Below are 54,367 nucleotides of genomic sequence, written 5' to 3'. Positions count from 1 at the left end.
CGCTGGGCGAGGCGGTCGCCGACCTGGTGGACCGGGGCGTGCGGCGCTTCGCCGCCGTACCGCTGATGCTGGTGTCCGCCGGGCACGCCAAGGGCGACATCCCGGCGGCGCTCAACCGGGAGAAGGAGCGGCACCCGGGCATCTCGTACACCTACGGGCGGCCGCTCGGCCCGCACCCGGCGCTGCTCGACGTCCTGCAGCGGCGGCTGGAGGAGGCACTGGCCGGCACGTCCGCCGAGCGGTCCGACGTGACCGTGCTGCTGGTGGGGCGCGGATCGACCGACCCGGACGCCAACGCCGAGGTGCACAAGGCGGCCCGGCTGCTGTGGGAGGGACGCGGCTACGCCGGGGTGGAGACGGCGTTCGTGTCGCTGGCGGCGCCGGACGTGCCCAGCGGGCTGGACCGGTGCGTACGGCTGGGGGCGCGGCGGATCGTCGTGCTGCCGTACTTCCTGTTCACCGGCATCCTGCCGGACCGGGTGCGCAGGCAGACCGAGGAGTGGGCGGCGGCCCGTCCGGAGCTCGAGGTGCGCTCCGCGGACGTCATCGGGCCCGAGCCGGAGCTGCTGGACCTGGTGATGGAGCGGTACGCGGAGGCAGTCAAGGGTGATCTGCGGATGAACTGCGACTCCTGTGTGTACCGGATCGCGCTGCCCGGCTTCGAGGACAAGGTCGGGCTGCCGCAGCAGCCCCACTTCCACCCTGACGACGACGGCCACCACCACGGGCACCACCACGGGGGGCACTCGCACAGCCATGCGCACTGAGGAGACCGGGGCCGTCCCGGGCGGCGGGCCCGACCTGCGCCACCACGGGGACGCGGAGATGCGTGACGACGGCGCGGGGCTGGTCGATCTCGCCGTCAACGTCCGCGCGGACACCCCGCCGCAGTGGCTGCGGGAGGAGATCGCCGCCTCGCTGCCGTCCCTCGCGGCCTACCCGGACGGGCGGGCCGCGCGGGCGGCGGTCGCCGCGCGGCACGGCCTGCCGGTGGAGCGGGTGCTGCTGACGGCGGGAGCGGCGGAGGCGTTCGTGCTGCTGGCGCGGGCGCTGAAGGTGCGCCGGCCGGTGGTGGTGCATCCGCAGTTCACCGAGCCGGAGGCGGCGCTGCGGGACGCGGGGCACACCGTGGACCGGGTGCTGCTGCGGGCGGCGGACGGGTTCCGGCTGGATCCGGCGGCGGTGCCCGAGGACGCGGACCTGGTGGTGATCGGGAACCCGACGAACCCGACGTCGGTGCTGCACCCGGCCGGCTCCGTCGCCGGGCTCGCCCGGCCCGGCCGGGTGCTGGTGGTCGACGAGGCGTTCATGGACGCGGTGCCCGGTGAGCGGGAGGCGCTGGCCGGGCGGACCGACGTGCCCGGTCTCGTCGTGCTGCGCAGCCTGACCAAGACCTGGGGGCTGGCCGGGCTGCGCATCGGGTACGTGCTGGCCGCGCCGGAGACGATCGACGGGCTGGAGCGGGCCCAGCCGCTGTGGCCGGTGTCGACGCCGGCCCTCGCCGCGGCCGAGGCGTGTGTGGCGCCGCGGGCGCTGGCGGAGGCGGCGCACGCGGCGCACCGGATCGCGGCGGACCGCGGCCACCTGGTGGCCGGGCTCGCCGCGCTGGCGTCCCGCGGGGTGCGGGTGGTGTCGCCGGCGGAAGGGCCGTTCGTGCTGGTACGGCTGCCGGAGGCGGGCGCCGTACGGGGCCGGCTGCGTGAGATCGGGTACGCGGTGCGGCGCGGGGACACCTTCCCGGGCCTGGACGGGGACGAGTGGGTGCGGGTGGCGGTGCGGGACCGGGGGACGGTGAGCGGTTTCCTGGCGGCGCTGTCGGCCGCACTGCCGTAGCCGGGGCGCCGCCCGGGCGCCGTCCCGGCCCGGCGCCCCCCTTGTGGCCGGGGCCCGTCAGTTCCTGCGGCGGCGGGCCACGGTCACCGCGCCTCCGCCGGCCAGCAGCAGTGCCAGCGCGCCGCCCGCGATGTACGGGGTGGCCGAGTCGCCGCCCGTCTCCGCGAGGTCGGCCTGGGCGCCCGGGGCGCCCTGGGGCTTGACCTCGGGGGCGGTGCCGGAGTCGTCCTTGGCCGCGTGCCGGGCCGGTGCGGGGGTCTCGCAGGTGGCTTTGGCGAGCGTGACCGTGCCGTTCACCTCGGCCACGTTCAGCTTCAACGGGTTGACGGAGACCCTGAGTTCGAGTGCCGTGGCGGCCGCCGTGCGGGAGGTGGTCCGGCGCTGGGAGAGGTCGAGGCTCACCTCGCCGACGCCCGGCACCTTCACCACGGCGGGGCCGCCGGCGGTCAGTGTGACCCGCTTGCCGAGGACCGTGACGGCCCCGAGGACGTTCGCGGAGGCGACCGGCGCCTTCCCCGCGGCGCAGGTCGCCTTGGCGGTGACCGTGCCGACCTCCACCACGGAGAGCAGGGGCAGGCCCGGGACGTGCAGCTTGGCGTGGACGAGGCGGACCGAGCCCTCGGCCAGCCGTCCGTTCGCCGTGGCACTGGCGGAGGCGGCCTCCGCGCCGAGGACGGTGAACGGGCGGCCGCCGTTCACGCCGTCGAGACGGGCCGTCAGGGCGGTACGGTCGGCGCTGCGCGGCGCCTCGACCTCGTTGAGGGAGACCGCGAGCGGGACGTTCACGGTCCTGTTGAGCAGGGACACGTCGAGCCCGGTGCGGAGCACGACGGCGGAGGCGCGGCCGTGGCCGGTGGTGGCGTGCGCGGCGCTCGCGCCCAGCAGCGCGGGCGCCGCGGCGAGCGCGGTGACCGTCGCGGCCGTGGCGATCCTGCGTACGGGCATGCGGAAGTTGTTGCTGTTCAAGGCGGTGGGACCCCCAGAAGAAACTGCTTGGGACACGTCAACCTTGTACGCACTGTGGGTGAACGGTCGGCGATCCAGCGTTACTTCACTCCATCGTGGAGTTTCCGTACACGGCTTCGAATCACCGGGCACATCCGTTCACCCGCCCCGCCCGTGCCGCCCGGCCCTCCCAAGCGCCCTACTCCACGACCCGTCCGTTCAGCACCACCCGGCGCGGGGCCGCCAGCACCCGGACGTCCGCCCGCGGGTCGGCCTCGTACACCACGAGGTCGGCCGGTGCGCCCTCCTCCAGGCCGGGCCGGCCCAGCCAGGCGCGGGCGCTCCAGCTCGCCGCCGCCACCGCCCGCACGGGCGGGATGCCCGCGGTCACCAGCTCCGCGACCTCGGCCGCGACCAGCCCGTGGGCCAGTGAGCCGCCGGCGTCGGTGCCCACGTAGACCGGGATGCCGGCGTCGTGGGCGCCGCGCACGGTGTCGTAGCGGCGCTCGTGCAGCCGGCGCATATGGGCCGACCAGCGCGGATACCTGCGTTCGCCGCCCGCCGCGAGCTGCGGGAAGGTGGCGATGTTGACGAGGGTCGGGACGATCGCCACGCCCCGCTCGGCGAACAGCGGGATCAGGTCGTCGGTCAGGCCGGTGGCGTGCTCGACGCAGTCGATGCCCGCCTCGACCAGGTCGCGCAGGGAGCTCTCGGCGAAGCAGTGCGCGGTGACGCGGGCGCCCAGCCGGTGGGCCTCGGCGATGGCGGCCTCGGCCGCCTCCCGCGGCCAGCAGGCGGAGAGGTCGCCGAGATCGCGGTCGATCCAGTCGCCCACCAGCTTGACCCAGCCGTCGCCGCGCCGTGCTTCCCGGGCGACGTGGGAGACCAGGTCCTCCGGCTCGACCTCCCAGGCGTAGTTGCGGATGTAGCGGCGGGTACGGGCGATGTGCCGGCCGGCCCGGATGATCTTCGGGAGGTCCTCGCGGTCGTCGATCCAGCGGGTGTCGGAGGGCGAGCCGGCGTCCCGGATCAGCAGGGTGCCCCGCTCCCGGTCGGTCAGCGCCTGCTTCTCGGCGGTGTCCGCGTCCACCGGGCCCTCGGCGCCGAGGCCGACGTGGCAGTGCGCGTCGACCAGGCCGGGCAGCGCCCAGCCCTCGACGGCGGTCACGTCGCGCGCCCCGGCGGGGCGCTCGTAGGACACGCGGCCCCCGACCACCCACAGCTCGTCGCGGACGTCCTCGGGCCCGGCCAGGACCCGCCCCCTCACGTGCAGCACCGCGTCATCGCTCATACCCGGCACCTTAGTGAGCTACCGCTCGGCCCCGCCCACCTGGTCCGAGCTCTCCTCCTCGACCTCGGCCATCGCCGGGTCCAGCAGGCGGGAGAGGAAGTGGCGGGTGCGCTCGTGCCGGGGGGCGCCGATGACCTGGCCGGGGCGGCCGTCCTCGACGATCACGCCGCCGTCCATGAAGACGACCCGGTCGGCGACCTCGCGCGCGAAGGACATCTCGTGGGTGACGACCATCATGGTCATGCCCTCCTCGGCGAGCCGGCGCATCACCGCGAGGACGTCCCCGACCAGCTCGGGGTCGAGGGCGGAGGTCGGCTCGTCGAACAGCATCACCTCGGGGCCCATGGCGAGCGCCCGGGCGATGGCCACCCGCTGCTGCTGGCCGCCGGAGAGCGAGGACGGGTAGGCCTGCGCCTTCTCGGCCAGGCCGACGCGCTCCAGGTTCTCGGCGGCGATCCGCGCGGCCGTCGCCTTGTCCCGGCCGAGGACGCGGCGCTGCGGCAGCGTGAGGTTCTCGGTGACGCTCAGGTGCGGGAAGAGGTTGAACTGCTGGAAGACCATGCCGATGCGGCGGCGCGCGGCGTCGATGTCCACGTCCGGGTCGGTCAGTTCGGTGCCGCCGACGAAGACCCGGCCGCCGGTGGGCTCCTCCAGCAGGTTCACGCAGCGCAGCAGCGTGGACTTGCCGGATCCGGAGGGCCCGATGACGCAGACGACCTCGCCCTGGCCGATCTCCAGGTCGATGCCGCGCAGCACGTGGTTGTCGCCGAAGGACTTGTGCAGGTCCTGGACCTGGATCTCCGCGCGGCTCACCGGATCGCCTCCTGGGACCTGGACTCCATGCGGCGCACGACGTAGCCGAGCGGGATGGTCACCAGCAGGTAGCACAGGCCGGCGACCAGGATCGGCGTGGAGTTGGCGGTGGTACTGGCCAGATCGCGGCCGTACTTGGACAGTTCGCGCTCCTCGAGGGTGACGCCGAGGAACAGCACCAGCGAGGAGTCCTTGAAGAGCAGGACGAGTTCGTTGGTGAGCGGCGGCAGGATGATTCGGAAGGCCTGCGGGACGATGATCGAGACCATGGCCCGGGCCGGCGAGAAGCCGAGCGACCTGGCCGCCTCCATCTGGCCCTTGGGCACGGCCTGGATGCCGGCTCGGATCGTCTCGGCCATGTACGCGGCCGAGACCAGCCCGAGCGCGATGGCGACCTTGCCGTACGTGCCGCCCGGGATCTCCGTGCCCGGGAAGGCGAGCGGCACGGCGACGCCGACGAAGATGAAGATCAGCAGGGCCGGCAGGCCGCGGAAGATCTCGATGTAGATGCCCGCCAACCAGCGGTACGGGCCCACGGAGGACAGCCGCATCAGGGCGACGACCATGCCGAGCACGAGTCCGACGACGAAGCCGGACAGCGTGTAGAGCACGGTGTTCTTCAGCGCCAGGGTGATGACCTCGGGGAACATCTGCTTGGCGATGCCGCCCTGGGCGAACTGGTTCTTCAGCCGGCCCCAGTCCGCCGCCAGCGCGAACGCGATCACGGCGGCGGCGAACACGACGTACTGCACCGTCCTGGACAGGCTGCGCCGCTGCCGCCGGGTCAGGCCCTTCTTCTTCGGCCGCAGTGCTGCGCCGGTGTCGGTCATGAGGCCGAGGGGGAGGCGGCGGACGCGTCGTACGGGCCGATCCACTTCTCGTACAGCTTCTTGTACGTGCCGTCGGCCTTCGCGTCGGCGATCGCCTTGTTGACGGCCTCGCGCAGCTTGGTGTTGCCCTTCTTGACGGTGAACCCGTACTGCTCACCGGTCTTGAGGTTGCCGACGACCTTGAACTTGCCGGCGTTGGCCTTGTCCTTCAGCCAGCCCTGGACGACCGGGTAGTCGATGACGACGGCCTGGACCTGGCCGGTGCGCAGGCCGTTGAGGACCGCGTCGGAGGACTCGAAGGAGATCGGGTCGTAGCCCTTGCCCTTGACGTAGTCCTCGCCGGTGGTCTGCGCCTGGGCGCCGAGCTTCTTGCCCTTGGCCTTGACGTCGTCCAGGGAGTTGATCCCGCTGTTCTTGTCGACCAGGACGGCCTGGGTGGCCTCGAAGTACGGGTCGGAGAAGTCGACGTTCTTCTTGCGCTCGGCGGTGATGGTCATGCCGGCCGCGGCCAGGTCGCACTGGCCCGAGTTGAGGAACGCGCCGGTCTTGAAGTTCTCGAACGGCGTGTCGAGGATCTGCTGCTTGACGCCGAGGTCCTTGGCGACGATGTCGATCAGGGAGACGTCGAAGCCCTGCACCTTGCCGTTCACCTCCGACTGGAACGGCGGGTAGGGCAGGTGGGTGCAGGTGGTCAGCTGCCCGGCCTTGACGAGGTGGACCCCCTTGACCGTGGCACCGCCTCCCCCGTTGCCCGAGGAGCAGCCGGCCACGAGCACGAGCCCGGCCGTGGCGGTGGTGGTGGCCAGAAGGCGGGTCCGGCGCCCGAGGAGCGTTTTCATGGGGAGGTCTCCAGTGGGGGGAATCTTGGGTTCCGATTATAAGGAGATGTTTGGGTCTCTCAAATCAAACCGATGGCCGAGAGGCCTTCCGGCCTGAGAAGTCGCCGGTCGCGAGGGGGTGGAGGGCGGGCGTTACCCTCGTTGCCGTCGGCCTTCGGCCGGCCTCGTGGACCCTCGTGAGCGAAGAGAGCAGCGCCGTGACCCACCCCCTCCTCGATCTGCCCCCGCTGAGCGCCGAACGGTTCGCCGCCATCGAGGACAGGGTGGCCCGGCTGCTGGACACCCGCCAGGACGTAGTGATCACCCAGGGCGAGGCGCTGCTGCCGCTGGAGGGCGCGATCCGCGCGGCGGCCGGCCCCGGCACGACGGCGCTCAACGTGATCACGGGTCCGTACGGGCAGACCTTCGGGAACTGGCTGCGGGACTGCGGGGCCACGGTGCACGACCTCGCGGTGCCCTTCCACACGGCGGTGACGGCCGCCGCGGTCCGGGAGGCGTTCGCCGGGCACCCGGAGATCGACTTCGTGTCGCTGGTCCACGCGGAGGCGGCGACGGGCAACACCAACCCGGTCGCGGAGATCGGCGAGGCGGTGCGGGAGCAGGGCGCGCTGTTCTACCTGGACGCGGTCGCCTCGGTCGGCGCGGAGCCGGTGCTGCCGGACGCCTGGGGCGTCGACCTGTGCGTGATCGGGGCCCAGAAGGCGATGGGCGGGCCGGCGGGGGTGTCGGCGATCTCGGTGAGCGAGCGGGCGTGGGCGCGCATGGCTGCCAACCCGAACGCCCCGCGCCACTCCTACCTCTCCCTGCTGGACTGGAAGGAGCGCTGGATCGACGGCGGCCGCAAGGCGCTGCTGCACGCTCCCGCCCAGCTGGAGATGCTCGCGCTGGAGGCGTGCCTGGAGCGGATCGAGTCCGCGGGCCTCGACGCGGTGATGGCGCGGCACGCCCGCGCCGCGCGGGCCACCCGGGCGGGTGCGGCGGCACTGGGCGGCGGCCTGGAGCCGTACGTGTACGAGGCGCGGGACGCGGCTCCGGTCGCCACCACCCTGCGGGCGCCCTCCGGCACGCCGGCGTCGGAGCTGGTGGCGCACGCACTGGGGAGCGAGCCGGGGCTGCCGCTGGCCGCCGGCGGCGGTGCCCTGGCCAAGGAGATGATCCGGGTGAACCACTACGGGCCGGACGCCACGCTGGACGCCGTGCACGCCTGCCTGGCGGCCCTGGGCGGGGCGCTCGCCGGGCAGGGGCTGACGGTGGACCTGTCGGCGGCACGCCGGGCGGCGGACGACGCCTGGCGGTGACCGCAGAAGTCCCCGAAACGACGGCCCGCACGCTCCGTGCGGGCCGTTTTCATTGCCGGAGTGGAAATTCAAATTAGTTTCACAAATTCCGCGAATTCATCCGTCGATAGCTTCCCGTCTTCTTCTGCCCGCTTTTTGCACAGCTAAACGGACGGTTTTCTCGGCATGTTTCATGTATGTGACACACTCCACAAGCAGGTCCCTTTGTCCCGTTTTGATGGAGGTCAAATCCGACATTTCATCGGCACCGTCGTGAGTGGCGCCGATGCCGCCCGTGCATTCTTCAATTTGTCTCGCTAAATTCCATCCGCATGACTGCCGCACCAGCAGACCTGCTCATAGACCGACCGGCGGTGACCGACGGAGCCTCGCTCTGGCGGCTCGCCAAGGAATCGAAAACCCTCGACCTGAACTCCTCGTACAGCTATCTGCTGTGGTGCCGGGACTTCGCGGCCACCTCGGCGGTGGCCCGCGGCGCGGACGGCGAGCCCGTCGGTTTCGTCACCGGGTACGTGCGGCCCGACGACCCCCGCACCCTGCTCGTGTGGCAGGTGGCCGTGGACTCCGCCCACCGCGGCCACGGCATCGCCGCCGCACTGCTGGACGGGCTGACCGCCCGGCTCACCGCCGAGCGCGGGATCACCGGCATCGAGACCACCATCACCCCCGGGAACGCGGCCTCCGAGCGGCTCTTCTCCTCCTTCGCCGACCGGCACGGCGCGGACCTGACCCGCGAGGTGCTGTTCCCGGCCGGCCTGTTCCCGGACGGCCCGCACGACCCCGAAGTCCTGTACCGCATCGGCCCTCTCACCCCCACCACCGCGCACTGAGGAGCGATCCACCGTGACGATCACCCAGCCCGACCTGAGCGTCTTCGAAACCCTCGAATCCGAGGTGCGCAGCTACTGCCGCGGCTGGCCCACCGTGTTCGACCGTGCGCAGGGCAGCCGTATGTACGACGAGGACGGCCACGCGTACCTCGACTTCTTCGCCGGGGCCGGCTCACTCAACTACGGGCACAACAACCCGGTGCTCAAACGGGCGCTCATCGACTACCTGTCCCGGGACGGCGTCACCCACGGCCTGGACATGTCGACCACGGCCAAGCGTGGCTTCCTGCAGACCTTCGAGAACCTGGTGCTGCGCCCGCGCGACCTGCCCTACAAGGTCATGTTCCCGGGCCCGACGGGCACCAACGCCGTCGAGTCGGCGCTGAAGCTCGCCCGCAAGGTGAAGGGGCGGGAGGCGATCGTGTCGTTCACGAACGCCTTCCACGGCATGTCGCTGGGCTCCCTCGCGGTCACCGGCAACGCCTTCAAGCGGGCCGGCGCCGGCATCCCGCTGGTGCACGGCACCCCCATGCCGTTCGACAACTACTTCGACGGCCAGGTCCCCGACTTCCTGTGGTTCGAGCGGCTGCTCGAGGATCAGGGGTCCGGCCTCAACAAGCCCGCCGCCGTGATCGTGGAGACCGTGCAGGGCGAGGGCGGCATCAACGTCGCGCGCGCGGCCTGGCTGCGGGCGCTGGCCGAGCTGTGCGAGCGCCAGGACATGCTGCTCATCGTCGACGACATCCAGATGGGCTGCGGCCGTACGGGCGCCTTCTTCTCCTTCGAGGAGGCGGGGATCACGCCCGACATCGTCACCGTGTCGAAGTCGATCAGCGGTTACGGCCTGCCTATGTCGCTGTGCCTGTTCAAGCCCGAGCTGGACGTCTGGGAGCCGGGCGAGCACAACGGCACCTTCCGCGGCAACAACCCCGCGTTCGTCACCGCCACCGCGGCGCTGGAGACCTACTGGACCGACGGCGCCGCCATGGAGAAGCAGACCCGCACCCGCGGCGAGCAGGTCGAGCAGGCCCTGATCTCCATCACCGAGGAGAACCTCGCCGACGTGAAGGAGTACCGCGGCCGCGGCCTGGTGTGGGGCCTGGAGTTCCACGACAAGGACCGGGCCTCGCGGGTCGCCCGGCGCGCCTTCGAGCTGGGGCTGCTCATCGAGACCTCGGGCCCGGAGGGCGAGGTCGTCAAGCTGCTGCCGGCGCTCACCATCACCCCCGACGAGCTGGACGAGGGCCTCAGCGTCCTCTCCCGCGCCGTCCGCGAGACCGTCTGACCCGCTCCGCGCGGCCCGCCGGCCGCACCGCGGAGCAACCGTTCGACCAGGAGGAAGTACAGCACCGTGATCGTCCGATCGTTCAAGGACCTCGAAGGCACCGACCGGCACATCAAGTCCGCGTCCGGCACGTGGGAGAGCAAGCGGATCGTCCTCGCCAAGGAGCGGGTCGGCTTCTCCGTGCACGAGACCATCCTGTACGCGGGTACCGAGACGAACATGTGGTACGCCAACCACATCGAGGCCGTCGTCTGCACCCGGGGCGAGGCCGAGCTCACCGACCGCGAGACCGGGAAGGTGTACACCATCACCCCCGGCACCATGTACCTCCTGAACGGGCACGAGCGGCACACGCTGCGCGTCAAGGAGGACTTCCACTGCATCTGCGTGTTCAACCCGCCCGTGACCGGACGGGAGGACCACGACGAGAACGGCGTCTACCCGCTGCTCACCGAGCCCGAGGAGGTGTGACACCGATGCCCGCTGTCACCGACCTGTACCCCAGCCGCGGCACCAGTGAGGTGACCGTCCCCCGCCAGGACCCGGTGGTCTGGGGCTCCCCCGACACGCCCGGTCCGATCGCGACGGCCGACCTGCAGGCGTTCGAGCGCGACGGCTTCCTCGCCGTCGACCAGCTCATCACCCCGGACGAGGTCGAGGTCTACCGGGGCGAGCTGGACCGGCTGGTCGCCGACCCGGCGATCCGGGCCGACGAGCGCTCGATCGTCGAGCCGAAGACCAAGGAGATCCGCTCCGTCTTCGAAGTGCACCGAATCAGCGAGGTGTTCGCGGAGCTCGTGCGCGACGAGCGGGTGGTCGGCCGGGCCCGGCAGATCCTCGGTTCCGACGTGTACGTCCACCAGTCGCGGATCAACGTCAAGCCGGGCTTCGGCGCGAGCGGCTTCTACTGGCACTCGGACTTCGAGACCTGGCACGCCGAGGACGGCCTGCCCAACATGCGCACGGTGTCCGTCTCGATCGCGCTGACCGAGAACTACGACACCAACGGCGGGCTCATGATCATGCCCGGCTCGCACCGCACGTTCCTGGGCTGCGCGGGGGCCACGCCCGAGGACAACTACAAGAAGTCGCTGCAGATGCAGGACGCGGGCACCCCGTCCGACGAGGCGCTGACGAAGATGGCCGGCGAGTACGGCATCCGGCTGTTCACCGGCAAGGCCGGCTCGGCGACCTGGTTCGACTGCAACTGCATGCACGGTTCCGGCGACAACATCACGCCGTTCCCGCGCAGCAACGTCTTCATCGTCTTCAACAGCGTGGAGAACAAGGCGGTGGAGCCGTTCGCGGCGCCGGTGCGCAGGCCGGAGTTCGTCGGGGCCCGGGACTTCACTCCGGTTCGGTGAACGCTCCCGGCCGGGGGTCCGGGGGTCGCCCCCCGGGAAGACGCAGCATCGGGGCCCGGGACTTCACTCCGGTGAAGCCGGCGAAGTAGTCCTCTTCCGACCGCCGGGCCGGAGCCTCCTCGTGTGGGACGAAAGGCTCCGGCCCGGTCGCGTGGTCAGCGGGACAGCGCGTCCAGCAGCCGGTCCACGTCCGCCGGGGTGTTGTAGAGGTGGAAGCCCGCGCGCAGATTGCCCGACCGGTCGGACACCTCGATGCCGGCCTCGCTCAGCCCGGGCTGGAGGTGGCCGAGTCCCGGCACCGAGACGATGGCGGAGCCGGGCTCGCCGGCCTCGTGGCCGAGGCCGGCGAGCCCGGTCCGGAACCGGTCGGCGAGCCGCACGGCGTGCGCGTGCAGCGCCGGCAGCCCGATCTCCTCGACGAGTTCCAGCGAGCGGCGCAGCCCCGCGTACGTGAACAGGGCGTGGCTGAGGTCGAACCGCCGCGCGGAATGGGCGAGTTCCTCGACCGGGCCGTAGCAGCTGTCCCACGGCCGCTCCCCCGCGACCCAGCCTGCCAGCACCGGGCTCAGCCCGCCGAGGTCCTCCGGGACCACCAGGAACGCCGCACCGTGCGGGCCGAGCAGCCACTTGAAGGAGACCGCGGCGCTGAAGTCGAAGGCGGCCGCGTCCATGGGGAGCCAGCCGGCGGACTGGGAGAAGTCGACGTAGGTGCGCGCGCCGTGCTCGCGGGCGGCCTCGCGCACGGCCGCCAGGTCGGCGACGCGTCCGTCGGCGGACTGCACGGCGCTGAGCGCGACCAGTGCGGTGTCCGGACGGACGGACTCGGCGATCCGCTCCAGCGGGACCGCCCGCACCTTGAGGTCGCCGCGGACGTGGAACGGGTTCAGCACGGAGCTGAAGTCGTCCTCTGCGGTGAGCACTTCGGCGCCGGCGGGCAGCGACGCGGCGATCACACCGGTGTGCGCGGCGACCGAGGCGCCGGCCGCGACACGGCCGGCCGGAACGCCGGCGAGCCGGGCGTAGGCGGCCCGGCAGGCCTCGACGTCCTCGTACAGCGGCAGCAGCGGCCGGCCCTCGGCCCGCAGCAGCGCCGCCTCGTGCAGGGCGGTGACGGTACGGGCGGGCAGCAGGCCGTTGCTGGCGGTGTTGAGGTAGCTGCTCCTGGGGGCGAACTCGGCGCGGACGAGGGTGTCGAACGTCTCCGTGGTCTCCATGGGGTCCACTCTGCGGCCCGGGGAAGTCGCAGTCCATCGCGTATTTCCTCGCGGGTCCTCTTAGTGGCCCTTATACGTCCGCGCCGGCCTGCGGTTTCTCAGTGCTGGGGCACCGCGCACCCGTCCGGGCCACAGGCCTCGGCCGTGCCCTCGTCGACCAGCTTCAGCGGGGAGCGCTCGCCCCAGGCCTGGGCCAGCGCCCGGGTGAAGACCTCGGCGGGCTGGGCTCCGGAGACGCCGTACTTACGGTCGAGGACGAAGAAGGGAACGCCGGTCGCGCCGAGCTCGGCGGCCTCGCGCTCGTCGGCGCGGACCTCGTCGGCGTGGGCGGCGGGGTCGGCGAGGACCGCCCGGGCGGCTCCGGCGTCCAGGCCGGCCTCGACGGCCAGCTCCACCAGCCGCTCGTCGTCCTCGCCGAACACGGACCGCTCCTCGGCGAAGTTGGCCCGGTACAGGATCTGCAGCAGTTCGTCCTGCCTGCCCTGCGCCTTGGCGAAGTGCAGCAGGCGGTGCATGTCGAAGGTGCTGCCGTGGTCGCGGTCGCGGGTGCGGTAGTCCAGGCCCTCGGCGGCGGCCTGGGCGCCGAGGTTGTCCTCGCCGGCCTGGGCCTGCGCCTCGCTCATGCCGTACTTCCGGGTGAGCATGGTCAGCACCGGCTGGACGTCGCCCTTGGCACGGCCGGGATCCAGCTCGAAGGAGCGGTGCACCACCTCGACGTCGTCGCGGTGCGGGAAGGCCGCGAGCGCCTTCTCGAAGCGGGCCTTTCCGACATAACACCAGGGACAGGCGATGTCGCTCCAGATTTCGACGCGCATGCTCTCGGCTCTTCTCCAGGTCGTACGGGTGCGGAGGGTTTCCCCGCGCGCGTACGTGAACGTTCAAGCAGCGGGGTTCATTCCCCGGCCACCGCCAGGCGCAGGAAGAGATGGTGGTCGCCCTCGACGGGCGGGTTCTCCGGGTCGGGGACCCAGCCCTGGCGTGCGTAGAAGGCCTGGGCGCGCCGGTTGTCCACGTGCACGTCCAGGACCGCGGTCCGGACGCCGTCGGCCCGCCACTGCTCCACGCAGGCGGTGTGCAGCGCCGTTCCGACGCCGGCGCGCCAGCGGCCGGGGTCGACGTGGAACTGGAACAGCTTGACCGTGCCGGCGGGCGCTCCCCCGGGGGCGCGGAAGGAGGCGATGCCCGCGAGCCGTCCCCGTTCGACGGCGCACAGCACGTGCCCGTCGGGCCGTTCGATCGCCTCGCGCCACCTGGCCGGCCAGTCGAGACCGTCGTCCGGGAGGCCGTCCGGGTAGTACGTCGACCTCGCCCGGACGTGCAGCTCCGCCACGGCCCCCGCCTCCGCGGGCAGGGCGGTCCTGATCATGAGGGTCCCGGTGGTCCGGTGCGCTTCGGTCACGCCCCCAGGGACGTGCCGGGGCGCGGCTCCGGTTCCCCGGTGGCGCGCCCCGCCCGCCGCGCTCAGCCGCCGTCGCGCAGGTCGTCCGGCCAGCCGGCCCGGAACTCGAGGTGGTCGTAGGTCACCACGCAGCCCTCCCCCAGCGGCGACTGGGTCATGAAGCCGACCAGCGCCGCGCCGGACTCCTTCTCCTCGCCCAGGGTGAAGAGCCGGACGAAGGTCCAGCGCACGCCGTCCCGGGAGGCGTGGAAGGCGAAGGCGCGTCCGGTCCGGCTGACCCGCAGCCAGACCGAGCTCCCCTCCACGGTGAAGGAGTTGGCGTCGTCGGAGTGCCCCCGGGTGACCACCGTGCAGACGGTGGGCACGTCCGGGGAGTACTCCAGGCAGAGCTTGGCCCAGGCGCGGTCGCCGACGTGGACGTACAGGACGCCCGCGTCGAAGGCCGCGCCGAAGCCCACGGTGACCCTTGCTATGAGCTGGAAGTCCCCCTCGGGCGCCCCGAGCAGCCGGGGCGCGTCGGCGGCGGGGTCCAGGGCCTCGCCGGTGGGCGGCACGAACCGGTCCTGCCGGGGCCCGGCCCAGCCGGTGAGCACACCGCCCTCGTAGGACCAGTTGCCGTCGGGACCGTACGTCCGCAGGGGGAAGGGGAGTTCGGGGAGTTCGACGTCCATCGCGCGAGTGTCCCAGGTTCCTCGTGTCACGTCCCGCCGCTCCGGTCAGCGCTCCAGCCGGCCGTTGAACCGGCGCGGGAGCCCGAGCGGGTTGTCGTCGCGCAGTTCCGGGGGCAGCAGGGCCTCGGGCGCGTTCTGGTAGGCGACCGGCCGCAGCCACCGCTCGATGGCGGTGCCGCCCACGGAGGTGGAGGTGGAGGTGGTCGCGGGGTACGGCCCGCCGTGGTGCTGGGCCGGCGCCACCGCCACCCCGGTCGGCCAGGCGTCGACCAGCACGCGTCCGGCCAGCGGCGTCAGCTCGGCGAGGATCTGAGCGCCCCGTCCCTCGCCGGCGGCCTCCCCGGCCGACAGGTGCACCGTGGCCGTGAGGTTGCCCGGCAGCCGCGACAGCACGGCGGTGGCCTCGGCGTCGTCGGCGTAGCGGACCACCACGGTCACCGGCCCGAAGCACTCCTCCAGCAGCAGGTCGTACGCCCCCTCGGCGGTCAGACCGCTCGCCGGGACCGTCAGGAAGCCCGCGCTCACCGTGTGCTCGCCGCCCGCGCCCGGCGTGACCGGCGTCTCCACCCCGGGGAGCTGCGCCCGCTCGGCCACGCCCGCGATGAAGTCGTCCCGCATCCGGTGGTCGAGCAGCACCCCGGCGGCGGTGCCGCCGACGGCGTCGGCCAGGGACTTCAGCAGCCGGTCGCCGGCGTCACCGGACGGCACCAGCACGAGGCCCGGCTTGACGCAGAACTGGCCGACTCCGAGGGTCATGGACCCGGCGAGTCCGGAGCCGATCGCCTCGGGCCGCTCGGCCGCGGCCGCCTCGGTGACCAGGACCGGGTTCAGCGAGCCCAGCTCACCGTGGAACGGGATCGGCACCGGACGCGCGGCCGCCGCGTCGAACAGGGCGCGCCCGCCGCGCACCGAGCCGGTGAAGCCCGCGGCGGCGACCAGCGGGTGCTTGATCAGTTCGACGCCCGCCTCGAAGCCGTGCACCAGGCCGACGGCCCCCTCGGGGATGCCGTTGCCGGCGGCCGCCCGGCGCAGTACGGCGGCGACCTGCTCGGACAGGGCCGGGTGGTCGGGGTGGGCCTTGACGACCACCGGGCAGCCCGCGGCCAGCGCGCTGGCGGTGTCGCCGCCGGCCACGGAGAAGGCGAAGGGGAAGTTGGAGGCGGAGTACACGGCGACCACGCCCAGCGGCACCTTGTACCGGCGCAGGTCCGGGACGGGCGGGGTGGCGGTGTCGTCGGGGTGGTTGACGATCACGTCCAGGAAGGCGCCCTCGTCGACGATGTCGGCGAAGGCCCGCAACTGGTAGACCGTGCGCGCGAGTTCCCCGGTGAGGCGGACCGGGCCCAGGGCGGTCTCGGCGTCGGCGGTCTCGATCAGGCCGTCCGCGGCGGCCTCCAGGCCGGCGGCGGCCGAGCGGAGGAAGGCCGAGCGCACGGTGCGGTCGGCGAGGGAGCCGCGCGCGGCGTGCGCCGCCCGGACGGCCGCGTCCACCTCCTGGGCCGTCGCCTCCACCGCGACCTGTTCACGCTGCTTCCCGGTGCGCGGGTCGACACTCCAGACTGGTGCTGCTGCCACCGCGGGTCCCTCCAGTTAAGGCCGCATTCGCTGGGTCAACCACCAGCGCGTTCGATATACTGAACGCCGTCTCTGCTGGTGAATATGCTGCTCGGAGACTATTTCCCGTCGAACGAAGGGGTCAAGGGCGATGTCGGCAGGCGAGACGGGCGGGGCCCAGGTCAAGTCCGCGGTGCGGACCGTTGAGTTGCTCGAGTACTTCGCCGGCAGGCCCGGCATGCACTCCCTCGCGGCGGTGCAGGAGGCCGTCGGATACCCCAAGTCCAGCCTGTACATGCTGCTGCGCACGCTCGTGGAGCTGGGCTGGGTGGAGACCGACGCCACGGGGACGCGGTACGGCATCGGGGTGCGGGCGCTGCTGGTCGGCACGTCCTACATCGACGGCGACGAGGTGGTGGCGGCCGCCCGGCCGACCCTGGACCGCCTCTCCGACGACACCACCGAGACCATCCACCTGGCCCGGCTCGACGGCACGAACGTGGTCTACCTGGCCACCCGGCAGTCCCAGCACTACCTGCGCCCGTTCACCCGGGTCGGCCGGCGGCTGCCCGCCCACTCCACCTCCCTCGGCAAGGCGCTGCTCGCCACCCACACCGACGAGCAGGTGCGCAAGCTGCTGCCGGAGACGCTGCCCGCGCTCACCGAGCACACCATCACCGACCGGGAGAAGCTGATCGAGGAGCTGAACCAGGTCCGTGAACAGGGCTTCGCCGTCGACCGCGAGGAGAACACCCTGGGGCTGCGCTGCTTCGGCGTGGCGATCCCGTACCGCACGCCCGCCCGGGACGCCATCAGCTGCTCGGTGCCGGTGGCCCGGCTGACCCCCGCCCACGAACAGACGATCAAGGACGCGCTGTTCGACGCGCGGGACCGGCTGACGCTGGCGACACGGCGGCTGTAGGCCCGGCGCGCACGCGGCCGTCCCCGCCTTCCGGTGGTGTGCGGATCGTCGTCGCGCGGGACGCGCTCCGGACGCGGGGGGAGTCGGCCCGTGCCGACCTCCGTCTCTCCCGCTCCGGTGGCGCCGGGCCGGGCGCCGGCGCTCCTGTTCGGCGGACGCGGCGGCGCAGGGGCCGTCTGGTGCCGGCCGGCGCGCTCGCCGCGGTTCACGTAGTCGTTCCACGTGGCGGGCGTCCGCTCCCCCGGCCTGGGTGGCTCACGGCGCGCGGGGCCGAGGCGCTGCGGCTCCTGTCCCGCGGGCTCACCGACGCCGAGACGGCCCGTCGGCCGGGCGTCGGGCCCGCCACCGTGAAGTCGCACGTCGCGGCTGTACTGGCCGGGACCGGCGCCCGGGACCGGGCCCGGGCGGTGATCGCCGCGTACGAGGCCGGCTTCCTGAACGCGGGATGAGAAAAGCGGCGTACGGGAACGATTGCCCCGCCCGGCTCGTCTTCACCGGCGGCATGAACAAGACGATCAGGCGGGCTTCCGTCTTCACACTGCTGCTGGTGCTCGCCCTGCTGGTCAGGGCGACCTGGGTGCAGTACTACGACGGAACGGCCCTCGCGGACGACCAGGACAACCGGCGGAACGTCATCGAGACGTACTCGCAGCCGCTGGGGAACATCATCGTGGCCGGCAGCGCCGTCACCGGCTCGGCGCGGACGAAGGGCGGCGACCTCGCGTACAAGCGGACGTACCGCGACGGCGAGCTGTACGCGCCGGTGACCGGCTACGCCTCCCAGGCCTACGCCCCGACCCAGCTCGAGGGCATCTACCAGGACCTGCTCAACGGCACCGACAGCAGACTGAAGACCGTGCTGGGCACGGTGACCGGCAAGCGCGCCGACCCGGGCGACGTCGTGACGACGATCGATCCGGCCGTGCAGAAGGCCGGGTACCGGGCGCTCGGCGGCAGCAAGGGCGCCGCCCTCGCCCTTGACCCGAAGACCGGGAAGATCCTCGCGGCGGTGTCGACGCCGTCGTACGACCCCACGCGGCTCACCGACGCGAACACCGCCGGCGCCGCCTGGAAGTCGCTCAACGCGGACAAGGACAAGCCGCTCGTCAACCGCGCGCTGCGCCAGCCGCTGCCGCCGGGCTCGACGTTCAAGCTGGTCGTCGCGGCCGCCGCGCTGGAGAGCGGGCTCTACAAGAACGTGGACGACCCGACCGACAGCCCCGACCCGTACACCCTGAAGGGCAGCACCCAGGATCTGGTCAACGAGAACCGCTCGGCACCGTGCGAGAACGCCTCGATCCGGGTCGCACTGCGCTACTCCTGCAACAACGTCTTCGGCAAGATGGCCGTCGACCTCGGTCAGGACAAGGTGCGGGCCATGGCGGAGAAGTTCGGCTTCAACGACCAGAAACAGGACGTCCCGGTGCGGGCGTACCCCAGCGTCTACCCCTCCGGGATGGACGAGGCGCAGACCGCCCTGTCCGGCATCGGCCAGTTCGACGTCACGGCGACCCCGCTGCAGATGGCCATGGTGTCCGCAGTCATGGCGAACGGCGGCAAGCTGGTCTCCCCGCACATGGTGTCGCGGATCACCGACGGCGACGGCGACGTGCTGAAGGACTACGACGGCGGCACGGACGGCAAGCAGGTCGTCGGCTCCGCCACCGCCGCGCAGTTGCGGTCGGCGATGGAGACGGTGGTCAAGGACGGCACCGGTACGAACGCGCTGATCGACGGGGTGACGGTCGGCGGCAAGACGGGCACCGCCCAGCACGGCGAGAACAACAGCAAGACGCCGTACGCCTGGTTCACCTCGTACGGCAAGTCGGACAGCACCGGCAAGGAGGTCGCCGTCGCGGTGATGGTCGAGCAGTCGGACGCGGCCCGCTCCGAGGTCAGCGGCAACGGGCTCGCGGCGCCGGTGGCCCGGGCGATGATGCAGGCCGCGCTCAAGTAGGCGCGGCACGGGGGCGGCCGCGCGCGGCCGCCCCCGCCCGTCTCACCCGACGCCCAGGACCTGCTCCACCGGGTCGATCGCGAAGTACACCAGGAACAGCGCGGAGACCCCCCACAGCAGCCAGTTGACCTCCCTGGCCTTGCCCAGGACCGTCTTGATGAGCACGTAGGACAGGAAGCCCGCGCCGATGCCGTCGGTGATGGAGTAGGTGAACGGCATCGCGGCGATGGTGAGGAACGCCGGGATGGCGATCTCGTACCGGTCCCAGTCGATGTGCTTGACGTGGGTCATCATCAGGAAGCCCACCGCGATCAGCGCGGGTGCGGCGGCCTGCAGCGGGACGATGGTCAGCAGCGGGGTGAGGAAGAGCGCCAGCCCGAACAGGCCGCCGGTGACGAGGTTGGCGAAGCCGGTGCGGGCGCCCTCCCCGACGCCGGCTGCGGACTCGATGTAGGCGGTGTTGGAGGAGGCGGAGCCGACCCCGCCGGCGACGGCCGCGGCGCCGTCGATGAACAGCACCCGGCCGATGCCGGACACCTGCCCCTGGTCGTCGAGCAGTCCGGCCTCGGCGCTGATGCCGACGATGGTGCCCATGGCGTCGAAGAAGTCGGAGAGGATGAGGGTGAAGACGAGCAGCACGGCGGTGAGCACACCGGCCTTGGCGAAGCCGCCGAACAGGCTGAAGTGACCGACGAGCCCGAAGTCGGGTGCGGCGACGATCTTGTCGGGTACCTTCGGCGTGGTCAGGCCCCAGCTCTTGATGTCGGCGACCGCGTCGATGACGATCGCGACGACCGTCATGGTGACGATGCTGATGAGGATCGCGCCCTTCACCTTGCGGGCGAGCAGGGCGATCGTCAGCAGCACGCCGAGGCAGAAGACGAGCACGGGCCAGCCGGTCAGCCGTCCGACCGCGCCGAGCTGCACGGGCACGGTGCTGTGCGCGGCGTCCGGGATGCGGCTGACGAACCCGGCGTCCACGAAGCCGATGAAGGCGATGAACAGGCCGATGCCGACGCCGATGGCCTGCTTGAGCTGCTGCGGGATCGCGTTCATGATCGCTTCGCGGAGTCCGGTGAGCACCAGCAGGCAGATGACGGCGCCTTCGAGGACGACGAGGCCCATCGCGTCCGCCCAGCTCATCAGCGGGGCCAGCTGGAAGGCGACGACGGCGTTGAGGCCGAGCCCCGCGGCGATGGCGAGCGGGAGGTTGCCCCCGACGCCCATGACGACCGTCATCACGCAGGCCACCAGTGCGGTGGCGGTGACGAGTTGGCCGGTGTCGAGGGTGTGGCCGAACTTGTCCTCGGCGCTGCCCAGGATGATGGGGTTCAGGACGAGGATGTAGGCCATGGTGAAGAAGGTGGCGAAGCCGCCGCGTATCTCCCGGCCGAAAGTGGATCCCCGTTCGGAGATTCTGAAGTACCGGTCGACGCCGTTGCCCGCGGGCGGTGCGGCGCCGGGCCGTTGTTCCGCCTTCTGCGTCTGGGACATGGTCGTACTCCTCGTCGGCTGATCAAAGGTGCGCGGATGCTGGCTGGATTGTTCCCCTGCCGGACCCGGTTCAGGTTTTCCTCGTGTTACGGAATCGAGGGTTCGGCCCGCCGGATCGCGCTGTCGGCTCGTACGAGCAGGTCCGTCACCGTCGCCTCGGCGACGGGCGGCCCCGCCGGGGATCCCCGGCGGGGCCGCCCGTCGCGGACCGCCTACGCGTGCGGCGGTGCGTCAGGACACGAAGTACGTCGGGTTCGGCAGCTTGTAGGTGCGGTCGGCGTGGCCGCCGTCCAGGTCCGAGTACTGGTCGCCGAAGTTGGCGATGATGTCGTACCCGAGGTCGTCCTCGATGTGCTCGCGGGTGCCGGCCTTGTACTGCACGGTGGTGCAGTTCCAGGTGCCCGGGGTGGCGCAGTCGCTCAGGTAGGCCGGAGGGGCGGCCTTGTCCTTGAGGAACATGTGGCCGGGGTCGAGGTTGACGTCGGCGCCGATCTTCTTCAGGTTCTCCACGGCGCCGGCGCGCTGCGCCTCGCTGAGACCGGAGTTGTAGAAGACCTCCACGCCCTTGGACCGGGCGTAGCGCACCAGTTCGGGGCTGCCGAAGACGGCCGGCCGGTCGGCGCGGTTCACGTAGTCGTTCCACGTGGCGGAGTTGTACGTGTAGTTGTAGCGCTTCTCGTAGTCGAGGCTGAGCAGCAGGGTGTCGTCGATGTCGAAGACGACGGCCGGCTTCTCGCCGTGCTGGTGGGCCTTGCGGGCCGCCTTGTCGATCCAGTTCCGGGCGTCGGCGTCGATGCGCGCCAGGTCCTTGGCGTACGGGCTGTCCGGGGAGGCCTGGTAGACGCCGTCGCTGCCGGCGGTGGTGCCGTAGTAGGTGTCGATGTCCTTCACCAGGAGCCCGATGTTGTAGGGCTCGTGGGTGGAGTTCGCCGTCGACTGACCGGCGGTGGCCGCACCGGCGCCGTACAGGGCGCCGCCGGCGAGGGCACAGGCGGCGGTGACCGCCGCGATCCGCTGTGATGTACGCATGACAGGTGTTCTACGCGCGTCACCCGGGGCAGCGCGAGGTCCTTTGCCCGATCGATATCAAGCCATCGGGCGAGAGGCCCCCGCGCCGTCCCCGGCCGGACGCGCCGTCAGCGCTCCTTCCAGGGGGCCCAGTCCCCGAGGTGGCGGAGGCACGGCGCCGCCTGGGTGGCGCGGGCGGTTCCGCCACGGCTGCGGCTTGGGTCATGACTGTTCTCCGTTCGCAGTGGGGCGGTGAAACGGGAGCAGGAGGCGCTTGCTTCCCACGCATGGGGGAAGCACTTCCGTGGTGGGGCGGGGTCAGCCGGCGTAAGGGTCCGGCACGGTGCCCTGACGGGCCAGGAACTCGAAGTCGCAGCCGGTGTCGGCCTGGGTGATCTGCTCGTTGTAGAGGGCGCCGTAGCCGCGCTCGTAGCGGGCGGGCGGCGGGGTCCACTCGCCCCGCCTGCGCTCCAGTTCCGCGTCGTCGACGTGGAGCCGGAGGGCGCGGGCCCCGACGTCCAGGGTGATGAGGTCGCCGGTGCGCACCAGCGCCAGCGGTCCGCCGACGTACGACTCCGGCGCCACGTGCAGCACGCAGGCGCCGTAACTCGTGCCGCTCATCCGGGCGTCGGAGATCCGCACCATGTCCCGCACGCCCTGCTTGAGCAGGTGGTCCGGGATGGGGAGCATGCCGTACTCGGGCATGCCCGGGCCGCCCTTGGGGCCGGCGTTGCGCAGCACGAGCACGCTGTCCGCCGTGATGCGCAGCGACGGGTCGTTGATGGTGCGCTGCATCGTCCGGTAGTCGTCGAAGACGACCGCGGCGCCGGTGTGCCGCAGCAGGCGGGGCTCGGCGGCGATGTGCTTGATGACGGCGCCGTCCGGGCAGAGGTTGCCGCGCAGCACCGCGACCCCGCCCTCGCTCGCGACCGGGTTGTCCCGGGTCCGGATGACGTCGTCGTCGTGCACCCGCGCTCCGGAGATCTGCTCGCGCAGGGTGTCGTGCGAGACGGTCGGCCGGTCCAGGTGGAGCAGGTCCGGGATCCGGGAGAGGAAACCGGGCAGGCCGCCCGCGAAGTGGAAGTCCTCCATCAGGTGCCGCTGTCCGCCGGGGCGGACGTCGGCGAGGACCGGGACCGTGCGGGCGATGCGGTCGAAGTCGTCCAGGGTGAGCCGCACTCCGGCCCGGCCGGCCATGGCGATCAGGTGGATCACGGCGTTGGTGGAGCCGCCGAGGCCGAGGACGGTGGTCACGGCGTCCTCGAAGGCCTCGCGGGTGAGGATGTCGCTCGGCCTGCGGTCGCGGTGGATCAGGTCGACGACGGTCATGCCCGCCCTGGCCGCCATCCGGTCGTGCCCGGAGTCCACCGCCGGGATGCTCGACGCGCCCGGCACCGTCACGCCGAGCGCCTCGGCGGCGGCGGTCAGCGTGGACGCCGTGCCCATGGTCATGCAGTGGCCGGGCGAACGGGCCAGGCCGCTCTCCAGCTCGGTCATCTCGCAGTCGCCGATGAGACCGGCTCGCTTGTCGTCCCAGTACTTCCACATGTCGGTGCCGGAGCCGAGGACCTCGCCGCGCCAGTGGCCGGGGAGCATGGGCCCGGCCGGGACGAAGACGGCCGGCAGGTCCACCGAGGCCGCGCCCATCAGCAGGGCGGGCGTGGACTTGTCGCAGCCGCCCATCAGCACCGCGCCGTCGACGGGGTAGGAGCGCAGCAGCTCCTCCGTCTCCATGGCGAGCATGTTCCGGTAGAGCATCGGGGTGGGCTTCTGGAAGGTCTCGCTGAGGGTGGAGACCGGGAACTCCAGCGGGAAGCCGCCCGCCTGCCACACCCCGCGCTTGACGGCCTGGGCGCGGTCGCGCAGGTGGACGTGGCAGGGGTTGATGTCGGACCAGGTGTTGAGGATCGCGACGACCGGCTTGCCGAGGTGCTCCTCGGGGAGGTAGCCGAGCTGGCGGGTGCGGGCGCGGTGGCTGAAGGAGCGCAGGCCGTCGGTGCCGTACCACTGGTGGCTTCTGAGGTCCTCGGGAGCGCGGCGGGGGGCGTTCATGTCGACCACCCGGCGGTGATGGCGGCGACCTCGGCCCGCTCGTCCGCGGGCAGCTGCTTGCTCGGCGGGCGGACGTCCCGGCGGCACAGGCCGAGCGCGGCCAGCGCCTCCTTGACGACGGTGACGTTGTCGGCGTTGCCGTGGGCGGCGCGCAGTTCCTCGAAGCGGCGGATGCGTTCCCAGACCTTCATGGCGGCCGGGAAGTCACCGGAGCGCAGCGCCTCGATCATCTCCCGCGAGACGGCCGGGGCGACGTTCACCAGCCCCGAGGTGAAGCCGGTGGCTCCGGCCGAGAAGTACGAGGGCGCGTACGGCTCGGCGAGGCCGGCGACCCAGACGAAGCGGTCGAGCCCCGCGTCCCGGGCGAAGGCGGCGAAGCGCGCGGCGTCCGGGACGGCGTACTTGACGCCCATGACGTTCGGGCACTGGTCGGCGAGTTCGGCGAGCCGGGCGCCGGCCAGCCGCTCGTTGCGGATGTAGGGCACCACGCCCAGTTCGGGCACGGACTCGGCGATGGCGCGGTGGTAGTCGACCCAGCCGGCCGCCGAGACGTACGGGTGCACGGGCTGGTGGACCATCACCATCGCGGCGCCGGCGTCGCGGGCGTGCCGCGCGGAGTCGACGGCGGTGGACAGGTCGTGGCCGATGCCGACCAGGACCACGGCACGGTCGCCGGCCTCGTCCACGGTCAGCTCGGTGACCAGCCGGCGCTCCTCGGGGGTGAGGGCGTAGAACTCGCCGGTGTTGCCGTTGGAGGTGATGGTGGTGATACCGCCGTCGAGCAGGCGACGCAGCAGCGACCGGTGGGCGTCCCGCTCGACGGAGCCGTCCTCGGCGAACGGGGTCACCGGGATGGCCACCACGTCGGCCAGGGCCGCCCGCTGGGTCTCGAACGTCACGCCGCTCATTCCTGGCCTTCCTCCGGGTGCTCGGGGATCGCCCGCCCTACGAACGACGCGATGTGGGTGTGCAGGGCGCTCGCCGCGCCGTCCGCGTCGCCCTCCAGCGCGAGCCGCAGGATGTCCCGGTGCTCGGCGGCCTCCCGCCCCCAGGAGGGGTCGGCCGCCCAGGCCACGGCGGCCACCAGGGCGGCCTGGTCGCGGACCTCGTCGAGCATCCGGCCGAGCAGCGGGTTGCCGCACGGCAGGTACAGGGCACGGTGGAACTGGCGGTTGGCCAGGGAGCGTTCGGCGGTGTCGGTGGCGGCGTCGGCGCGCGCCAGCGCGTCCCGGGCGGCGTCGAGGGACGCACCGCGCCGCACCGCCCGGCGCACCGCCTCGGGTTCCAGCAGCAGCCGGACGTCGTAGACCTCGCGCGCCATGTCCGCGTCCACCATGCGCACCGTGACGCCCTTGTACTGGCTCATCACGACGAGCCCGGTCCCGGCGAGGGTCTTCAGCGCCTCCCGCACCGGGGTCTTCGACACCCCGAACTGCGCGGCCAGTTCCGTCTCGACCAGGGCCTGGCCGGGCGTCAGCTGCCCCGTCAGGATGCGGTGTTTGATCGCGTCCAGCACGTACTGCGTGCGGGACGGGATCGGCGTGGGCACAGAGGTCATACGGCCCTCTCGGATCTCGCGTATCGCGTCTCATATATGACGTACGGAGTACGACGCGTTGAAGGTAGGAGGGGGCCCGTGTTTCGTCAATGCTTGCGGCAGAGGATGTCCTGGTTGCCGCGAGACGCCCCGGACTTCGCGGCTGTCGCCCCCCGCGGCGGCCCGGGTGGGTCCGCGGGAGGCCTCGGCGTGTTCGCCACCGCGATGCCCGTCGAGGTCCGCCTCGCGCGGGAAGATGTCGGCGCGGGCGGTGAGCCGGAGGTTCCGGTGCCGGACGTCATGGCCGTCGCACCGGGGCCGGAAGACGATGACGCCCTGAGGAAGCCGACGGGCGCGCGCGGAAACCCGCCGGCCGGCGCGCGCGGGCCTGCGGCGCGTACACCGGAACGGGCGCCGCGGGGATCGGATCACGGTGAGCCGGGCGGGATCCGTGTGCCGCTGCAACGTCGCGAACGTGCCGGGCCCCGCGTCCACCCCACCTCGGCGCTCCCGCCGGCGTGCGGGACGGGCACGGGCGCCGGGACCCACCCGCTTCGGCCGGGGAGGCGTCCGCCCCTCCCGGCCGTCCGACAGGCACTCTCGCATGAGGCATCCCCGGCGCCGGTGGCGGGCACGGACAGCGGCGGAAGCGAGCAGCACCGGTCTCGGCCGAAGCCGAAGGAAGCCGAAGCCGGGGCCGCTGCCGGGTCAGGCGGGCTTCACGGGCGCCGGCCCGGGTCGCGGCCGCTCAGGCCGATCGTGCGGTCCAGGAGGGACGCGGTGGGCGGGACCGCGACGACCGGGCCGAACGGGGCGTCGCCCCGGGACGGGTCGTCGGCGGCGGCGAGGAAGCCGTGGGCCGCCTCCAGGGCGGCGGGGTCGGGCTCGTAGGACTGGCCGGTCGCGCGGGCCAGGTCCCAGCCGTGGACGACGAGTTCCTCGGCGGCGACCGCGCCCGCGACCGCCCCGGGCAGCTCCACGCCGCCGGCCCGGGTGGCGCCGGTCCAGGCGGCCGGGTCGCGCCAGGCGTCGGCCAGTTCGTCCAGCGCCTTCGGCAGGTCCTCGCGCCAGCCTGGGCCGATGTCCGGGACGGCGGCGTCGGGACGGGTGTCGGTCGTCGCGCCGAAGTCCTTGCGGGCGGCGTCCCGGAAGGCCACCGACAGGTGCAGGATGTGGGCGAGCAGGTTCCGCACCGCCAGGTCCGGGCACGGCGTGGCGGCCGTGAGCCGCTCGTCGGCCACGGCCTCGGCGAGCCGTGCCACGATCCGGGTCTGCGGGCCGAGATCCACCATGCTCATGGGTCGCTCCTTCGAGTTCGCGCTGTCCGTACCAAGGGGTGACCGTGCGGCCCGCCGGAACTCATCGGCGCCGCCCGGCCGCTCCCACGGCGGACGGCCGGGCGGCGCCGGACCGCGCTCGCGATTAGGGCATCCTGCCGATGCCGGGCCCCCGTCTCAGGCCCACGATGGGCAGGCATGACGACTTCCTGGTCCCTGGTCCGCGTCCTGCGGAACCGCAGCGCGGCGCTGTACCTCGCCGGCGTGGTGGTGTCCGCCTTCGGCACCTCCTCGCTGTGGCTGGCATCGGGGGTGTGGGTGAAGGACCTCACGGGGTCCGACGGCCTGGCCGCCCTGAGCGTGCTCGCCCTGTGGGCGCCCACGCCGGCGGGTCCGGCGCTCGGCGCGCTCGCCGACCGGATGCGGCGCAAACCCCTGCTCGTCGCGTCGAACCTGTGCCTGGCGGCGCTGCTCCTCACCCTTCTCACCGTCGACTCCCCCGGCCGGCTGTGGCTGCTGTTCGCCGTGCTGTTCCTCTACGGCGCCATCGGGGTCGTACACGACGCCGCCGAGTCGGCCCTGGTCGCCGCCGCCGTCGCGGCTGACCTCCTCGGCGACTTCAACGGGCTGCGGACGACCCTCACGGAGGGCATGAAGCTCGTCGCCCCGCTGACGGGAGCGGGCCTCTACGCGCTCCACGGCGGTCCCGCCGTGGCCTGTCTGGACGCCGTCACCTTCGTCCTCGCCGCCGGGCTGTACGCCCTGCCGCGGGTGCGCGAGGAACGGCCCGCACGGGCCGGCGACGGCCGGCGGCGCCGGACCGCGCAGGGCGTCCGGCACCTGTGGGGCCACCCCGTGCTGCGCCCCCTGGTCGCGGCGGGCGGCACGGCCATGCTGCTGGCCGCGCTCGCCGGCTCCACGGTGTACGCCGTCGTCGACCGTCTCGGCCACTCCCCCGCGTACGCGGGTGTGCTGTACGCCTTCCAGGGCGCCGGTTCGGTGGCGGCCGGGCTGGTCTCGGGGCCCGCGCTGCGCCGCATGGGCGCGCGCCGGTTCGCGGCGGCCGGGATCGCGCTGACCGGGATCGCGGTGGCGGCGCGGGCCGTGCCGTCGGACCCGGTGCCCCTGGCGGCCGGCGTGGTGAGCGGCCTCGGCCTCCCCTGCGTGCTGGTGGCCGCGTTCACCGCCGTCCAGCGGGAGACGCCCGGCCCGCTGCTCGGCCGCGTGACGGCCACCGCCGGCACGCTGGTCTTCGCCCCGAACGTCCTGGGACTGGGTGCCGGGGCCGGCCTGGTGGAACTGGCCGGCGTGGGACTGCTGCTGCCGCTCTACGGCGCCGCGCTGCTCGCGACGGCGGCCGCTCTGGCTCACCGCCCGGACAGCGCCTCCCGCACCGCGGACAGGTCGTCGTCCGACGCCAGTCCGGCGTGATACAGGCGCAGTTCGGTCGCGCCCTCGGCACGCGCGCGTGCCGCGTCCGAGGCCAGCGTGGCGGGGCTGCCGCCCATGCCGGTGACCACCGTGAAGTTGGCCGCCAGGACCTTCCCTCCGTCCGCCCGCCCGGCGAACGGCGCCAGCGGTCCGGTGCCGCCGGTGCACGGCACCACCACCCCGTCCGCGACCCCGAGGACGTGGGCGGGATCGACGCCGGCGTTGGCGCCGCAGTGGTAGGGCACCGGGTCGGCGTGCAGCAGGACCTGGAAGCCCCCGGGCGCCGCGGCGCGCACCGCGGCGACGGCCTCCTCCTGGAGCGTGCGGGCGACGGTGTCGCGCCACGCGCGCGTGGCGGCCGCCGTGTCCTGTCCGAGGAGCTTCTCGACCGCCGGCCAGCCCCCGTCGTCCGCCGCGCCCCGCCACAGCGGCTCCAGCGCCGCGCGCACGCCGGCCGCGAGCCGGGCGGGGTCCAGCCCCTGCTCGCCGTAGCCGGCTCCGCAGGACGGGCAGAAGCACAGGGACATCAGGTACTGCCCGGCGTCCCCGAGGCCGACCCCGGAGGTCTTGTCGTGCGCGTGCAGATGCTGCAGGCCGTACCAGCCGAGGGACTCCAGTTCGGTGCCGTGCGCGCCGGGGCGCACGGCGGCCTCGGCGGCCAGGTCGACCAGGTACGCGCGCGTGGCGGGCTGCGCGATGCACGGCGCCCACGGGTAGCGGTCGCCGTAGGCGTTGACCACCGAGGTGTCCGGGTGTTCGGCGCCCAGGCGGGAGTTGTGCGCGAGGACGACCCAGGTGTGCACCTCCAGCCCGGCCGCGGCGAGCGCCGCCGCGGCCTCGCCGTAGGCGTCCCCCGGGGCCCAGCGTCCGGCGGGGTACGGGCGCAGGCCGCGGCCCGCCCAGCGCTCGCCCGGCGGGTAGAGGACGGCCGCGTACTCCGCCGTGACGATGCGGTGCCGGGGGTGGCGGGGGGTCAGGGCGCGGGTGGAGTGGTAGGCGGAGGCGAGGGTGACCTGTCCGGCGCCGAGCGAGGCGATCCGCGCGGGGGCGTCCGGGTCGCCGGCCACGTCCCAGGGGTAGACGAACGCGGACGCCTTCACTCCGTCTCCTCCAGCAGGGCGTGCCCGCGCTCGATGAGCCGGGCGAGCTGCTTGACGTGGTCCTCGTCCGGCTCGTGCAGCGGCGGGCGGACCTCGCCCACGTCCAGGCCGCGCAGCCGCACGCCCGCCTTGACGAGCGAGACGGCGTAGCCGCGGCCCCGGGCGCGCAGTTCGACGAACGGGCGGTAGAAGCCGTCCAGCAGGCGCCGCACGGTGGCCTCGTCGCCCGAGCGGAGCGCCCGGTGGAAGGCCAGGGCGAGTTCGGGGGCGAAGCAGAAGACGGCCGAGGAGTACAGGGTGATACCGAGGGCCCGGTAGGCGAGCTGGGTCTGCTCGGCGGTCGGCAGCCCGTTGAAGTACAGGAAGTCGCCAGGGGCCTCGGTGCGCACGGCGCTGACGATCCGCTGCATCAGGTCCAGGTCGCCGAGTCCGTCCTTGAGGCCGGCGATGCCCTCGGTGCGGGCGAGTCCTACGACGGTCCGCGGGGTGAAGACGGCGTTGTCGCGCTGGTAGACGATGACGGGCAGGGCGGTCGCGTCGGCGATCTCCCGGTAGTGCCGCAGCAGTCCCTCCTGGCCGGCGACGACGAGGTACGGCGGCATGGCGAGCAGCCCGTCGGCGCCCGCCTCCTCGGCGAGGCGCGCGTAGCGGACGGCGAGCGCGGTGCCGTACCCGGCGCCGGCGACGACGGGCACCCGCCCCCCGGCCGCCTCGACGGCCGTCCGTACGCAGACCTCGAACTCCTCGGGGAGCAGCGCGTGGAACTCCCCGGTGCCGCAGCAGGCGAAGACGGCGGCGGCGCCGGCCGCGACGCCCTCGCGCACATGGGCGCGGTAGACGTCGAGGTCGACGGAGCCGCCGGGGCCGTAGGCCGTGACGGGGAAGAACAGGGGCCCGCTCGGGTCGTGGAGCCGGGCGGCGAGAGGGGCTGGCGTCACGAGCGCTCCCTGTCGGTGCATGTCTCTGATCGACGTCCATATTTCTGAACAACTGCACGCTACGGGCCCCTTTCGGCCCGGGTCAAGCGTCCAGCCACGCAACACAGCGCCGGATTTCCCCACCCCACAGCACCCTTGACTGGATCAGTCAGCGCTTTCTAGCGTGTCCACGCATGTGAATGACGTCCCGGCACACGGCCGTTCGTCACTCGTCACAGGTGATCAAGGAGACCGAGGATGCCCGCTCCCCGCACCGTTCTGCTCACCGGCGCCGCCGGCGGGCTCGGCACCCTGATGCGCTCCCTGCTGCCGGAGTACGGCTACACGCTGCGGCTGTTCGACGTGCGGCCCGTCGAGGGCGAGCCGGACGCCGTCACCGCCGACCTCGCCGACACCGGTGCGCTGCGCGAGGCGGTGCGCGGCGTGGACGCGGTCGTCCACCTCGCGGGCATCTCCCTGGAGGCCCCGTTCGAGAAGATCCTCAGGTCGAACATCGAGGGCACCTACAACCTGTACGAGGCCGCCCGCCTCGAAGGCGTGCCCCGGATCGTCTTCGCCTCCTCCAACCACGCCGCCGGCTTCACCCCGGCCCCGCGCCCCGGCGAGGCGCTGATCCCCGTCGACACCCCGCGCCGCCCGGACACCTTCTACGGCCTGTCCAAGTGCTTCGGCGAGGACCTCGCCCAGCTCTACTGGGACAAGCACGGCCTGGAGACCGTCTCGGTGCGCATCGGCTCCTGCTTCCCGGAGCCGACCAGCGTGCGCATGCTCTCGGTGTGGATGAGTCCGGCCGACGGCGCCCGTCTCCTCCACGCGGCCCTGACCGCCGAGGGCGTCGGCCACACGGTGGTCCACGGCTCCTCGGCCAACACCCGCCTGTGGTGGGACCTCACGAGCGCCCGGGCGCTCGGCTACGACCCCCAGGACGACTCCGAGCCGTGGGCGGAGAAGCTCATCGCCGAGCAGGGCGAACTCGACCCGGCGAACCCGGCGCACAGCCACCTCGGCGGCCACTTCGTGACCGACCCGCCGATCTGGCCGTACTGACGCGGCCGGCCGGTGCGGCCGGAAAAGGGCGTTCACGGCGGCGGGCGGGCACCGAACGGGCCCGCCCGCCGCCGTGTTCGGGCATCCGGGCCGCCCGATCCCACCGCGTCCCGGACGGCCCCGCAGGTCCGCGACGGGCACGGCTCGCCCGAAACGGGCACACCCGGGCAGGATCGGGCCCGCAACAGGCCTGGTCAGCGCCGCACACCCGCTGTAGAACTTCCCCCAGGGCCCGAACGGGCAGGCCGGCGGGGAAGCGGGTGAGGACATGAGCACCAGGACGGCGGAGGAACGCCGGCGCGAGATCGTGCGGGCCGCGCGCGCCACCGGCTCGGTCGACGTCTCCGTGCTCGCCACCGACCTGGGCGTGGCCAAGGAGACCGTCCGGCGCGACCTGCGCGCCCTGGAGGACCACGGCCTGGTCCGCAGGACGCACGGCGGCGCCTATCCGGTCGAGAGCGCCGGCTTCGAGACGACGCTCGCCTTCCGCGCCACCAGCCACGTCCCGGAGAAGCGCCGGATCGCGGCCGCCGCGGCCGAACTCCTCGGCGACGCGGAGACGGTGTTCGTGGACGAGGGCTTCACCCCGCGGCTCATCGCCGAGTCCCTGCCGGCCGGCCGGGCGCTGACCGTGGTCACCGCCTCCCTGCCGGTCGCGGGCGCACTGGCCGAGGCCGAGAACGTGTCGGTCCTGCTCCTCGGCGGCCGGGTCCGGGCCGGCACCCTGGCGACCGTCGACCACTGGGCCACCCGGATGCTGGCCGGCTTCGTGATCGACCTCGCCTACATCGGGGCCAACGGCATCTCCCGCGACCACGGGCTCACCACCCCCGATCCCGCGGTCAGCGAGGTCAAGACCCAGGCCGTCCGCGCCGCGCGGCGCACCGTCTTCGCGGGCGTGCACACCAAGTTCGGGGCGGTCAGCTTCTGCCGGTTCGCCGAGATCGGCTCACTGGAGGCGATCGTCACGAGCACGCTGCTGCCGGCCACCGAGGCGCACCGCTACTCCCTGCTGGGCCCGCAGGTCATCCGGGTCTGAACACACGGGCCGCAGATCCGGGCCCGCTGCTCCGCACCGCCTTCCCCAGGGCACTGCCACACCCCTGAACGCCCCTTATCTCCCCATACATCCAGGAGCGATCCATGCGCATCCCGAGCCGACGGAGGCCGCGAGCCGCGCTCGCCACGGCCGCCGCGGGGACGCTGCTCGCCCCGCTGCTCTCCGGCTGCTGGGCCGGTGCGGGCGGGACCGGTTCCGGCGGCGACTCCATCAACGTGCTGATGGTCAACAACCCCCAGATGACCGAGCTGCAGAAGCTGACCGCCGCCCACTTCACCAAGGAGACCGGCATCAAGGTCAACTTCACGGTCCTGCCCGAGAACGACGTCCGCGACAAGATCAGCCAGGACTTCGCCAACCAGGCCGGCCAGTACGACGTGGCCACCCTGTCCAACTACGAGATACCGATCTACGCCCGCAACGGCTGGCTGCACGACATGGACGGCTACGTCGCCAAGGACCCCTCCTACGACGAGCAGGACGTGCTGAAGCCGATGCGCCAGTCGCTGACGGCGGACGACGGCAAGCTCTACGGACAGCCCTTCTACGGCGAGTCGTCGTTCCTGATGTACCGCAAGGACGTGTTCGCGGCGAAGGGCCTGAGGATGCCCGCCCGCCCCACCTGGACGCAGGTGGCCGACCTCGCCGCGAAGGCGGACGGCGCCCGGCCCGGCATGAAGGGCATCTGCCTGCGCGGACTGCCCGGCTGGGGCGAGCTGATGGCGCCGCTCACCACCGTGGTGAACACCTTCGGCGGCACCTGGTTCGACAAGGACTGGAAGGCACGGCTCGACTCGCCCGAGTTCGAGAAGGCGACGAAGTTCTACGTCGGCCTGGTGCGCGAGCACGGCGAGTCCGGCGCCGCCCAGTCCGGCTTCGCCGAGTGCCTGAACGGGATGACCCAGGGCAAGGTCGCCATGTGGTACGACGCCACCAGCGCGGCCGGCCTGCTGGAGGCGGCCAAGTCCCCGGTCCGGGGCAAGCTCGGCTACGCCCCCGCGCCCGTCGAGCGGACCGGCTCCTCCGGCTGGCTCTACACCTGGGCCTGGGGCATCCAGCAGGCCTCCCGCAACCCCGACAAGGCCTGGAAGTTCGTCTCCTGGGCGTCGGGCAAGGGCTACGAGCGGCTGGTCGGCGAGACCAGCGGCTGGCCGAACGTCCCGGCGGGCAAGCGGGCCTCGACCTACACGAACGCCGACTACCGCCGGTCCGCCGCGGCCTTCCAGGAGCCGACCAGGAAGGCCATCGAGAACGCCCGCCCGAACGACCCCGGCGTACAGCCGCGGCCCGCGCCCGGCATCCAGTTCGTCGGCATCCCCGAGTTCACCGACCTCGGCACCAAGGTCTCCCAGGAGATCAGCGCGGCCATCGCCGGACGCCAGTCCGTCGACTCGGCCCTGAGGAAGTCGCAGGCGCTCGCCGAGAAGATCTCCGAGGAGTACGAGGGACGATGACAGCGACGACCACGGCACCGATCGCGACCACACCCGCACGGGCGGCACACCGTCCCCCGGCCCGGCTGCGCGCCTGGGCCACCCGGGCCCCGCTGCTGCCGGCCCTCGTCTTCATGATCGTCGTGACCCAGCTCCCGTTCGTGGCCACGCTGGTGATCTCCTTCTTCGACTGGAACGCCCTCTACCCCAAGGCCCGCCGCTTCACCGGCCTCGACAACTACCGCCAGGTGCTGACCGACGCGGACCTGCGCCACTCGGTGTGGACGACCCTGCTGCTGACCGTGGCGGTCGTGCTGGCCAGCCTGGTCCTCGGCCTGGCCCTCGCGCTGCTGCTGGACCGCCGGTTCCGGGGCCGGGGTGTCGTGCGCACCCTGCTCATCGCGCCCTTCCTGGTGGTGCCCGTGGCGGCGGCCCTGCTCTGGAAACATGTGCTCTACAACCCTGAATACGGATTGCTCAATGGGCTCTTGCACTATGTGGGCGGCCCACAGCCGGACTGGATCTCGAACACCCCGCTGCTCGCGGTCGAGGTCTCCCTGGTGTGGCAGTGGACCCCGTTCATGATGCTGATCCTGCTGGCCGGACTGCAGAGCCGGGACCAGCAGCAGATCGAGGCCGCGCGGGTCGACGGCGCGAGCGGCTGGCAGATCTTCCGTCATCTGACCCTGCCCCATCTGCGCCGCTACCTCGAACTCGGCGCCCTGCTGGGGTCGATCTACATCGTCCAGAACTTCGACGCGGTGTTCACGATCACCTCCGGCGGCCTCGGCACCGCCAACCTGCCCTACACCGTCTACCAGAGCTTCTACCAGGCCCACGAGAACGGTCTGGCCTCGGCCGCCGGCGTCCTGGTGGTCATCGGCTCCATCGTCATCGCGACCCTCGCCCTGCGCGTGGTGTCGTCCCTGTTCCGCGAGGAGGTGTCCCGCGCATGAGCGCCACCGTCGTCAAGCGCAGGGTGCGCACGGGAACCGGCCTGGGTCTGGTGGCCTGGCTGGCCGGCGTCGTGTTCTTCCTGCCCATCGCCTGGATGGCCCTGACGTCCTTGCACTCCGAGGCGGACGCGGCGACCAACCCGCCCTCCTTCGCCGCCTCCCTCACCCTGGACGGCTACCGTGAGTTCTTCGGCACCGGCGGCGGGGCGAGCCCCTGGCCCGCGCTGATCAACTCCACGGTGGCCTCGGTGGTCTCCACCGCCTGCGTGCTGCTGCTCGCCCTGCCGGCGGCGTACGCGCTGTCGATCCGGCCGGTGCGCAAGTGGACGGACGTGCTGTTCTTCTTCCTCTCCACGAAGATGCTGCCGGCCGTCGCGGGCCTGCTGCCGGTCTACCTGTTCGCGAAGAACGCCGGGCTGCTCGACAACATCTGGCTGCTGGTCGTCCTCTACACCTCCATGAACCTGCCGATCGCGGTGTGGATGATGCAGTCCTTCCTCGCCGAGGTGCCGGTCGCGGTGATCGAGGCGGCCCGCGTGGACGGGGCCCGGCTGCCGACCGTCCTGGCCCGAGTGGTGGCCCCGATCGCGCTGCCCGGCATCGCGGCGACCGCCCTGATCTGCTTCATCTTCAGCTGGAACGAACTGCTCTTCGCCCGGGTCCTGACGGGCGTGGTCGCCGAGACCGCCCCCGTCTTCCTGACCGGCTTCATCACCAGCCAGGGCCTGTTCCTGGCCAAGGTGTGCGCCGCGTCGCTCGTCATCTCCCTGCCGGTGCTCGCCGCGGGGTTCGCCGCCCAGGACAAGCTGGTCCAGGGCCTGTCGTTGGGAGCCGTGAAATGAAGGCCGCCGTCATCGAGTCCGTGGGCCGCGCCGTCGTCACCGAGGTCCCCGACCCCACGCCGGGGCCGCGCGAGGTCGTCGTGGAGGTCGCCGCGTGCGGCCTGTGCGGCACGGACCTGCACATCCTGCAGGGCGAGTTCGCGCCCAAGCTGCCCATCGTCCCCGGGCACGAGTTCGCGGGCGAGGTGGTCGGCGTCGGCGCCCAGGTCACGGAGGTCGCGCTCGGCGACCGGGTGGCCGTGGACCCGTCCCTGTACTGCTACGAGTGCCGCTACTGCCGCACCGGCCACAACAACCTGTGCGAACGGTGGGCCGCGATCGGCGTGACCACGGCCGGCGGCGCCGCGCGGTACGCGGTGGCCCCGGTGGCCAACTGCGTCAGGCTGCCCGAGCACGTGCGCACCGAGGACGCGGCCCTGGTGGAGCCGCTGTCGTGCGCGGTGCGCGGCTACGACGTGCTGAACTCGCGTCTGGGCGCCCACGTGCTGATCTACGGTTCGGGGACGATGGGCCTGATGATGCTGGAGCTGGCGAAGCGCACCGGTGCGGCGAGCGTCGACGTGGTCGACCTCAACCCGGCCCGGCTCGAGACGGCGCGGCGGCTCGGCGTCTCGGCGTCCGCGGCGAACGCGGACGAGCTGGACCGGCCGCAGGGCTGGGACGTGGTCGTCGACGCGACGGGCAACGCGGCGGCCATCCAGGACGGCCTGGACCGGGTGGCGAAGGCGGGCACGTTCCTGCAGTTCGGGGTGGCCGACTACGCGACCCGGGTGACCGTCGACCCGTACCGGATCTACAACCAGGAGATCACCATCACCGGCTCCATGGCGGTGCTGCACAGCTTCGAGCGGGCGGCGGAGCTGTTCGCGAACGGGGTGCTGGACCCGGAGGTGTTCATCAGCGACCGGATCTCGCTGGAGCGCTACCCCGAGGCGCTGGAGCAGTTCGCGGCGGGCGTGGGCCGGAAGATCGTCGTGGTGCCCTGAGCCGAACGGGGGTCTGGCCGTCGGTAAGGGAACGGTAAAGCGGTGCCGTTCGTTCACCCGGCATGACAGCTATGACCCCCGGCTCGAACATCCCTCTCTCCGCCGCCCGCGTGACGGTGGACGTCGCCGCCCCGGTGCGGCTCGACGTATCGGGCCTGCTGCTCACCGCCGACGGCAAGGTGCGCTCCGACGACGACTTCATCTTCTACAACCAGCCCGGCGGCCCAGGTGTGACGTACCGGTCCGGCGGCGGTGCCGCGCCCGACGCGATCGAGGTCGACACCGCCGCCGTGCCGCCGGACATCGAGAAGATCGTGGTCACCGCGAGCCCCGACGCGGCGGGTCAGACCTTCCAGGGCATCGAGCCGACGGCCACCGTCCGGGACGCCGCCGGATCGGTGCTGGCCACGTTCACGCCGCCGCGGCTCGGCTCCGAGACGGCGCTGGTGGTCATGGAGATCTACCGCCGCAACGGCCAGTGGAAGGCCCGCGCCGTCGGCCAGGGGTACGCCAACGGGCTGGCCGGCATCGCCACGGACTTCGGCGTGACCGTGGAGGAGCCCGCGGCCGCGCCGGCCGCGGCCCCCGCCGCCCCGCCCGCACCGCCGGCCCCCGCCGCGCAGGCGCCCGCCGCTCCGCCGCGGCCCGCCGCTGCCCCGGCCCCGGCCCCGGCGCCGGGCAGCGGCAAGGTCAACCTGGACAAGGGCCGGGTCAGCCTCCAGAAGAACCAGACCGTGTCCCTGGTCAAGGGCGGCCGCCCGCTGCTCTCCATGGTCCAGATGGGCCTGGGCTGGGAGCCCGCGTACCGCGGCAAGGACATCGATCTGGACGCGTCGGTCATCGCCTACGGTCCGCAGCGCAACCCGGTCGACAGCTGCTACTTCGGCAAGCTGTCGATCCTGAACGGCGCGATCAAGCACTCCGGCGACAACCTCACCGGCGAGGGCGGCGGCGACGACGAGGTGATCGTCGTCGACCTCGGCAGGATCCCGCAGGAGGTCACCGGTCTGGTCTTCACGGTCAACTCCTTCTCCGGCCAGAAGTTCACCGAGGTCGCCAAGGCCTACTGCCGCCTGGTGGACCCGGCCTCGGGAGAGGAGCTGGTCCGCTTCGACCTGACCAGCGCCGAGCCGCAGACCGGCGTGATGATGGCCAAGCTCATCCGGCAGTACTCCGGCGAGTGGGAGATGACGGCGATGGGCGACTTCGTGAAGGCGCGCACGGTGCGCAACATGGTCGACCCGGGAGCCCGGGCGCTGTAGGCGCCGCCCGCGACGACGGTCAGGGGCGCCCTCGCGGGGGGCGCCCACCGGCCGGCCGGTCCGGCCGCCCGTGCAGGCCCTCCATCAGCAGGGTCAGATACCGGCGGATCTGCCCGCCCTGCCCGTCCGCGAACTCCGAGGCCGTCGCCACGCCGTGCGCCAGCCGCAGCAGTTCGACCGGCTCGACGTCGGCGCGCAGGGCGCCCTCGGCCCGGGCCGCCGCCACCAGCCGGGCGGCCGCGTCCCGGACCGGGGCGCCGCAGACCGGGACCGGTGCCGTCCCGCCGTCCATGACGGCCGAGCCCAGCAGGGCCTTCAGCCCGCGCACCCGGATCGTCCCGGCGCACAGCTCGTTCAGCCACTCCACCAGCGCCGCACCGGGCGGCAGGCGCCGGGCCAGCTCGTCGGCCCGCGCGGCGAGCGCCGCCATCCGGTCGGTGTACGCGGCCTCCAGCAGCGCCCGGCGGTTCGGGAAGTGCCGGTACAGCGTCCCGGAGCCCACGCCGGCGCGCCGGGCGATGTCGTCGAGCGAGGCGTTCTCCCCGTGCTCGGCGAAGACCTCCGCCGCCACCCGCAGCAGCCGCTCGTAGTTGCGCCGGGCGTCCGCGCGCATGGGTCTGGCCCGTGTCATCCAGAAGCTCCTCGCGAACCGTGGCCGTTCCCGAAGAGTACTGGCAGTGTTTCCCGCCGGACCGGCGGCGGCGGTCACGGCGGCTCGTACCCGGCGCCCGCCGGTCCGGGTCCGGGACGGCGGCGCGTCTCGCCGGTGCCCAGGGTGATCGTGGCGCGGACGCGCATGGGCCCGTCACCGCGACGGGACAGCACACAGATCCCGGCCACTCGCGCGGGCAGCGCACCGAGCCGGGCGGCGCACTCGGCCGCCAGCTCGCGCGGGGCACGGGTGCGGCCGAGCGAGAGGTGCGGGGTGAAACGCGGGAAGCGGTCCACGCAGCACGGGAAGGGCTGCGCCAGCGCGTCCCGCAGCCGTGTCCAGGGGGCGAGGCCGGCCGCGGCGGGGTCGAGCCACACGGTGGCGCAGGCACGGTGGCGGAAGAAGCGGACGCCGTCGAGCCGGATGTCGAAGGGCTCGCGGTCCGCGGCCGCCGCGGCCAGCAGCGGGAGCGCCGCCGGGAAGTCCTCCTCCGGTACGAAGCCGAAGAGCAGGTTCACATGGGGCGGCCACCGGCGGATCTGCGGGTCGTGCTCGGCCCTGATCCGCTGGACGGCGGGCCACAGCGGGTCCGGGGGCAGCCAGGCGACGGCGGTCCGGGGCGTGGGCGCCGACGCGAGGCGCCCGGGGACGGCGGCCGGACCCGACCGCCCGGCCGGACCGGGCGTCGCAGGGCGGGGCACGCCTCCATCATGACCCCGCCCGCCGTCGGCCGCCGCCCCTCAGGACACCGCCCGGCCGGAGGAAACCGGCCGGTTCAGCGCTGCTGCCGCTTCCACGGGCCCGTGATGGCGAGCATGATGCCGGGCGTCTGGATGTTGGCGTACAGGGTCCTGCCGTCGGGCGAGAAGGTGACGCCGGTGAACTCGCTGTACTCGGGCTCCTCGGCGGTGCCGAGGTTCAGCTCGTTGCGGGCGATGGGGTAGGTGCGGCCGCTGTCCGTCGCGCCGAACAGGTGCTGCACGCCCTCGCCGTCCTCGGCGATGACCAGGCCGCCGTACGGGGAGACGGTGATGTTGTCCGGGCCGTCGAAGTTCCCGTCGGCGGACGGGTCCGGATTGACGCCGATGAGCACCTTCAGCGTCAGGGTGCGGCGTTTGGGGTCGTAGAACCAGACCTGGCCGTCGTGCTGGACGGGGCTCTCCGCACGGGCGTAGGAGGAGACGATGTAGGCGCCGCCGTCGCCCCACCACATGCCCTCGAGCTTGCGGGCGCGGGTGATCTGGCCCTCGCCGAACTGCTTGCGGGTGGAGACCTGCTTGGCGTCGCGGTCCGGGACGGTGACCCAGTCGACGCCGTACACCGTGCCGGTCTTCGTGGCGCGGGAGAGGTCGTCGACGAACTGACCGCCGGAGTCGAAGCACTTGAAGGCCTGCAGGACGCCGACGTCGTCGGCGAGGGTGCGCAGCTTGCCGCGGCCGTGGCGGAAGCCCTCCGGCGGGGTCCAGCGGTAGAGCAGGCCGTTGGGCCCGGAGGCGTCCTCGGTGAGGTAGAGGTGACCGCGCTTGGGGTCGACGACGACGGCCTCGTGGGCGTAGCGGCCGAGTGCCTTGACCGGCTTGGGGTCGCGGTTGGCCCGGCGGTCCTCGGGGTCGACCTCGAAGACGTAGCCGTGGTCTTTGGTGAAGCCGTTCTTGCCGTCCTTGTCCTCGGTCTCCTCGCAGGTGAGCCAGGTGCCCCACGGGGTGCTGCCGCCCGCGCAGTTGGTGGCGGTGCCGGCGATGCCCACCCATTCGGCGACCTCGCCGCCGCGGCGCACCTCGACGACGGTGCAGCCGCCTGCCGCGGCCGGGTCGTAGACCAGGCCCTCGGTGAGCGGCACCGGGTGCGGCCACTGGGCGCGGGCCCCGGCGAGTTCGTGGTTGTTGACGAGGAGCGTGGTACCGCGGGGCCCCTCGAAGGCGGCGGTGCCGTCGTGGTTGGACGGGGTGAACTCGCCCGACTCCAGCTTGGTCTTCCCGCTGTGGGTGATGACCCGGTACTTGAAGCCGGCGGGCAGCGCGAGGATGCCGTCGGGGTCGGGGAGCAGGGGGCCGTAGCCGACGCCGTGGTGTCCGTGCCCGTGCGCCGGACCGCCGTCCGCGCTGCCGGTGTCCGTGGCGGCGAGGGCGCCCGGGGCGGTGGCGAGGGCGCCGACGCTGCCCGCGAGAGCGACTCCGGCACCGGTGATCGCGGATTTTCTGGCGAAGTCCCTGCGGCTGAGCGACATGGTGTCTCCTGTGACGGTGGGCGTGCCGTGGAGGGTGGCGTCCTGAGGTCGGCGCTCACGCTCCCGCCCGTTGCTGAACGGGAGTTGAACGCCCGGCTGCTTCAGGGGTGCCTGTTCCATGAATCCGCATGCACTGCCCAACCGCCGGTAAAGGAACCGGCCGCGGCCCGCCCCTCAGCCGCCCTGCTGGGAGCGCGCCTTGAAGGCGGCCTTGCGCGCCTCCTTGGCCACCTTCTTGTCCGGGTGCAGCCGTCCCATCGCCTCCAGCACGTCCGCGGTCGCGGGGTGGTCCACCCGCCACGCCGCGGCGAAGAACCCGCTGTGCCGCTCCGCCAGTCCTTCCACCAGGGCCTGCAGTTCCTCGGAGTTGCCCTCGGCCTGGAGCTGCGCGGCGAGCGTGTCGACGGTCAGCCAGAACACCAGCTCCTGGGAGGGGGCGGGCACGTCCGAGGCGCCGTGTTCGCTGAGCCAGACCCGGGCGAGCCCGCCCAGTTCGGGGTCGTCGAGCACGTCCCGCAGCGCCGGCTCGGCCTCCGGGCCGAGCAGCGACAGCGCCTGCTGGCAGCGCAACCGGCGCAGCGGCGCACCGGCGTCGGCGCCACGCGCCGCCGCCAGCAACTCGCCTGCGGCGGCGAGCGGTTCACGCCGGTGCAGCCACTGCTCGGTCTCGGCGCGGGCGGCGGACTGGCCGAAGCGGGCGGTGCCGTCGAGCAGCGCGTCCGCCCCCTTGTCGGCGAGTTCGCCGACCGCGGGCGCCTCGAACCCGGCCTTCAGCAGCCGCGCCCGCAGCCCGTAGGCGCCCAACGGAGTCAGCCGGACCATGCCGTAGCGGGAGACGTCGGTGTCGTCCACCGGCGCGGCGGGTTCCTCGTCGGCGTCGGCCATCAGCGCCTCGTCCACCGGCTGGTACTCCACCAGACCGACCGGCTCCAGCATCCGGAACTGGTCGTCGAGCCGCATCATCGCGTCGGAGACCTGCTCCAGGACGTCGTTGGTGGGCTCGCCCATGTCGCTGGGGACGATCACCGAGGCGGCGAGGGCGGGCAGCGGCACCGGGGCCTCACCGGCGCCGCCCTCACTGACGGTCAGCGCGTAGAGGGTGCCGAGGACGCCGTCGAAGAACTCCGCCTCGGCCTCCGGGTCCCAGCCGAGTGACTCGAAATCGACCACGCCGCGCTCGTCGACGGCGTCGAGCAGGCCGTCCAGGTCGGGCACGCTCGCGTCCGCGACGACCGTCTCCAGGGCGCTGAGCCACACGGTGAGCACGTCGTGCGGGGAACCTCCGGTGAGCAGCGCCAGTTCCTCGCCGGCCGCCACCGTCCCGGCCTCCTCGTCGGTGACCGCGACCAGACCGGCGTCCACGGCCACCCGCCAGGCCTCGCCGGCGTGCGCGGCGGCCTCGTCGCCGCTCAGCCCGAGCAGTTCGGCGGCGGCCGGCAACTGCTCCTCGACCAGTCCGCCGGCGGCGTCGACCCGGGTGCCGGGCCCGGCCCAGCGGGCGAGGCGGGCGGCGCGGGAGAGCAACGGTGTGGACAGCGCGGCGAGCGCCAGCTCCGCTTCGGGACGCAGCCGCACCGGCGGCAGGGGGGAGCTGTCTGACATCGGCTGATTCTCCTCGGACCGTGAAAGGGCTCAGCCGCTCAGCCTAGACGGATTTCCACCCATGCCGCCCGGTTCATCTCCCCGTCAGGCAGCGTACATGGCCGAAACCTTGACAACTCCCGGGCGCAGGCAGGAGATTGACGCGCGTAGAAGTTGGGGGGACGACTGTTCACTCGGCTCTACGCGTGTCACAGAGGGCCACGAGTCCCACACGCTGCCGTTCCACCCTCGTCCCGGCGCCCAGTCACGTCCCCGGAGGCATCCCTTGCCGAGCAGGTCTTCCGCGCGCCTCGCCGCGCTCACCGTCGCCGCCGTCTGCAGCGCGGCGTCCGCCGTCGTCCTCACCTCACCCGCGCACGCCGACTCGGTGCGCGTCCACGACGTCCAGGGCACCACCCGGATATCCCCGTTCGCGGGGCAGAAGGTCACGGACGTCCCCGGCATCGTCACGGCCACCCGCACCTACGGCTCCTCCAAGGGCTTCTGGCTGCAGGACCCGACGCCGGACGACAACCCGGCCACCAGCGAGGGCGTCTTCGTCTTCACCAGCTCCACGCCGAAGGTCGCGCCCGGCGACTCGGTCACGGTGACCGGCACGGTCTCCGAGTACGTCCCGGGCGGCGCCTCCTCGGGCAACCAGTCGCTGACGGAGATCACCAAGCCCACGGTCACCACGGTCTCCACCGGCAACGCCGTCCCGGCCCCGGTCGTCGTCGACGAGGACGCGGTGCCGGACGCCTACGCCCCCGCAGGCGACACCGCCGCGGCCGGCTCCGTCAACGGCCTCACCCTGGACCCGTCGAAGTACGCTCTGGACTACTACGAGTCCCTCGAGGGCATGAACGTCCAGGTCGCCGACGCCCGGGTGGTCACCGCGACCGACCCGTACAGCGAGCTGTGGGTCACCGTGAAGCCGAACGAGCACCCCAGCGGGCGCGGCGGCACGGTCTACGGCTCCTACGACTCGCAGAACACCGGCCGGCTGCAGATCCAGTCGCTGGGCTCCACCGCCGGCTTCCCGGCGGCGAACGTCGGCGACACCCTGGCGGGGACCACCACCGGCCCGCTGGACTTCAACCAGTACGGCGGCTACACCCTGGTCGCGAGCAAGCTGGGCACGCTGAGGAGCGGCGGCCTCGAGCGCGAGACGACGCGGAAGCAGTCGGACCGCGAGCTCGCGGTGGCGACGTACAACGTCGAGAACCTCGACCCGTCGGACGCCACGTTCGACCAGCACGCCGCCGCGATCGTGCACAACCTGCAGTCGCCGGACATCGTGTCCCTGGAGGAGATCCAGGACAACAACGGCGCCAAGGACGACGGCACGGTCGACGCGAGCGAGACCGTGAACAAGCTGATCGACGCGATCGTCGCGGCGGGCGGCCCGAAGTACGAGTGGCGTTCCATCGACCCGGTCAACGACCAGGACGGTGGCGAGCCCGGCGGCAACATCCGCCAGGCGTTCCTGTTCAACCCGGAGCGGGTGTCCTTCACGGACCGCACCGGCGGCGACTCCACCACCCCGGTCGGCGTCACCAAGGTGCGCGGCAAGGCGCAGCTCACCGCCTCCCCGGGCCGGGTCGACCCGGCGAACGCGGCCTGGGCGAACAGCCGCAAGCCGCTGGCCGGCGAGTTCGTCTTCCGCGGCAAGACGGTGTTCGTGATCGCCAACCACCTGAACTCCAAGGGCGGCGACCAGGGTCTGACGTCCCAGTACCAGCCGCCGGTGCGCAGCTCGGAGATCCAGCGTCACGCGCAGGCGACGGTGGTGAACGCCTTCGTCAAGGACATCCTGTCGGTGCAGAAGAACGCGAACGTCATCGCGCTCGGCGACATGAACGACTTCGAGTTCTCCGGCACCGCTCAGCTCCTCGAGGGCGACGGCGAGCTGTGGTCGGCGATCAAGTCGCTGCCGAAGAGCGAGCGTTACACCTACGACTACCAGGGCAACCAGCAGGTCCTGGACCAGATCCTGGTGAGCCCGGCGATCCGGCGCGACTGCGGCCTCGAGTACGACAGCGTGCACATCAACTCGGAGTTCAGCGACCAGATCAGCGACCACGACCCGCAGGTGCTGCGGTTCCGCCCGTAACCGTCCTGGCGGTTCAGGACTGGCCGAACACGCCGTTCAGCCAGTCCTGCCAGGCGGTCTCCCGCGCCCGGCCGCCGGCGTCGGGCGCGAAGTCGTGGACGCTGATGCCGAGCGGGGCGCCCCAGTGCCCGCGTCCGAAGAACCGGACGAGGGCGCTGTCGGTGCGCAGCCCGATGAAGTACGGGCTGCGGTAGTCGAGCACGGCGTGAAGGGTGTGCCCGCCTGGACCGCGGGCGCCCACCTCGGTGCCCGCGGCCGCGTCGTCCGCGAGACCGAGGGCGTGGCCGACGGCGGCGAGCGCCCCCGCGGTCGCCGAGGCCGCGGGCCCCTCGGCCCGGGCGAAGGCCACCGGGCGGGGCGCGAAGTGGGTCAGGTACTCGCGCAGCGTGTGCAGGTAGAAGTTGGTGTGCTTGCTCGCGGCGTCGTACTGCTTGTTCCAGTCGTCGGTGAAGACGCCGCTGTGCACGTAGCGCACCCGGGCGCGGCGGCCCTCGTCCAGGGGTTCGACGGTGTGGTCGAGCCGGTTGAGCGACTGGCCGGGCCTGCCCACGTCCTCGCTGCGCAGGGTGTAGCGGTGGGGCGGGTCCCAGGCGGTGACGGTGGAGCCGGAGGGTCCCCGGCCGCCCTCCCGGGGCTCGGGCGGGTCCATGGGCCACAGATGGCCGGCGGTCCCGGTGGTGAGGGCCGCCCAGACCCGCTCCGGCGGCACGCCGACCTCGAACTCTCGGACGATCTCGAACTCCTCGGGCACGGCGGGGCTCCTGGTCGGCTTTCGGGGGTGGGCCGGGTCCTGCGCCGCTTCAGTGTCCCCGATGCGAGTCGCCCGACGCGCGTCCACCCTCGCACCGGGGGCCGTCTCCGCCTGGGAGGGCAGCCGTCCGCGGTGCGAGGGTGATCACGGGACCGGTCCGCCGCCGGGGCGGGCGGGCCGGAGAGCAGGTCAGGAGCAGTGCCTGTGCTGCCTGCGCCAGGCGATGACCGCCGCGACCGCGACGGCGGTGAGGGCGCCGGCGGCGAGCACGGGCCCTGGGTGCCGCCTGCCCGCGTCCCAGGCGTCGCGCAGGGGCGCCGGCAGGCCGCTCGCGGCGTGCGCCGCGCGACCGCGCTGCTCCTGCAGGGCGTGTCCGGCGGTCGTGGCCTGCTCCTGCAGAGCGTGACCGGCGTGGCTGGCCCGTTCCTGCAGGGCGCGCCTCGCCGGGGCGGACCGGTCCTGCACAGCGTGCCGCGCATGGCTCGACCGGTCCTGCACAGCGTGCCGCGCATGGCTCGACCGGTCCTGCACCGCGTGCCGGGCGTGCGCCGAACGCTCCTGCACCGCGTGCCCGGTCCTGGTCGCCCGCTCCTGCACGGTGTGCCCGGCCTGTACCGCGCTGGAGCGAAGCTGCACGGTCATGGCGCCGGCCTTGTCCTTCAGGTCGGCGGCGCGCGCCTTGGCCCGGCCCTTCATGTCGGCCTTGCCGACGAGCTGAGCGACGGTGTCGCCGAGCTGGCTGCGGGTCTGCTCGATCTGGTGCCGCAGTTCGTCGGGGCCCTTGGCGCCCGAGCCGTGCGGGTTCTTGTGGCTCATCGGTGTGCCCTTTCCCTGATCGCGTCGACGTCCGCCTTGACGCTGCCGAGCGTCACCTCGGGTTTCGGCGGGGTCGCGCGGCGCAACTGGGCCCGGCCGGCCGCGGCCAGCAGACCGGCCACCGCGAAGAACGCCACGGCGACGATCAGCGCCGACGCCCACAGCGGCAGCGCCAGGGCGATCGCGGCGGTGGCGGCGCCGGCCAGGACGATCAGTCCGACGTATCCGACGGCGCCCGCGGCACCGAGCAGTCCGCCGCCCTTTCCGGCATGGCGCCCCTTCTCCGTGAGTTCCTCCTTGGCGAGGGCGACCTCCTGCCGCAGGAGCCGGGAGAGCTGTTCGGTGGCCCGGCTGACGAGTTCACCCGTGGAAGGGTGCCCGTCGACAGAGGGCCGTGTCTGCGAGGTCACGGTCACGGTGTTCCGCCTCCTCTTCCGTACGGAGCCCCCGAGTACCCAGGCCCGGATCCGTCACCCCCTTCCCTCCGCCCCCGCACCGGGTGGGCCGAGCCGGGCGAGTTGTGTCTGGAACCAGTCCAGCCGGGCCTGCAACAGGGCCGCCTCGGCCACGAGTTCGGGTACGCCCAGCTCCCCTTCGGCCGTCAACCCGGCGGACGGCGCGGCGGCCGCCGCCACCACCCGCAGGCCCTGGCCGGCCAGCCGGGCGAACCCGGGGAGCGGGACGGACAAACGCGCCCGCACACAGCCGGCGCACGCGGGCGCCAGCGCCTGCCAGCCGGGTCTGCCCCAGCCGGCGTCGGCGAGCGCGACCGCGCCGGCCCCGCAGGCGCACGGGCCCACGGTCGCCGTGCGCACCCGCTGCCGGGCGTACCGGAAGCCGCGCTCGAAGCGGATGTAGGCGCCGATCACGCGGACCTCGAGGAGGACCGCGGCCCGGTGCTCGGCCGTGCACAGCAGGGCCTCGGCGGCCGCGCGGTCGTGCACGCAGTGGAAGCCGCAGTCGCACAGACGCGCGGGCGCGCGGTGCCGGCGCCCGTAGACGCAGGAGGCGTCGTCGAGCACGCCGTACGGCAGCGCGCCGCCCAGGGACACACCGGTGAACCCGGCCCGGGTGCCGTCCTGTGACAGCAGCGGGTGTGCGATCTTGTATCCGGTCGGCGGCTCCGCCGGGCGTTCCGCCGGGAGCCGCAGCCTCATCCGACCGCGGGCACCTCTTCGCGGGCCGGCTCGGCCGGTGCGGTGCGGGTGGTCTCGGTGCGGGTGGTCTCGGTGCGGGTGGTCTCCTCGGGGAGCTCCGGCTCCTCGTGCGCGAGGGGCCGCTCCTCGGCGACTCCGGTGGCCAGTGCCTTGCCGAGCTTCATGGTGCCTCCCATGACCGACGCCAATGACCGTCCTGACTCATAGTGGCCCATCTCGGCCGACTTGGACACAGGACCTCCGGCCACTCCCGCGATCCATCAGCATCACTTACGAATATCCCGTAGAAGAATTAAGTGGAGCTTCACCGAGAGGTTGCCGAGACTACGGGTATGACGACCCGACGCAAGCCATTCGGCCGCACCCTGTGCGCGATGATCACGCCGTTCACCGAGGCGGGCACGCTCGACCTGGAAGGGGCCCGGCGGCTGGCGGAGCGACTGGTGACCGGCGGCTGCGACGGGCTGGTGCTGAACGGCACCACGGGTGAGTCGCCGACCACCACGGACGCGGAGAAGACGGAGCTGATCGCGGCCGTCCGCGACGCGGTGGGCGACCGGGCCGGCCTGGTGGCGGGCGTCGGCACGGCGGACACCCGGCACACGGCCGAGGGGGCCCGCGCGGCGGAGAAGGCGGGCGCCGACGGCGTGCTGGTGGTGACGCCGTACTACAGCAGGCCGCCGCAGGAGGCGGTGGAGACGCACTTCCGGCAGGTCGCCGACGCGAGCGGCCTGCCGGTGATGCTTTACGACATCCCGGGCCGCACCGGCACCCGGATCGAGCCGGAGACGATGATCAGGCTCGCCGAGCACCCCCGGATCGTCGCGGTCAAGGACTGCTCGTACGACTTCCTCGGGACCCAGAAGGTGCTGGCGGAAACGGAGTTGGCGTACTACGCGGGCTGCGACGAGCACGTGCTCCCGCTGTACGCGGTGGGCGCGGCGGGCTGTGTGAGCACGGTCGCGAACGCGGCGCCCCGGCAGGTCGCCGCCGTTCTGGACGCCTTCGACGCGGGCGACACGGCCCGCGCGAGCGAACTCCAGTCGCGGGTGACGCCGTTGATCGAGGCGATGATGGCCGCGGGCCTGCCCGGCACGGTCACCGCCAAGGCCCTCCTCGCCCGGCTCGGCCTGCCCGCGGGCCCGGTACGCCCACCCCTGCTGCCCGCCGACCGGAAGATGACCGACCAACTGCACGAGGTGTACGAGCGGCTCGTCGCGGCCTAGTGGCTGACCTGGGCCGGGCCGGGCCGGGCCCCGGAAATGATCGCCCCTCGTCCGGGCCACCGCCGTACGGTGGCCCCGTGACCCGTCCGTTCCTCTTCCTCGACGTCGACGGACCGCTCAACCCGTACGCGGCCCGGCCGGAGCGCCGCCCCGAGGGCTACACGACGATCAGGGCCGCCGTGCGCCCCGGACCCCCGCTGCGGGTGTGGCTGAACCCGTCCCACGGCCCGGCGCTGTTGGCGCTCGGCTACGAGCTGTGCTGGGCGACGACCTGGATGGCGGAGGCCAACCGCTGGATCGCGCCGGTCATCGGGCTGCCCGAGCTGCCGTACGTCGACTTCGGCCACTGCCTGTTCGCCGCGCGCCCGGACGGCGTCCACTGGAAGACGCAGGCGATCGTGGCCCACGCGGCGGGCCGCCCCTTCGCCTGGGTGGACGACGAGCAGACCCCCGCGGACACCGCCCACGTGGCGGCCCACCACCCAGCGCCCGCCCTGCTGCACCACGTCGACCCGAGAATCGGACTGCGCCCGCACGACTTCACGTTCCTCGCGGACGCCCTCACCGGACTCGCGGCAGGGACCTGACGCCGCGGCGCGACTTCACCGGACCACGAGCGCCCTCGCACGCCGTTCTCCGGCCGTGGAAGGGCGCTCAGCGGTGGCCTCAGCGGTGGCCGTTCAGTTGTGGCTGTGCAGGATGTCGTTCAGGCCGCCCCAGACCGCGTTGTTCGGGCGGGCCTCGACCGCGCCGGTGACCGAGTTGCGGCGGAAGAGGATGTTGGAGGCGCCGTTGAGTTCGCGGGCCTTGACGATCTGGCCGTCGGGCATGGTGACACGGGTGCCGGCGGTGACGTACAGGCCGGCCTCCACCACGCACTCGTCGCCGAGCGCGATGCCGACGCCCGCCTCGGCACCGACCAGGCAGCGCTCGCCGATGGAGATGATCACGTTGCCGCCGCCGGACAGCGTGCCCATGGTGGAGGCGCCGCCGCCGATGTCGGAGCCGTCGCCGACCACGACGCCCGCGGAGATGCGGCCCTCGACCATGGAGGTGCCGAGGGTGCCGGCGTTGAAGTTGACGAAGCCCTCGTGCATGACCGTGGTGCCCGCGGAGAGGTGGGCGCCGAGGCGGACCCGGTCGGCGTCGGCGATGCGCACGCCCTTCGGGGCGACGTAGTCCGTCATGCGCGGGAACTTGTCGACCGAGGTGACCTGGAGGTGCAGGCCCTCGGCGCGGGCGTTCAGCCGCACCTTCTCGATGTCGTCCACGGCGACCGGGCCGAGCGAGGTCCAGGCGACGTTGGCGAGGTGGCCGAAGATGCCGTCCAGGTTCTGGCCGTGCGGCTTGACCAGGCGGTGCGAGAGCAGGTGCAGGCGCAGGTAGACGTCGTGCGCGTCGAGAGGCTTCTCGTCCAGCGAGGCGATGACCGTACGGACCGCGACCACCTCGACGCCTCGGCGGGCGTCCGGGCCGGTCGCCGCGGTCGCACCGCCGCCGAGCAGCTCCGCGGCCCGCTCGGCGGACAGCCGCTCGGTACCGGCCGGGCCGGGGTCCGCCACCAGCTCGGGGGCCGGGAACCAGGTGTCGAGGACGGTGCCGTCGGAGGCGATGGTGGCGAGGCCGGCGGCCACGGCACCGGTGGTGCGGGAAGCAGTCGTGTCGGTCATGTGGCAAAACCTAACGTGGGCGGGGGCGCGGGAGCGAACCGTGTCTCACGTGCCGGGCGCGGCCTCAGCGGATCAGCCGGGCGAGCGCGGTGCGCGCGTGCTCCTCGTCGTAGGAACCGCCGGTGAGCAGGACCTGGAGGCAGATGCCGTCCATCAGCGCGAGCAGCGCCCGCGCCGTGTCCGGATCGGTGCGCCCGGCCAGCCGCGCGGCCGTCCGGCGCGTCCAGTGCGCGGCGACGGGACGCAGGGCGGGACGTCTGAGCGCGGCGAGGTACAGCTCGTACTCCAGCTCCGCCCCGGGCCGGTCGCCGCCCAGCCACTCGCCGAGGACGCGGGCGAGACCGGCCGCGAGGTCGGCGTCCGGGTCCGCGAGGACCCCGTCGGCGTCGAGCACGTCGCCGAACCCCTCGCCGGCCTGTTCCAGAGCGGCCACCAGGAGGTCGTCGAGGGTGGCGAAGTGGTACGTCGTGGAACCGAGCGGGACGTCCGCCTCGGCGGCGGCCGTGCGGTGGCTGAGCCCGGCGATGCCCTTGTCCCCCACCACCCGCAGCGCCGCGTCGATGATGCGCTGGCGCCGGCCGGGGTCGTGACGGCGGGGCATCAGTGCGCACCGCCCAGGTTGAGGACCACCACGCCGGAGACGATCAGGAGTATCCCGGCCACCTTGGCGGTGCTCAGCCCCTCCCCGAACAGCGTCAGGCCGATGACGGCGATGGTCGCGGTCCCGGCGCCCGACCAGATCGCGTACGCCGTGCCGATGGACACGGTGCGCAGGGTCCGGGCGAGCAGCGCGAAGGCGACGACGTAGCCCAGTGCCGTCAACAGGGAGGGCAGCAGCCTGCTGAACCCCTCGCTGTACTTCATCGCCGTCGTCGCGGCGACTTCGGCGGCGATGGCGCCGGCGAGCCACAGGTATCCCATGTGTACGAGCGTACACATCAACACCGCCGCCCGGCCCCGGACACACGGAAGGGGGCCGCGGCACACGGCCGCGGCCCCCTTCCCGAGGCGCTGCGTCAGACGTTGAAGCCGAGCGCGCGAAGCTGCTCGCGCCCGTCGTCCGTGATCTTGTCGGGGCCCCACGGCGGCATCCAGACCCAGTTGATGCGCAACTCGCTGACCAGGCCGTCCGTGGCGGACTTGGCCTGGTCCTCGATGACGTCCGTCAGCGGGCAGGCCGCGGACGTCAGGGTCATGTCGACGGTCGCGATGTTCGCGTCGTCGACGTGGATGCCGTAGATCAGGCCCAGGTTGACGACGTCGATGCCCAGCTCGGGGTCGACGACGTCCATCAGGGCCTCGCGAAGCTCCTCCTCAGAGGCGGGCTTCATCTCCACGGTTTCGCTCATGCCGTCTTCCTTTCGGCGTCGGCGCCGTCCAGCGCCTGGGCCGTCGCGTCCTTCCACGCCATCCAGCTCAGGAGGGCGCACTTGACCCGGGCCGGGTACTTGGAGACGCCGGCGAACGCGACCGCGTCCTCCAGCACCTCCTCCATGGCGTCGTCCGGCTCGATCCTGCCCTTGGACTGCATCAGCTCCAGGAAGGTCTCCTGGATCTTCTGCGCGTCGGACAGGTCCTTGCCGACCAGCAGCTCGTTCAGCACGGAGGCGGAGGCCTGGCTGATCGAACAGCCCTGGCCCTCGTAACTGACGTCCTCGATCGTCGTGCCGTCGTACTTCACTCGGAGGGTGATCTCGTCGCCGCACGTCGGGTTCACGTGGTGCACCTCGGCGTCGCCATCCCGCAAGCCCCGCCCGTGCGGGTTCTTGTAGTGGTCCAGGATGACTTCCTGGTACATCGAGTCCAGCTTCATGCGATCCGCTCGTCCCTGTCAGCCGAAGAAGTTCCGTACGTGCTCCAGGCCGTCGACCAGAGCCTCGATCTCCGCCGGCGTGGAGTACAGATAGAACGACGCTCGCGTGGTCGCGGGAATTCCGTAGCGCAGGCAGACGGGCCGCGCGCAGTGGTGACCCACGCGTACCGCGATGCCCTGCTCGTCGAGGACCTGACCCACGTCGTGCGGGTGGATGTCGCCCAGCGTGAACGAGATCGCCGCGCCCCGGTCCTCGGCCGTGGTCGGGCCGATGATCCTGAGGTCGGGCACCTCGCCGAGCCGCTTCACCGCGTACTCGGTGAGCGCGTGCTCGTGGGCGAGGATCTTGTCCATGCCGATGGAGTTCAGGTAGTCGATGGCCGCGCCGAGACCGACCGCCTGCGCGATCGGCGGCGTGCCCGCCTCGAACTTGTGCGGCGCCGGGGCGTAGGTCGAGGAGTGCATCGACACCGTCTCGATCATCTCGCCGCCGCCGAGGAACGGAGGCAGGTCCTCCAGCAGCTCCTGGCGGCCCCAGAGCACGCCGATGCCGGTCGGGCCGCACATTTTGTGGCCGGTGAAGGCCACGAAGTCGGCCTGGAGGGCCTGGACGTCCAGCGGCATGTGCGGCGCGGCCTGCGAGGCGTCGACGCAGACCAGCGCGCCCACCTCCTGGGCGCGGCGGACTATCGCCTCGACCGGGTTGACCGTGCCCAGGATGTTGGACACCAGCACGAAGGAGACGATCTTCGTCTTCTCGGTGATGACCTCGTCGATGTTGGACAGGTCGAGCCGGCCGTCGTCGGTGAGGCCGAACCACTTCAGCTTCGCGCCCGTGCGCTGCGCCAGCAGCTGCCACGGCACGATGTTGGAGTGGTGCTCCATCTCCGTGATGACGATCTCGGTCTCGTGGTCCACCCGGTAGGGGTCGTCGGCCCAGCCCAGCATGTTCGCCACGAGGTTCAGCGACTCGGAGGCGTTCTTGGTGAAGATCACCTCGTCACGGCTGGGCGCGTTGACGAACTCGGCGACCTTGTCGCGCGCGCCCTCGTACAGCGCCGTGGCCTCCTCGGCGAGCACATGCACACCGCGGTGGACGTTGGCGTTGTAGCGCTCGTAGTACTCGCTCAGGGCGTCCAGTACCTGGCGCGGCTTCTGGGAGGTCGCCGCGTTGTCCAGGTACACGAGCTTCCGGCCGTCGTGGACCGCGCGGTCCAGGATGGGGAAGTCCTTGCGGATCGCCTCGGTGTCGAGGAGGCCCGGCAGTTGCGTCACGCGGATGCGCCACCCTTCGTGTAAGCCTCGTAGCCCTCTTCCTCCAGCTTGTCGGCGAGCTCGGCGCCGCCGGACTCCACGATCCGGCCGGCGGAGAAGACGTGGACGAAGTCGGGCTTGATGTAGCGCAGGATGCGCGTGTAGTGCGTGATCAGCAGGGTGCCGACCTCGCCGGTCTCCCGGACGCGGTTGACGCCCTCGGAGACGATGCGGAGGGCGTCGACGTCCAGACCGGAGTCCGTCTCGTCGAGGATCGCGACCTTCGGCTTGAGCAGCTCGAGCTGGAGGATCTCGTGGCGCTTCTTCTCACCGCCGGAGAAGCCCTCGTTGACGTTGCGCTCGGCGAAGGCCGGGTCCATGTTGAGGCGCTCCATGGCCTCCTTGACCTCCTTCACCCAGGTGCGCAGCTTCGGGGCCTCGCCGCGGACCGCGGTGGCGGAGGTGCGCAGGAAGTTGGAGACCGAGACGCCGGGGACCTCGACCGGGTACTGCATCGCCAGGAACAGGCCCGCGCGGGCGCGCTCGTCGACGGACATCTCCAGGACGTCCTCGCCGTCGAGCAGCACGGTGCCGTTGGTGATCGTGTACTTCGGGTGACCCGCGAGCGAGTAGGCGAGCGTCGACTTGCCCGAGCCGTTGGGGCCCATGATGGCGTGCGTCTCGCCCTGCTTCACGGTCAGGTCGACGCCCTTGAGGATCTCCTTCGTGGCGTTGTCGGCCTCGACGGTGACGTGCAGGTCTCGGATTTCAAGCGTTGCCATGGGTGCCTCAGGACTCCTGGGTGAGGGAGACGAGAACGTCGTCCCCTTCGATCTTTACGGGGTAAACGGGGACGGGGCGCGTCGCGGGGAGGCCGGACGGCTTGCCGGTGCGCAGGTCGAAGGAGGAGCCGTGCAGCCAGCACTCGATCTGGCAGTCCTCCACCTCGCCCTCGGAGAGGGAGACGTTCGCGTGCGAACAGATGTCATGGATGGCGAACACCTCGCCCTCGGTCTTCACGACCGAGATCGGCGTGCCGTCGAGTTCCACCCGCTTCGGGGTGTCCTCCTCCAGCTCGCTCAGCCCGCAGGCGCGTACGAACGACGTCATGCGACCGAGGCCTCCAGCTCGCCCTCGATCTTGGCGAGCAGGCGCTCCTCGATGTCGGCGACACCGATCTGCTGGACCAGCTCGGCGAAGAAGCCGCGGACCACCAGGCGGCGGGCGTCCTGCTCGGGGATGCCGCGGGCCATCAGGTAGAAGAGCTGCTCGTCGTCGAAGCGGCCGGTGGCGGAGGCGTGTCCGGCGCCGACGATCTCGCCGGTCTCGATCTCCAGGTTCGGCACCGAGTCGACGCGCGCGCCGTCCGTGAGGACGAGGTTGCGGTTCATCTCGTAGGTGTCCGTGCCTTCGGCGGCGGCCTCGATGAGCACGTCGCCGATCCAGACCGCGTGCGCGTCCTCGCCCTGGAGCGCGCCCTTGTAGACGACGTTGGACTTGCAGTGCGGGGTGTTGTGGGTGACCAGCAGGCGGTGCTCCTGGTGCTGCCCGGAGTCGGTGAAGTACACACCGAGCAGCTCGGCCTCGCCGCCGGGACCGGCGTACTCCACGCGCGGGTGCAGCCGGACCACGTCGCCGC

The 54,367-nt window shown here is 72.5% G+C and carries 56 protein-coding genes (2 of these 56 only partly in view); 20 read left to right on the top strand and 36 right to left on the bottom strand.

Translation table 11 applies throughout. The annotated features are described in order from the left end of the window. Both ACFQ9Z_RS26835 and cobC read left to right on the top strand, forming a co-directional pair. Nucleotides 1–767, top strand: the 3' portion of a protein-coding gene (locus ACFQ9Z_RS26835) for a sirohydrochlorin chelatase (RefSeq protein ID WP_383023676.1). It extends 151 nt beyond the left edge of the window; only the last 767 of its 918 coding nucleotides appear in the window; the start codon falls outside the window, past its left edge; it ends in the stop codon at nt 765–767. Beyond that, entirely contained in the window at nt 757–1,833 is a 1,077-nt protein-coding gene (gene cobC / locus ACFQ9Z_RS26830) for an Rv2231c family pyridoxal phosphate-dependent protein CobC (RefSeq protein WP_383023673.1), read from the top strand. The genes ACFQ9Z_RS26835 and cobC overlap by 11 nt, the downstream gene beginning before the upstream one ends. A 57-nt stretch (nt 1,834–1,890) precedes the next feature. Here cobC and ACFQ9Z_RS26825 read toward each other — a convergent pair whose 3' ends face one another. The 5 genes from ACFQ9Z_RS26825 to ACFQ9Z_RS26805 all read right to left on the bottom strand — a co-directional run bounded on the left by ACFQ9Z_RS26825 (nt 1,891) and on the right by ACFQ9Z_RS26805 (nt 6,551). Beyond that, the gene (locus tag ACFQ9Z_RS26825) at nt 1,891–2,799 is read right to left on the bottom strand and encodes an SCO1860 family LAETG-anchored protein (protein WP_383023669.1); all 909 of its coding nucleotides are present in this window, start codon (nt 2,797–2,799) and stop codon (nt 1,891–1,893) included. A 178-nt stretch (nt 2,800–2,977) separates the two neighbouring features. Next, nucleotides 2,978–4,069, bottom strand: coding sequence for an amidohydrolase family protein (locus ACFQ9Z_RS26820; RefSeq protein WP_383023666.1), 1,092 nt, complete (start codon nt 4,067–4,069; stop codon nt 2,978–2,980). Between the two features lie 18 nt (nt 4,070–4,087). Further along, entirely contained in the window at nt 4,088–4,882 is a 795-nt protein-coding gene (locus tag ACFQ9Z_RS26815; RefSeq protein ID WP_383023663.1) for an amino acid ABC transporter ATP-binding protein, read from the bottom strand. Next, entirely contained in the window at nt 4,879–5,712 is an 834-nt protein-coding gene (locus ACFQ9Z_RS26810) for an amino acid ABC transporter permease (RefSeq protein WP_383023658.1), read from the bottom strand. The genes ACFQ9Z_RS26815 and ACFQ9Z_RS26810 overlap by 4 nt, the downstream gene beginning before the upstream one ends. Then, nucleotides 5,709–6,551, bottom strand: coding sequence for a transporter substrate-binding domain-containing protein (locus ACFQ9Z_RS26805; protein ID WP_383023654.1), 843 nt, complete (start codon nt 6,549–6,551; stop codon nt 5,709–5,711). Before ACFQ9Z_RS26805 ends, ACFQ9Z_RS26810 begins: the two co-directional genes overlap by 4 nt. A gap of 197 nt (nt 6,552–6,748) precedes the next feature. On the opposite strand from ACFQ9Z_RS26805, the gene ACFQ9Z_RS26800 reads away from it, so the two are divergent. The 5 genes from ACFQ9Z_RS26800 to thpD all read left to right on the top strand — a co-directional run bounded on the left by ACFQ9Z_RS26800 (nt 6,749) and on the right by thpD (nt 11,328). Further along, nucleotides 6,749–7,849 carry a pyridoxal-phosphate-dependent aminotransferase family protein gene (locus tag ACFQ9Z_RS26800; protein WP_383023651.1) on the top strand — a complete coding sequence of 367 codons (1,101 nt, stop codon included), beginning with the start codon at nt 6,749–6,751 and terminating at the stop codon, nt 7,847–7,849. A gap of 311 nt (nt 7,850–8,160) precedes the next feature. Further along, a complete protein-coding gene (ectA, locus tag ACFQ9Z_RS26795; protein WP_383023648.1) occupies nt 8,161–8,679 on the top strand; it encodes a diaminobutyrate acetyltransferase in 519 nt (172 codons plus the stop codon). A 13-nt stretch (nt 8,680–8,692) separates the two neighbouring features. Next, the gene (ectB, locus tag ACFQ9Z_RS26790) at nt 8,693–9,964 is read left to right on the top strand and encodes a diaminobutyrate--2-oxoglutarate transaminase (protein WP_383023645.1); all 1,272 of its coding nucleotides are present in this window, start codon (nt 8,693–8,695) and stop codon (nt 9,962–9,964) included. A gap of 66 nt (nt 9,965–10,030) precedes the next feature. Continuing rightward, nucleotides 10,031–10,435 carry an ectoine synthase gene (locus tag ACFQ9Z_RS26785; protein ID WP_143637762.1) on the top strand — a complete coding sequence of 135 codons (405 nt, stop codon included), beginning with the start codon at nt 10,031–10,033 and terminating at the stop codon, nt 10,433–10,435. 5 nt (nt 10,436–10,440) lie between these two features. Further along, complete coding sequence (gene thpD, locus ACFQ9Z_RS26780) at nt 10,441–11,328, top strand: ectoine hydroxylase (RefSeq protein WP_383023640.1); 888 nt, start codon at nt 10,441–10,443, stop codon at nt 11,326–11,328. Nucleotides 11,329–11,483: 155 nt separating this feature from the next. On the opposite strand, the gene ACFQ9Z_RS26775 is transcribed toward thpD, so the two are convergent. From ACFQ9Z_RS26775 to ACFQ9Z_RS26755, 5 genes are all read right to left on the bottom strand, one after another. Further along, complete coding sequence (locus tag ACFQ9Z_RS26775) at nt 11,484–12,542, bottom strand: aminotransferase class V-fold PLP-dependent enzyme (protein ID WP_383023637.1); 1,059 nt, start codon at nt 12,540–12,542, stop codon at nt 11,484–11,486. Nucleotides 12,543–12,640: 98 nt separating this feature from the next. Next, nucleotides 12,641–13,357 carry a DsbA family oxidoreductase gene (locus ACFQ9Z_RS26770; RefSeq protein WP_383023633.1) on the bottom strand — a complete coding sequence of 239 codons (717 nt, stop codon included), beginning with the start codon at nt 13,355–13,357 and terminating at the stop codon, nt 12,641–12,643. 77 nt (nt 13,358–13,434) lie between these two features. Beyond that, complete coding sequence (locus ACFQ9Z_RS26765; protein WP_383023889.1) at nt 13,435–13,908, bottom strand: GNAT family N-acetyltransferase; 474 nt, start codon at nt 13,906–13,908, stop codon at nt 13,435–13,437. Nucleotides 13,909–14,003: 95 nt separating this feature from the next. Next, on the bottom strand, nt 14,004–14,612 hold the full coding sequence (locus tag ACFQ9Z_RS26760; protein ID WP_383023630.1) for a DUF1349 domain-containing protein: 609 nt from the start codon (nt 14,610–14,612) through the stop codon (nt 14,004–14,006). A gap of 45 nt (nt 14,613–14,657) precedes the next feature. Beyond that, nucleotides 14,658–16,187: an aldehyde dehydrogenase (NADP(+)) gene (locus ACFQ9Z_RS26755; RefSeq protein WP_383023627.1), complete on the bottom strand. Its 1,530-nt coding sequence runs from the start codon at nt 16,185–16,187 to the stop codon at nt 14,658–14,660. Nucleotides 16,188–16,317: 130 nt separating this feature from the next. Here ACFQ9Z_RS26755 and ACFQ9Z_RS26750 point away from each other — a divergent pair, with 130 nt between their 5' ends. Beyond that, on the top strand, nt 16,318–17,088 hold the full coding sequence (locus ACFQ9Z_RS26750; RefSeq protein WP_383023624.1) for an IclR family transcriptional regulator: 771 nt from the start codon (nt 16,318–16,320) through the stop codon (nt 17,086–17,088). A gap of 502 nt (nt 17,089–17,590) precedes the next feature. Continuing rightward, nucleotides 17,591–19,045, top strand: coding sequence for a peptidoglycan D,D-transpeptidase FtsI family protein (locus tag ACFQ9Z_RS26745; RefSeq protein ID WP_383023619.1), 1,455 nt, complete (start codon nt 17,591–17,593; stop codon nt 19,043–19,045). 42 nt (nt 19,046–19,087) lie between these two features. Here the strand turns inward: ACFQ9Z_RS26745 and ACFQ9Z_RS26740 are convergent, their stop codons facing one another. The 6 genes from ACFQ9Z_RS26740 to ACFQ9Z_RS26715 form a co-directional block, all read right to left on the bottom strand. Continuing rightward, nucleotides 19,088–20,539: an NCS2 family permease gene (locus tag ACFQ9Z_RS26740; protein WP_383023614.1), complete on the bottom strand. Its 1,452-nt coding sequence runs from the start codon at nt 20,537–20,539 to the stop codon at nt 19,088–19,090. 231 nt (nt 20,540–20,770) lie between these two features. Then, entirely contained in the window at nt 20,771–21,568 is a 798-nt protein-coding gene (locus ACFQ9Z_RS26735; protein ID WP_383023611.1) for an HAD family acid phosphatase, read from the bottom strand. A gap of 297 nt (nt 21,569–21,865) precedes the next feature. After that, nucleotides 21,866–23,599, bottom strand: coding sequence for an L-arabinonate dehydratase (gene araD / locus ACFQ9Z_RS26730; RefSeq protein ID WP_383023608.1), 1,734 nt, complete (start codon nt 23,597–23,599; stop codon nt 21,866–21,868). Then, nucleotides 23,596–24,507 (bottom strand): dihydrodipicolinate synthase family protein, encoded by a 912-nt coding sequence (locus ACFQ9Z_RS26725; protein WP_383023604.1) that lies wholly within the window; start codon nt 24,505–24,507, stop codon nt 23,596–23,598. Before ACFQ9Z_RS26725 ends, araD begins: the two co-directional genes overlap by 4 nt. Then, on the bottom strand, nt 24,504–25,157 hold the full coding sequence (locus ACFQ9Z_RS26720; protein WP_383023600.1) for a GntR family transcriptional regulator: 654 nt from the start codon (nt 25,155–25,157) through the stop codon (nt 24,504–24,506). Before ACFQ9Z_RS26720 ends, ACFQ9Z_RS26725 begins: the two co-directional genes overlap by 4 nt. A gap of 698 nt (nt 25,158–25,855) precedes the next feature. Next, complete coding sequence (locus tag ACFQ9Z_RS26715; RefSeq protein WP_383023597.1) at nt 25,856–26,434, bottom strand: TIGR03086 family metal-binding protein; 579 nt, start codon at nt 26,432–26,434, stop codon at nt 25,856–25,858. 177 nt (nt 26,435–26,611) lie between these two features. On the opposite strand from ACFQ9Z_RS26715, the gene ACFQ9Z_RS26710 reads away from it, so the two are divergent. Next, on the top strand, nt 26,612–27,844 hold the full coding sequence (locus ACFQ9Z_RS26710; protein WP_383023594.1) for an MFS transporter: 1,233 nt from the start codon (nt 26,612–26,614) through the stop codon (nt 27,842–27,844). On the opposite strand, the gene ACFQ9Z_RS26705 is transcribed toward ACFQ9Z_RS26710, so the two are convergent. Beyond that, complete coding sequence (locus tag ACFQ9Z_RS26705) at nt 27,781–28,944, bottom strand: hypothetical protein (protein ID WP_383023589.1); 1,164 nt, start codon at nt 28,942–28,944, stop codon at nt 27,781–27,783. The genes ACFQ9Z_RS26710 and ACFQ9Z_RS26705 overlap by 64 nt on opposite strands. Beyond that, nucleotides 28,941–29,882 (bottom strand): 5-dehydro-4-deoxyglucarate dehydratase, encoded by a 942-nt coding sequence (locus tag ACFQ9Z_RS26700; RefSeq protein ID WP_383023586.1) that lies wholly within the window; start codon nt 29,880–29,882, stop codon nt 28,941–28,943. Before ACFQ9Z_RS26700 ends, ACFQ9Z_RS26705 begins: the two co-directional genes overlap by 4 nt. 237 nt (nt 29,883–30,119) lie before the next feature. Between ACFQ9Z_RS26700 and ACFQ9Z_RS26695 the strand changes: the two genes are divergently transcribed. From ACFQ9Z_RS26695 to ACFQ9Z_RS26665, 7 genes are all read left to right on the top strand, one after another. After that, complete coding sequence (locus ACFQ9Z_RS26695) at nt 30,120–30,929, top strand: NAD-dependent epimerase/dehydratase family protein (protein ID WP_383023582.1); 810 nt, start codon at nt 30,120–30,122, stop codon at nt 30,927–30,929. Nucleotides 30,930–31,197: 268 nt separating this feature from the next. Continuing rightward, nucleotides 31,198–31,968, top strand: coding sequence for a DeoR/GlpR family DNA-binding transcription regulator (locus ACFQ9Z_RS26690; protein WP_383023578.1), 771 nt, complete (start codon nt 31,198–31,200; stop codon nt 31,966–31,968). Nucleotides 31,969–32,072: 104 nt separating this feature from the next. Continuing rightward, a complete protein-coding gene (locus tag ACFQ9Z_RS26685) occupies nt 32,073–33,443 on the top strand; it encodes an ABC transporter substrate-binding protein (protein ID WP_383023575.1) in 1,371 nt (456 codons plus the stop codon). Further along, entirely contained in the window at nt 33,440–34,378 is a 939-nt protein-coding gene (locus ACFQ9Z_RS26680) for a carbohydrate ABC transporter permease (RefSeq protein WP_143637703.1), read from the top strand. Before ACFQ9Z_RS26685 ends, ACFQ9Z_RS26680 begins: the two co-directional genes overlap by 4 nt. Continuing rightward, nucleotides 34,375–35,220, top strand: coding sequence for a carbohydrate ABC transporter permease (locus ACFQ9Z_RS26675; protein WP_383023570.1), 846 nt, complete (start codon nt 34,375–34,377; stop codon nt 35,218–35,220). Before ACFQ9Z_RS26680 ends, ACFQ9Z_RS26675 begins: the two co-directional genes overlap by 4 nt. Next, complete coding sequence (locus tag ACFQ9Z_RS26670) at nt 35,217–36,206, top strand: zinc-dependent alcohol dehydrogenase family protein (protein WP_383023567.1); 990 nt, start codon at nt 35,217–35,219, stop codon at nt 36,204–36,206. Before ACFQ9Z_RS26675 ends, ACFQ9Z_RS26670 begins: the two co-directional genes overlap by 4 nt. Before the next feature lie 71 nt (nt 36,207–36,277). After that, nucleotides 36,278–37,468 (top strand): TerD family protein, encoded by a 1,191-nt coding sequence (locus ACFQ9Z_RS26665; protein ID WP_383023886.1) that lies wholly within the window; start codon nt 36,278–36,280, stop codon nt 37,466–37,468. Nucleotides 37,469–37,487: 19 nt separating this feature from the next. Here the strand turns inward: ACFQ9Z_RS26665 and ACFQ9Z_RS26660 are convergent, their stop codons facing one another. The 4 genes from ACFQ9Z_RS26660 to ACFQ9Z_RS26645 all read right to left on the bottom strand — a co-directional run bounded on the left by ACFQ9Z_RS26660 (nt 37,488) and on the right by ACFQ9Z_RS26645 (nt 41,949). Beyond that, complete coding sequence (locus ACFQ9Z_RS26660; RefSeq protein WP_383023564.1) at nt 37,488–38,099, bottom strand: TetR/AcrR family transcriptional regulator; 612 nt, start codon at nt 38,097–38,099, stop codon at nt 37,488–37,490. Nucleotides 38,100–38,173: 74 nt separating this feature from the next. Then, complete coding sequence (locus ACFQ9Z_RS26655) at nt 38,174–38,821, bottom strand: 2'-5' RNA ligase family protein (RefSeq protein ID WP_383023561.1); 648 nt, start codon at nt 38,819–38,821, stop codon at nt 38,174–38,176. Nucleotides 38,822–38,895: 74 nt separating this feature from the next. After that, nucleotides 38,896–40,347: an alkaline phosphatase PhoX gene (locus ACFQ9Z_RS26650; protein ID WP_383023883.1), complete on the bottom strand. Its 1,452-nt coding sequence runs from the start codon at nt 40,345–40,347 to the stop codon at nt 38,896–38,898. Between the two features lie 174 nt (nt 40,348–40,521). Continuing rightward, entirely contained in the window at nt 40,522–41,949 is a 1,428-nt protein-coding gene (locus tag ACFQ9Z_RS26645; protein ID WP_383023558.1) for a hypothetical protein, read from the bottom strand. Nucleotides 41,950–42,214: 265 nt separating this feature from the next. Here ACFQ9Z_RS26645 and ACFQ9Z_RS26640 point away from each other — a divergent pair, with 265 nt between their 5' ends. Next, entirely contained in the window at nt 42,215–44,041 is a 1,827-nt protein-coding gene (locus tag ACFQ9Z_RS26640; protein ID WP_383023555.1) for an endonuclease/exonuclease/phosphatase family protein, read from the top strand. A gap of 13 nt (nt 44,042–44,054) precedes the next feature. Here ACFQ9Z_RS26640 and ACFQ9Z_RS26635 read toward each other — a convergent pair whose 3' ends face one another. The 5 genes from ACFQ9Z_RS26635 to ACFQ9Z_RS26615 form a co-directional block, all read right to left on the bottom strand. Beyond that, the gene (locus ACFQ9Z_RS26635) at nt 44,055–44,792 is read right to left on the bottom strand and encodes an SRPBCC domain-containing protein (protein WP_383023552.1); all 738 of its coding nucleotides are present in this window, start codon (nt 44,790–44,792) and stop codon (nt 44,055–44,057) included. Between the two features lie 189 nt (nt 44,793–44,981). Next, nucleotides 44,982–45,608, bottom strand: a complete 627-nt coding sequence (locus ACFQ9Z_RS26630; protein WP_383023549.1) for a DUF3618 domain-containing protein — start codon at nt 45,606–45,608, stop codon at nt 44,982–44,984. Next, nucleotides 45,605–46,024 (bottom strand): phage holin family protein, encoded by a 420-nt coding sequence (locus ACFQ9Z_RS26625; RefSeq protein ID WP_383023546.1) that lies wholly within the window; start codon nt 46,022–46,024, stop codon nt 45,605–45,607. The genes ACFQ9Z_RS26630 and ACFQ9Z_RS26625 overlap by 4 nt, the downstream gene beginning before the upstream one ends. Nucleotides 46,025–46,078: 54 nt before the next feature. After that, nucleotides 46,079–46,765 carry a hypothetical protein gene (locus tag ACFQ9Z_RS26620; protein ID WP_383023543.1) on the bottom strand — a complete coding sequence of 229 codons (687 nt, stop codon included), beginning with the start codon at nt 46,763–46,765 and terminating at the stop codon, nt 46,079–46,081. After that, nucleotides 46,762–46,929 (bottom strand): hypothetical protein, encoded by a 168-nt coding sequence (locus ACFQ9Z_RS26615; protein WP_383023540.1) that lies wholly within the window; start codon nt 46,927–46,929, stop codon nt 46,762–46,764. The genes ACFQ9Z_RS26620 and ACFQ9Z_RS26615 overlap by 4 nt, the downstream gene beginning before the upstream one ends. Before the next feature lie 168 nt (nt 46,930–47,097). Here ACFQ9Z_RS26615 and dapA point away from each other — a divergent pair, with 168 nt between their 5' ends. Beyond that, nucleotides 47,098–47,991, top strand: a complete 894-nt coding sequence (gene dapA, locus ACFQ9Z_RS26610; RefSeq protein WP_383023536.1) for a 4-hydroxy-tetrahydrodipicolinate synthase — start codon at nt 47,098–47,100, stop codon at nt 47,989–47,991. A 77-nt stretch (nt 47,992–48,068) separates the two neighbouring features. Continuing rightward, nucleotides 48,069–48,578, top strand: a complete 510-nt coding sequence (locus ACFQ9Z_RS26605; protein WP_383023533.1) for a hypothetical protein — start codon at nt 48,069–48,071, stop codon at nt 48,576–48,578. 93 nt (nt 48,579–48,671) lie between these two features. On the opposite strand, the gene dapD is transcribed toward ACFQ9Z_RS26605, so the two are convergent. The 9 genes from dapD to sufD all read right to left on the bottom strand — a co-directional run. Next, a complete protein-coding gene (gene dapD / locus ACFQ9Z_RS26600) occupies nt 48,672–49,661 on the bottom strand; it encodes a 2,3,4,5-tetrahydropyridine-2,6-dicarboxylate N-succinyltransferase (RefSeq protein ID WP_383023530.1) in 990 nt (329 codons plus the stop codon). Nucleotides 49,662–49,725: 64 nt separating this feature from the next. Then, nucleotides 49,726–50,262 carry a TetR/AcrR family transcriptional regulator gene (locus tag ACFQ9Z_RS26595; protein ID WP_383023527.1) on the bottom strand — a complete coding sequence of 179 codons (537 nt, stop codon included), beginning with the start codon at nt 50,260–50,262 and terminating at the stop codon, nt 49,726–49,728. Beyond that, entirely contained in the window at nt 50,262–50,582 is a 321-nt protein-coding gene (locus tag ACFQ9Z_RS26590) for a DMT family transporter (RefSeq protein WP_383023524.1), read from the bottom strand. Before ACFQ9Z_RS26590 ends, ACFQ9Z_RS26595 begins: the two co-directional genes overlap by 1 nt. Before the next feature lie 95 nt (nt 50,583–50,677). Further along, nucleotides 50,678–51,010, bottom strand: coding sequence for a metal-sulfur cluster assembly factor (locus ACFQ9Z_RS26585; RefSeq protein WP_030403776.1), 333 nt, complete (start codon nt 51,008–51,010; stop codon nt 50,678–50,680). After that, complete coding sequence (gene sufU, locus ACFQ9Z_RS26580) at nt 51,007–51,474, bottom strand: Fe-S cluster assembly sulfur transfer protein SufU (RefSeq protein WP_143637670.1); 468 nt, start codon at nt 51,472–51,474, stop codon at nt 51,007–51,009. The genes ACFQ9Z_RS26585 and sufU overlap by 4 nt, the downstream gene beginning before the upstream one ends. An 18-nt stretch (nt 51,475–51,492) precedes the next feature. Further along, on the bottom strand, nt 51,493–52,749 hold the full coding sequence (locus ACFQ9Z_RS26575) for a cysteine desulfurase (RefSeq protein ID WP_383023519.1): 1,257 nt from the start codon (nt 52,747–52,749) through the stop codon (nt 51,493–51,495). After that, a complete protein-coding gene (sufC, locus tag ACFQ9Z_RS26570; RefSeq protein WP_383023516.1) occupies nt 52,746–53,510 on the bottom strand; it encodes a Fe-S cluster assembly ATPase SufC in 765 nt (254 codons plus the stop codon). The genes ACFQ9Z_RS26575 and sufC overlap by 4 nt, the downstream gene beginning before the upstream one ends. 7 nt (nt 53,511–53,517) lie before the next feature. Next, a complete protein-coding gene (locus ACFQ9Z_RS26565; RefSeq protein ID WP_383023513.1) occupies nt 53,518–53,838 on the bottom strand; it encodes a non-heme iron oxygenase ferredoxin subunit in 321 nt (106 codons plus the stop codon). After that, nucleotides 53,835–54,367, bottom strand: partial view of a Fe-S cluster assembly protein SufD gene (gene sufD, locus ACFQ9Z_RS26560; RefSeq protein ID WP_383023509.1) — the final stretch only. It continues 652 nt past the right edge of the window; the window shows 533 of its 1,185 coding nt (coding positions 653–1,185); the start codon falls outside the window, past its right edge; the stop codon is at nt 53,835–53,837. Before sufD ends, ACFQ9Z_RS26565 begins: the two co-directional genes overlap by 4 nt.

Origin of the sequence: Streptomyces sp. NPDC056580 (genome assembly GCF_042793175.1) — a bacterium.
Taxonomy (GTDB): Bacteria; Actinomycetota; Actinomycetes; order Streptomycetales; family Streptomycetaceae; genus Streptomyces.
This window is presented reverse-complemented; position numbering and strand designations above follow the sequence as displayed.

Excerpts from the sequence above, each read along its gene's own strand:
- cobC (WP_383023673.1), top strand. The coding sequence starts at position 757 with ATGCGCACTGAGGAGACCGGGGCCGTCCCGGGCGGCGGGCCCGACCTG.
- ACFQ9Z_RS26820 (WP_383023666.1), bottom strand. The coding sequence starts at position 4,069 with ATGAGCGATGACGCGGTGCTGCACGTGAGGGGGCGGGTCCTGGCCGGG.
- ACFQ9Z_RS26810 (WP_383023658.1), bottom strand. The coding sequence starts at position 5,712 with ATGACCGACACCGGCGCAGCACTGCGGCCGAAGAAGAAGGGCCTGACC.
- ACFQ9Z_RS26805 (WP_383023654.1), bottom strand. The coding sequence starts at position 6,551 with ATGAAAACGCTCCTCGGGCGCCGGACCCGCCTTCTGGCCACCACCACC.
- ectA (WP_383023648.1), top strand. The coding sequence starts at position 8,161 with ATGACTGCCGCACCAGCAGACCTGCTCATAGACCGACCGGCGGTGACC.
- thpD (WP_383023640.1), top strand. The coding sequence starts at position 10,441 with ATGCCCGCTGTCACCGACCTGTACCCCAGCCGCGGCACCAGTGAGGTG.
- ACFQ9Z_RS26775 (WP_383023637.1), bottom strand. The coding sequence starts at position 12,542 with ATGGAGACCACGGAGACGTTCGACACCCTCGTCCGCGCCGAGTTCGCC.
- ACFQ9Z_RS26770 (WP_383023633.1), bottom strand. The coding sequence starts at position 13,357 with ATGCGCGTCGAAATCTGGAGCGACATCGCCTGTCCCTGGTGTTATGTC.
- ACFQ9Z_RS26765 (WP_383023889.1), bottom strand. The coding sequence starts at position 13,908 with ATGATCAGGACCGCCCTGCCCGCGGAGGCGGGGGCCGTGGCGGAGCTG.
- ACFQ9Z_RS26760 (WP_383023630.1), bottom strand. The coding sequence starts at position 14,612 with ATGGACGTCGAACTCCCCGAACTCCCCTTCCCCCTGCGGACGTACGGT.
- ACFQ9Z_RS26750 (WP_383023624.1), top strand. The coding sequence starts at position 16,318 with ATGTCGGCAGGCGAGACGGGCGGGGCCCAGGTCAAGTCCGCGGTGCGG.
- ACFQ9Z_RS26745 (WP_383023619.1), top strand. The coding sequence starts at position 17,591 with ATGAACAAGACGATCAGGCGGGCTTCCGTCTTCACACTGCTGCTGGTG.
- ACFQ9Z_RS26740 (WP_383023614.1), bottom strand. The coding sequence starts at position 20,539 with ATGTCCCAGACGCAGAAGGCGGAACAACGGCCCGGCGCCGCACCGCCC.
- ACFQ9Z_RS26735 (WP_383023611.1), bottom strand. The coding sequence starts at position 21,568 with ATGCGTACATCACAGCGGATCGCGGCGGTCACCGCCGCCTGTGCCCTC.
- araD (WP_383023608.1), bottom strand. The coding sequence starts at position 23,599 with ATGAACGCCCCCCGCCGCGCTCCCGAGGACCTCAGAAGCCACCAGTGG.
- ACFQ9Z_RS26725 (WP_383023604.1), bottom strand. The coding sequence starts at position 24,507 with ATGAGCGGCGTGACGTTCGAGACCCAGCGGGCGGCCCTGGCCGACGTG.
- ACFQ9Z_RS26720 (WP_383023600.1), bottom strand. The coding sequence starts at position 25,157 with ATGACCTCTGTGCCCACGCCGATCCCGTCCCGCACGCAGTACGTGCTG.
- ACFQ9Z_RS26715 (WP_383023597.1), bottom strand. The coding sequence starts at position 26,434 with ATGAGCATGGTGGATCTCGGCCCGCAGACCCGGATCGTGGCACGGCTC.
- ACFQ9Z_RS26710 (WP_383023594.1), top strand. The coding sequence starts at position 26,612 with ATGACGACTTCCTGGTCCCTGGTCCGCGTCCTGCGGAACCGCAGCGCG.
- ACFQ9Z_RS26695 (WP_383023582.1), top strand. The coding sequence starts at position 30,120 with ATGCCCGCTCCCCGCACCGTTCTGCTCACCGGCGCCGCCGGCGGGCTC.
- ACFQ9Z_RS26690 (WP_383023578.1), top strand. The coding sequence starts at position 31,198 with ATGAGCACCAGGACGGCGGAGGAACGCCGGCGCGAGATCGTGCGGGCC.
- ACFQ9Z_RS26685 (WP_383023575.1), top strand. The coding sequence starts at position 32,073 with ATGCGCATCCCGAGCCGACGGAGGCCGCGAGCCGCGCTCGCCACGGCC.
- ACFQ9Z_RS26680 (WP_143637703.1), top strand. The coding sequence starts at position 33,440 with ATGACAGCGACGACCACGGCACCGATCGCGACCACACCCGCACGGGCG.
- ACFQ9Z_RS26675 (WP_383023570.1), top strand. The coding sequence starts at position 34,375 with ATGAGCGCCACCGTCGTCAAGCGCAGGGTGCGCACGGGAACCGGCCTG.
- ACFQ9Z_RS26670 (WP_383023567.1), top strand. The coding sequence starts at position 35,217 with ATGAAGGCCGCCGTCATCGAGTCCGTGGGCCGCGCCGTCGTCACCGAG.
- ACFQ9Z_RS26665 (WP_383023886.1), top strand. The coding sequence starts at position 36,278 with ATGACCCCCGGCTCGAACATCCCTCTCTCCGCCGCCCGCGTGACGGTG.
- ACFQ9Z_RS26660 (WP_383023564.1), bottom strand. The coding sequence starts at position 38,099 with ATGACACGGGCCAGACCCATGCGCGCGGACGCCCGGCGCAACTACGAG.
- ACFQ9Z_RS26650 (WP_383023883.1), bottom strand. The coding sequence starts at position 40,347 with ATGTCGCTCAGCCGCAGGGACTTCGCCAGAAAATCCGCGATCACCGGT.
- ACFQ9Z_RS26645 (WP_383023558.1), bottom strand. The coding sequence starts at position 41,949 with ATGTCAGACAGCTCCCCCCTGCCGCCGGTGCGGCTGCGTCCCGAAGCG.
- ACFQ9Z_RS26630 (WP_383023549.1), bottom strand. The coding sequence starts at position 45,608 with ATGAGCCACAAGAACCCGCACGGCTCGGGCGCCAAGGGCCCCGACGAA.
- ACFQ9Z_RS26620 (WP_383023543.1), bottom strand. The coding sequence starts at position 46,765 with ATGAGGCTGCGGCTCCCGGCGGAACGCCCGGCGGAGCCGCCGACCGGA.
- ACFQ9Z_RS26615 (WP_383023540.1), bottom strand. The coding sequence starts at position 46,929 with ATGAAGCTCGGCAAGGCACTGGCCACCGGAGTCGCCGAGGAGCGGCCC.
- dapA (WP_383023536.1), top strand. The coding sequence starts at position 47,098 with ATGACGACCCGACGCAAGCCATTCGGCCGCACCCTGTGCGCGATGATC.
- dapD (WP_383023530.1), bottom strand. The coding sequence starts at position 49,661 with ATGACCGACACGACTGCTTCCCGCACCACCGGTGCCGTGGCCGCCGGC.
- ACFQ9Z_RS26595 (WP_383023527.1), bottom strand. The coding sequence starts at position 50,262 with ATGCCCCGCCGTCACGACCCCGGCCGGCGCCAGCGCATCATCGACGCG.
- ACFQ9Z_RS26590 (WP_383023524.1), bottom strand. The coding sequence starts at position 50,582 with ATGGGATACCTGTGGCTCGCCGGCGCCATCGCCGCCGAAGTCGCCGCG.
- ACFQ9Z_RS26585 (WP_030403776.1), bottom strand. The coding sequence starts at position 51,010 with ATGAGCGAAACCGTGGAGATGAAGCCCGCCTCTGAGGAGGAGCTTCGC.
- sufU (WP_143637670.1), bottom strand. The coding sequence starts at position 51,474 with ATGAAGCTGGACTCGATGTACCAGGAAGTCATCCTGGACCACTACAAG.
- sufC (WP_383023516.1), bottom strand. The coding sequence starts at position 53,510 with ATGGCAACGCTTGAAATCCGAGACCTGCACGTCACCGTCGAGGCCGAC.
- ACFQ9Z_RS26565 (WP_383023513.1), bottom strand. The coding sequence starts at position 53,838 with ATGACGTCGTTCGTACGCGCCTGCGGGCTGAGCGAGCTGGAGGAGGAC.